The 57,671-nt window shown below is 39.4% G+C and carries 57 protein-coding genes, 7 pseudogenes and 1 riboswitch (1 of these 65 running past the window's edge); of the genes and pseudogenes, 44 read left to right on the top strand and 20 right to left on the bottom strand.

The genetic code is table 11. From position 1 onward, the window contains the following. Positions 1–93 precede the first annotated feature (93 nt). From SB658_RS19460 to SB658_RS19475, 4 genes and pseudogenes are all read left to right on the top strand, one after another. Positions 94–1,056, top strand: a complete 963-nt coding sequence (locus SB658_RS19460) for a DUF4062 domain-containing protein (protein WP_124048208.1) — start codon at positions 94–96, stop codon at positions 1,054–1,056. A gap of 50 nt (positions 1,057–1,106) precedes the next feature. Next, positions 1,107–1,322: an NUMOD4 domain-containing protein gene (locus tag SB658_RS19465; RefSeq protein WP_350308379.1), complete on the top strand. Its 216-nt coding sequence runs from the start codon at positions 1,107–1,109 to the stop codon at positions 1,320–1,322. A gap of 30 nt (positions 1,323–1,352) precedes the next feature. Then, positions 1,353–2,312, top strand: a complete 960-nt coding sequence (locus tag SB658_RS19470) for a DUF4062 domain-containing protein (RefSeq protein WP_144500925.1) — start codon at positions 1,353–1,355, stop codon at positions 2,310–2,312. 135 nt (positions 2,313–2,447) lie between these two features. Then, positions 2,448–2,758 (top strand): annotated as a pseudogene (locus SB658_RS19475) (UPF0715 family protein). A 9-nt stretch (positions 2,759–2,767) separates the two neighbouring features. On the opposite strand, the gene SB658_RS19480 reads toward SB658_RS19475, so the two are convergent. Both SB658_RS19480 and SB658_RS19485 read right to left on the bottom strand, forming a co-directional pair. Next, positions 2,768–2,998 carry a hypothetical protein gene (locus SB658_RS19480; RefSeq protein WP_124048210.1) on the bottom strand — a complete coding sequence of 77 codons (231 nt, stop codon included), beginning with the start codon at positions 2,996–2,998 and terminating at the stop codon, positions 2,768–2,770. A gap of 110 nt (positions 2,999–3,108) precedes the next feature. Beyond that, a pseudogene (locus SB658_RS19485) lies at positions 3,109–3,210 on the bottom strand (DUF8096 family protein); the annotation flags it as partial. 30 nt (positions 3,211–3,240) lie between these two features. Between SB658_RS19485 and SB658_RS19490 the strand changes: the two are divergent. From SB658_RS19490 to ppsA, 7 genes are all read left to right on the top strand, one after another. Next, positions 3,241–3,456: a hypothetical protein gene (locus SB658_RS19490; protein WP_124048211.1), complete on the top strand. Its 216-nt coding sequence runs from the start codon at positions 3,241–3,243 to the stop codon at positions 3,454–3,456. Positions 3,457–3,535: 79 nt separating this feature from the next. Continuing rightward, on the top strand, positions 3,536–4,420 hold the full coding sequence (locus SB658_RS19495; RefSeq protein WP_124048212.1) for a DUF5677 domain-containing protein: 885 nt from the start codon (positions 3,536–3,538) through the stop codon (positions 4,418–4,420). 48 nt (positions 4,421–4,468) lie between these two features. After that, positions 4,469–4,678, top strand: a complete 210-nt coding sequence (locus SB658_RS19500; protein WP_124048213.1) for a hypothetical protein — start codon at positions 4,469–4,471, stop codon at positions 4,676–4,678. A 299-nt stretch (positions 4,679–4,977) separates the two neighbouring features. Then, the gene (locus tag SB658_RS19505; protein ID WP_124048214.1) at positions 4,978–5,487 is read left to right on the top strand and encodes a super-infection exclusion protein B; all 510 of its coding nucleotides are present in this window, start codon (positions 4,978–4,980) and stop codon (positions 5,485–5,487) included. Between the two features lie 22 nt (positions 5,488–5,509). After that, entirely contained in the window at positions 5,510–6,379 is an 870-nt protein-coding gene (locus tag SB658_RS19510) for a hypothetical protein (protein ID WP_124048215.1), read from the top strand. 649 nt (positions 6,380–7,028) lie between these two features. Beyond that, positions 7,029–7,670 (top strand): endo-1,4-beta-xylanase XynA, encoded by a 642-nt coding sequence (xynA, locus tag SB658_RS19515; protein ID WP_015251938.1) that lies wholly within the window; start codon positions 7,029–7,031, stop codon positions 7,668–7,670. A 666-nt stretch (positions 7,671–8,336) separates the two neighbouring features. Continuing rightward, positions 8,337–10,937 (top strand): phosphoenolpyruvate synthase, encoded by a 2,601-nt coding sequence (gene ppsA, locus SB658_RS19520; RefSeq protein WP_064911719.1) that lies wholly within the window; start codon positions 8,337–8,339, stop codon positions 10,935–10,937. A 298-nt stretch (positions 10,938–11,235) separates the two neighbouring features. Here ppsA and SB658_RS19525 read toward each other — a convergent pair whose 3' ends face one another. Next, complete coding sequence (locus SB658_RS19525; RefSeq protein WP_064911718.1) at positions 11,236–11,499, bottom strand: hypothetical protein; 264 nt, start codon at positions 11,497–11,499, stop codon at positions 11,236–11,238. Between the two features lie 393 nt (positions 11,500–11,892). Next, positions 11,893–12,126 carry a hypothetical protein gene (locus SB658_RS19530; RefSeq protein ID WP_074794570.1) on the bottom strand — a complete coding sequence of 78 codons (234 nt, stop codon included), beginning with the start codon at positions 12,124–12,126 and terminating at the stop codon, positions 11,893–11,895. 163 nt (positions 12,127–12,289) lie between these two features. Here SB658_RS19530 and SB658_RS19535 point away from each other — a divergent pair, with 163 nt between their 5' ends. Then, positions 12,290–12,643, top strand: coding sequence for a DUF3221 domain-containing protein (locus tag SB658_RS19535; protein ID WP_064911717.1), 354 nt, complete (start codon positions 12,290–12,292; stop codon positions 12,641–12,643). A gap of 107 nt (positions 12,644–12,750) precedes the next feature. Continuing rightward, positions 12,751–12,840 (top strand): annotated as a pseudogene (locus SB658_RS19540) (SMI1/KNR4 family protein); the annotation flags it as partial. 262 nt (positions 12,841–13,102) lie between these two features. On the opposite strand, the gene bla reads toward SB658_RS19540, so the two are convergent. Then, positions 13,103–14,023, bottom strand: coding sequence for a class A beta-lactamase (gene bla / locus SB658_RS19545; protein ID WP_032721994.1), 921 nt, complete (start codon positions 14,021–14,023; stop codon positions 13,103–13,105). A 225-nt stretch (positions 14,024–14,248) separates the two neighbouring features. Between bla and SB658_RS19550 the strand changes: the two genes are divergently transcribed. Beyond that, positions 14,249–14,881 (top strand): type 1 glutamine amidotransferase family protein, encoded by a 633-nt coding sequence (locus tag SB658_RS19550; RefSeq protein WP_003231388.1) that lies wholly within the window; start codon positions 14,249–14,251, stop codon positions 14,879–14,881. A gap of 263 nt (positions 14,882–15,144) precedes the next feature. Continuing rightward, positions 15,145–15,576, top strand: coding sequence for a hypothetical protein (locus SB658_RS19555; protein ID WP_004399438.1), 432 nt, complete (start codon positions 15,145–15,147; stop codon positions 15,574–15,576). Between the two features lie 172 nt (positions 15,577–15,748). Here the strand turns inward: SB658_RS19555 and SB658_RS19560 are convergent, their stop codons facing one another. Continuing rightward, positions 15,749–16,627 carry a DMT family transporter gene (locus SB658_RS19560; RefSeq protein ID WP_004399570.1) on the bottom strand — a complete coding sequence of 293 codons (879 nt, stop codon included), beginning with the start codon at positions 16,625–16,627 and terminating at the stop codon, positions 15,749–15,751. A gap of 100 nt (positions 16,628–16,727) precedes the next feature. On the opposite strand from SB658_RS19560, the gene SB658_RS19565 reads away from it, so the two are divergent. Next, positions 16,728–17,600, top strand: a complete 873-nt coding sequence (locus tag SB658_RS19565; RefSeq protein WP_004399248.1) for a LysR family transcriptional regulator — start codon at positions 16,728–16,730, stop codon at positions 17,598–17,600. A 123-nt stretch (positions 17,601–17,723) separates the two neighbouring features. Here SB658_RS19565 and SB658_RS19570 read toward each other — a convergent pair whose 3' ends face one another. The 3 genes and pseudogenes from SB658_RS19570 to SB658_RS19580 all read right to left on the bottom strand — a co-directional run bounded on the left by SB658_RS19570 (position 17,724) and on the right by SB658_RS19580 (position 19,368). Next, entirely contained in the window at positions 17,724–18,518 is a 795-nt protein-coding gene (locus tag SB658_RS19570; protein ID WP_032721992.1) for a DUF817 domain-containing protein, read from the bottom strand. Positions 18,519–18,623: 105 nt separating this feature from the next. Beyond that, positions 18,624–18,876, bottom strand: a pseudogene (locus SB658_RS19575) (helix-turn-helix domain-containing protein). A 9-nt stretch (positions 18,877–18,885) separates the two neighbouring features. Next, positions 18,886–19,368: a DUF2975 domain-containing protein gene (locus SB658_RS19580; protein ID WP_015251949.1), complete on the bottom strand. Its 483-nt coding sequence runs from the start codon at positions 19,366–19,368 to the stop codon at positions 18,886–18,888. 346 nt (positions 19,369–19,714) lie between these two features. Between SB658_RS19580 and SB658_RS19585 the strand changes: the two genes are divergently transcribed. The 8 genes and pseudogenes from SB658_RS19585 (at position 19,715) to SB658_RS19620 (ending at position 24,223) form a co-directional block, all read left to right on the top strand. After that, positions 19,715–20,626, top strand: a complete 912-nt coding sequence (locus SB658_RS19585) for a VanW family protein (RefSeq protein WP_015714063.1) — start codon at positions 19,715–19,717, stop codon at positions 20,624–20,626. Between the two features lie 101 nt (positions 20,627–20,727). Next, positions 20,728–21,225 (top strand): hypothetical protein, encoded by a 498-nt coding sequence (locus SB658_RS19590; RefSeq protein WP_015714062.1) that lies wholly within the window; start codon positions 20,728–20,730, stop codon positions 21,223–21,225. Between the two features lie 104 nt (positions 21,226–21,329). Then, a pseudogene (locus tag SB658_RS19595) lies at positions 21,330–21,565 on the top strand (hypothetical protein); the annotation flags it as partial. After that, a pseudogene (locus SB658_RS19600) lies at positions 21,560–21,712 on the top strand (YoaP domain-containing protein); the annotation flags it as partial. The pseudogenes SB658_RS19595 and SB658_RS19600, both read left to right, overlap by 6 nt. Positions 21,713–21,770: 58 nt before the next feature. Continuing rightward, positions 21,771–21,894: pseudogene (locus SB658_RS19605) on the top strand (hypothetical protein). A 24-nt stretch (positions 21,895–21,918) separates the two neighbouring features. Then, complete coding sequence (locus tag SB658_RS19610) at positions 21,919–22,401, top strand: DUF4944 domain-containing protein (protein ID WP_015714060.1); 483 nt, start codon at positions 21,919–21,921, stop codon at positions 22,399–22,401. Positions 22,402–22,523: 122 nt separating this feature from the next. After that, positions 22,524–23,702 carry an oxalate decarboxylase gene (gene oxdD, locus SB658_RS19615; protein ID WP_032721987.1) on the top strand — a complete coding sequence of 393 codons (1,179 nt, stop codon included), beginning with the start codon at positions 22,524–22,526 and terminating at the stop codon, positions 23,700–23,702. 215 nt (positions 23,703–23,917) lie between these two features. Continuing rightward, on the top strand, positions 23,918–24,223 hold the full coding sequence (locus SB658_RS19620) for a membrane protein (protein WP_004399414.1): 306 nt from the start codon (positions 23,918–23,920) through the stop codon (positions 24,221–24,223). A gap of 335 nt (positions 24,224–24,558) precedes the next feature. On the opposite strand, the gene SB658_RS19625 is transcribed toward SB658_RS19620, so the two are convergent. Both SB658_RS19625 and SB658_RS19630 read right to left on the bottom strand, forming a co-directional pair. Then, positions 24,559–25,242, bottom strand: a complete 684-nt coding sequence (locus SB658_RS19625; protein WP_015714057.1) for an SOS response-associated peptidase — start codon at positions 25,240–25,242, stop codon at positions 24,559–24,561. Between the two features lie 256 nt (positions 25,243–25,498). Further along, complete coding sequence (locus SB658_RS19630) at positions 25,499–26,536, bottom strand: polysaccharide lyase family 1 protein (protein WP_046160462.1); 1,038 nt, start codon at positions 26,534–26,536, stop codon at positions 25,499–25,501. Between the two features lie 172 nt (positions 26,537–26,708). Here SB658_RS19630 and SB658_RS19635 point away from each other — a divergent pair, with 172 nt between their 5' ends. Beyond that, positions 26,709–27,386, top strand: coding sequence for a YoaK family protein (locus SB658_RS19635; protein ID WP_004399503.1), 678 nt, complete (start codon positions 26,709–26,711; stop codon positions 27,384–27,386). A gap of 269 nt (positions 27,387–27,655) precedes the next feature. After that, on the top strand, positions 27,656–28,354 hold the full coding sequence (gene exlX / locus SB658_RS19640) for an expansin ExlX (protein ID WP_128422268.1): 699 nt from the start codon (positions 27,656–27,658) through the stop codon (positions 28,352–28,354). 36 nt (positions 28,355–28,390) lie between these two features. Here the strand turns inward: exlX and hpaB are convergent, their stop codons facing one another. Next, on the bottom strand, positions 28,391–29,842 hold the full coding sequence (gene hpaB / locus SB658_RS19645; RefSeq protein WP_128422267.1) for a 4-hydroxyphenylacetate 3-monooxygenase, oxygenase component: 1,452 nt from the start codon (positions 29,840–29,842) through the stop codon (positions 28,391–28,393). Positions 29,843–30,168: 326 nt separating this feature from the next. On the opposite strand from hpaB, the gene SB658_RS19650 reads away from it, so the two are divergent. Further along, entirely contained in the window at positions 30,169–31,854 is a 1,686-nt protein-coding gene (locus SB658_RS19650) for a methyl-accepting chemotaxis protein (RefSeq protein ID WP_128422266.1), read from the top strand. 115 nt (positions 31,855–31,969) lie between these two features. Here SB658_RS19650 and SB658_RS19655 read toward each other — a convergent pair whose 3' ends face one another. Continuing rightward, positions 31,970–32,263, bottom strand: coding sequence for a YozQ family protein (locus SB658_RS19655; RefSeq protein ID WP_015251959.1), 294 nt, complete (start codon positions 32,261–32,263; stop codon positions 31,970–31,972). A 43-nt stretch (positions 32,264–32,306) separates the two neighbouring features. Further along, complete coding sequence (locus SB658_RS19660) at positions 32,307–32,429, bottom strand: hypothetical protein (protein WP_014477000.1); 123 nt, start codon at positions 32,427–32,429, stop codon at positions 32,307–32,309. A gap of 248 nt (positions 32,430–32,677) precedes the next feature. Between SB658_RS19660 and SB658_RS19665 the strand changes: the two genes are divergently transcribed. The 5 genes from SB658_RS19665 to SB658_RS19685 all read left to right on the top strand — a co-directional run bounded on the left by SB658_RS19665 (position 32,678) and on the right by SB658_RS19685 (position 38,205). Continuing rightward, positions 32,678–32,803, top strand: a complete 126-nt coding sequence (locus SB658_RS19665) for a hypothetical protein (RefSeq protein WP_257475318.1) — start codon at positions 32,678–32,680, stop codon at positions 32,801–32,803. Positions 32,804–33,120: 317 nt separating this feature from the next. Beyond that, a complete protein-coding gene (locus SB658_RS19670; protein ID WP_038829997.1) occupies positions 33,121–34,116 on the top strand; it encodes a LacI family DNA-binding transcriptional regulator in 996 nt (331 codons plus the stop codon). 481 nt (positions 34,117–34,597) lie between these two features. Further along, positions 34,598–35,527 (top strand): sugar phosphate isomerase/epimerase family protein, encoded by a 930-nt coding sequence (locus SB658_RS19675; RefSeq protein ID WP_038829981.1) that lies wholly within the window; start codon positions 34,598–34,600, stop codon positions 35,525–35,527. Between the two features lie 17 nt (positions 35,528–35,544). Beyond that, positions 35,545–36,711, top strand: coding sequence for a Gfo/Idh/MocA family protein (locus tag SB658_RS19680; protein WP_038829982.1), 1,167 nt, complete (start codon positions 35,545–35,547; stop codon positions 36,709–36,711). A gap of 39 nt (positions 36,712–36,750) precedes the next feature. Continuing rightward, on the top strand, positions 36,751–38,205 hold the full coding sequence (locus SB658_RS19685; RefSeq protein WP_080121382.1) for a sugar porter family MFS transporter: 1,455 nt from the start codon (positions 36,751–36,753) through the stop codon (positions 38,203–38,205). A gap of 77 nt (positions 38,206–38,282) precedes the next feature. Here SB658_RS19685 and SB658_RS19690 read toward each other — a convergent pair whose 3' ends face one another. Then, positions 38,283–38,603, bottom strand: coding sequence for a hypothetical protein (locus SB658_RS19690; RefSeq protein WP_038829983.1), 321 nt, complete (start codon positions 38,601–38,603; stop codon positions 38,283–38,285). 107 nt (positions 38,604–38,710) lie between these two features. Next, entirely contained in the window at positions 38,711–40,753 is a 2,043-nt protein-coding gene (locus tag SB658_RS19695) for a molybdopterin oxidoreductase family protein (RefSeq protein ID WP_038829984.1), read from the bottom strand. Between the two features lie 147 nt (positions 40,754–40,900). Continuing rightward, positions 40,901–40,998: riboswitch (SAM riboswitch) on the top strand. Between the two features lie 96 nt (positions 40,999–41,094). Between SB658_RS19695 and SB658_RS19700 the strand changes: the two genes are divergently transcribed. From SB658_RS19700 to SB658_RS19730, 7 genes are all read left to right on the top strand, one after another. Beyond that, positions 41,095–42,117, top strand: coding sequence for a 2-hydroxyacid dehydrogenase (locus SB658_RS19700; RefSeq protein ID WP_080121384.1), 1,023 nt, complete (start codon positions 41,095–41,097; stop codon positions 42,115–42,117). A gap of 17 nt (positions 42,118–42,134) precedes the next feature. Then, entirely contained in the window at positions 42,135–43,598 is a 1,464-nt protein-coding gene (locus SB658_RS19705; protein WP_144500924.1) for an FGGY-family carbohydrate kinase, read from the top strand. Positions 43,599–43,694: 96 nt separating this feature from the next. Further along, positions 43,695–44,939, top strand: a complete 1,245-nt coding sequence (locus SB658_RS19710; protein ID WP_049141143.1) for an MFS transporter — start codon at positions 43,695–43,697, stop codon at positions 44,937–44,939. 395 nt (positions 44,940–45,334) lie between these two features. Further along, positions 45,335–45,886: a MarR family winged helix-turn-helix transcriptional regulator gene (locus SB658_RS19715; RefSeq protein ID WP_041849910.1), complete on the top strand. Its 552-nt coding sequence runs from the start codon at positions 45,335–45,337 to the stop codon at positions 45,884–45,886. 15 nt (positions 45,887–45,901) lie between these two features. Further along, positions 45,902–46,840 (top strand): ABC transporter ATP-binding protein, encoded by a 939-nt coding sequence (locus SB658_RS19720; RefSeq protein ID WP_144500923.1) that lies wholly within the window; start codon positions 45,902–45,904, stop codon positions 46,838–46,840. A 9-nt stretch (positions 46,841–46,849) separates the two neighbouring features. Continuing rightward, on the top strand, positions 46,850–47,596 hold the full coding sequence (locus SB658_RS19725) for an ABC transporter permease (RefSeq protein ID WP_041849908.1): 747 nt from the start codon (positions 46,850–46,852) through the stop codon (positions 47,594–47,596). Then, a complete protein-coding gene (locus tag SB658_RS19730; RefSeq protein WP_128740378.1) occupies positions 47,590–48,582 on the top strand; it encodes an ABC transporter permease in 993 nt (330 codons plus the stop codon). Before SB658_RS19725 ends, SB658_RS19730 begins: the two co-directional genes overlap by 7 nt. A gap of 140 nt (positions 48,583–48,722) precedes the next feature. On the opposite strand, the gene SB658_RS19735 is transcribed toward SB658_RS19730, so the two are convergent. The 3 genes from SB658_RS19735 to SB658_RS19745 form a co-directional block, all read right to left on the bottom strand. Beyond that, positions 48,723–49,256 (bottom strand): GNAT family N-acetyltransferase, encoded by a 534-nt coding sequence (locus SB658_RS19735; protein WP_072174313.1) that lies wholly within the window; start codon positions 49,254–49,256, stop codon positions 48,723–48,725. A 43-nt stretch (positions 49,257–49,299) separates the two neighbouring features. Continuing rightward, the gene (locus SB658_RS19740) at positions 49,300–50,070 is read right to left on the bottom strand and encodes a hypothetical protein (protein WP_072174314.1); all 771 of its coding nucleotides are present in this window, start codon (positions 50,068–50,070) and stop codon (positions 49,300–49,302) included. Positions 50,071–50,136: 66 nt separating this feature from the next. Then, positions 50,137–50,445 carry a DUF948 domain-containing protein gene (locus tag SB658_RS19745; RefSeq protein ID WP_038829988.1) on the bottom strand — a complete coding sequence of 103 codons (309 nt, stop codon included), beginning with the start codon at positions 50,443–50,445 and terminating at the stop codon, positions 50,137–50,139. A gap of 150 nt (positions 50,446–50,595) precedes the next feature. Here SB658_RS19745 and SB658_RS19750 point away from each other — a divergent pair, with 150 nt between their 5' ends. From SB658_RS19750 to proB, 4 genes are all read left to right on the top strand, one after another. Further along, on the top strand, positions 50,596–51,312 hold the full coding sequence (locus SB658_RS19750) for a 3-ketoacyl-ACP reductase (RefSeq protein WP_015483302.1): 717 nt from the start codon (positions 50,596–50,598) through the stop codon (positions 51,310–51,312). 299 nt (positions 51,313–51,611) lie between these two features. Continuing rightward, positions 51,612–51,980 (top strand): replication termination protein, encoded by a 369-nt coding sequence (gene rtp / locus SB658_RS19755; protein WP_041849904.1) that lies wholly within the window; start codon positions 51,612–51,614, stop codon positions 51,978–51,980. Between the two features lie 175 nt (positions 51,981–52,155). Further along, the gene (proC, locus tag SB658_RS19760; RefSeq protein WP_003231452.1) at positions 52,156–53,022 is read left to right on the top strand and encodes a pyrroline-5-carboxylate reductase; all 867 of its coding nucleotides are present in this window, start codon (positions 52,156–52,158) and stop codon (positions 53,020–53,022) included. After that, complete coding sequence (proB, locus tag SB658_RS19765) at positions 53,019–54,134, top strand: glutamate 5-kinase (protein WP_041849903.1); 1,116 nt, start codon at positions 53,019–53,021, stop codon at positions 54,132–54,134. The genes proC and proB overlap by 4 nt, the downstream gene beginning before the upstream one ends. A gap of 50 nt (positions 54,135–54,184) precedes the next feature. Here the strand turns inward: proB and gltC are convergent, their stop codons facing one another. Further along, positions 54,185–55,087, bottom strand: coding sequence for a glutamate biosynthesis transcriptional regulator GltC (gene gltC, locus SB658_RS19770; RefSeq protein WP_004399246.1), 903 nt, complete (start codon positions 55,085–55,087; stop codon positions 54,185–54,187). Between the two features lie 146 nt (positions 55,088–55,233). Here gltC and gltB point away from each other — a divergent pair, with 146 nt between their 5' ends. Then, a protein-coding gene (gene gltB / locus SB658_RS19775) for a glutamate synthase large subunit (RefSeq protein ID WP_144500922.1) crosses the window boundary here: on the top strand, positions 55,234–57,671 show its 5' portion. It continues 2,125 nt past the right edge of the window; only the first 2,438 of its 4,563 coding nucleotides appear in the window; the start codon lies at positions 55,234–55,236; its stop codon lies beyond the right edge, outside the window.

The following is a 57,671-nucleotide window of genomic DNA, read 5'->3' on the forward strand; positions in this document are numbered from 1 at the left end:
AAAATGGTATACTAAAGTTACAAGGATAGGAAGTAATTACAAGTTTTCTAGGTCTACATAAAATCGTACTTTTATAGAAAAGGTGAATAGTCGATGAAGAAAAAACTACAGGTTTTCATCTCCTCAACATATACTGATTTAATTGAAGAAAGGCAAGCTGCTGTTGAAGCGGTACTTAACTCAGGACATATTCCAGCAGGAATGGAGCTATTTAAAGCTGGAGACAGATCTCAGAAAGAAACTATTAAACGTTGGATTGATGGATCAGATGTCTATATGTTGATTCTAGGCGGTAGGTATGGATCCATAGATGAAGAAACAAACAAAAGTTATACTCATTGGGAATACGATTATGCAGATACTGCAGGTAAACCAAGATTTGCAATTGTAATTGATGATGGGACTCTGGAACAAAAAGTTAGAGAAAACGGAATAGATGTATTAGAAAGAGAGAATTATCAAGCCTATAAAGACTTTAGAAAGACTGTTCTGAGCAAATTATCAAAGTTTTACAAAGATACTAAAGATATTAAACTTGCTATTTATGAATCAATTAAAGAGTATGAAAAAGATGACACTTTAATTGGGTGGATATCTGGTGAAGAATTTAACAATTTAGCAACTTTACAAAAAGAGCAGGCCAAACTTTTAATTGAAAACAAAAGAATTAATGAGGAATTATTAAAGTTAAAAGAGAAGGCTAATGCAGAGGAGAAGGTAGGTAGGTTTACTTACCATGAATTGAAAAATTATTTAGCTATAACATTATTAGATATTCCCGATTATGCACTAGAGGATAGAGAAAGCCGAGTAATATCCTTGCTTTCTGCTCTAAAAAAATTTCGTAACACATTATCGTTGGGTATTGTTAACAATGGCACTCTTAAAAACAATAAAAAATTTTTGTATTATAGACTAGCTCCTAAATTGTTAAGTTTTGGACTGGTTGAAAAAGTAGGATCTGGTGGCTCATTTCAGAGAATTCAACTTTCAAAAGCAGGGAACGAATTCTTAGCGAAAATGGAGTTAGAAAAGTTTCGTGAGAGTGTAAGTTAAAATAAAATCAATCTTTTATGGAAATGAGGTACTCAACTGTTTTCTAAGGAATACAAACCAATCCAGGGTATGAGGGGTTATATGAGATAGCAATGGACGGATCGGTTAGAAGCTTGGAGCGATTCGGGATAGACGGCAGGCGTCTTAAAGGTAAAGATAAAACGCTATATGAAAAACCTAATGGTTATCCTTCTGTAAAGTTGACGAAGGGCGGAAAGACTTTTAGCAACAATATTAAGTATCTAATTGATAAAATATTCAAATAAAACCAATCTTATAACGAAAGGTGAATTTTCATGAATAAAAGATTGCAAGTATTTATATCCTCAACATATACTGATTTAACTGAAGAAAGACAGGCTGCAGTTGCAGCTGTCCTTAATGCTGGACACATACCCGCTGGTATGGAATTGTTTAAATCCGGTGATCAGTCACAAAAAGAGACAATAAAAAATTGGATTGATGAATCGGATGTTTATATGTTAATTCTTGGTGGTAGATATGGATCGATTGATGAAGAAACAAATAAGAGTTATACGCATTGGGAGTATGATTATGCAGAGAGTGTAGGAAAACCTAGATTTTCAATTGTAATTAGTGATGAAGCTCTGGATAAAAAAGTAAAAGAAAAAGGGCAAGATGTTATTGAAAGAGAACATTATAGTGAGTATAGACAATTTAAAGATACAGTATTAAGTAAAGTATCAAAATTTTATAGTGACACAAAAGATATTGAGTTAGCAGTGTTTGCATCGCTCAAAGAATATGAGAAAGATGAAAAGCTTGTAGGCTGGGTGTCTGGAAATGAAGTTGAAAGTTTAAAGAAAGTTAAAGAAGAAAATTACTCCCTTCTTAAAGAGAACTCAATTATCAAGGAAAAACTTGCTAAATTAGAAAAGAAATTCACAAAAGAAAATGAATTTGATGGATATTCATATAAAGATATTTTAACTTATTTAAATAATATAAAATTGAGTCTTCCTGATATAAATTATTACGAAGAAGTTAAGAACAGAGAACAATCTCTATTTAAGCTTTTTTATGTACATAGAAGCAATTTTACAATTGGAGTTGAAAATAGCGGTAATATGAGAGAATATGAAAGATTTTTATTTTTTGATGTTGCTCCAAAACTCATCCCGTTTAATCTTCTTGAAAAAACCAAGGTAGCTGCAAAGCCTTACCAAAGAATACAATTGTCAAAAAACGGTCAAAAATTTATTGCTAAATACGAGATGGAAAACTTAATAAAGTAAATGAACTACGATTTTAAAGGGAAATGTGAAACAAGTGGAGGTGTTGATTTGAGCATCAATCAAAAAGCGTTAGACAGTTACGCTTATACATTGGCATTTTCAAGTTTGTCATATGGTCTAATCTTTGGTCTATATATGTTTGTTTACTCTGGTTTTTTGGCAATCGCGCTAGTTACTATTGGCATCATAGGATTATACGCTTTAATCACTTACTTGGTGTTTGCTGTCCCTTTGCAAGTGTGGCTAAGAAGAAGGCCAGAAAATTCAGCAGTTTGAACAATTTTTTAATTTATATTGCAGTAGCCTTTTTAGCTATGTTTTTGTTCTGGACTGTTGATTATCGGCCAAATGCTCTTACTGTATTCAGAAGCTTAAATTATTACATTCTGAGTATTGTTGCAGGTCTTATTTATTGGTTTTGGGACTCCATATTCCTACGAAATTAACATATTAAATTAAATTATGAATTTCACACCGTTTACAACAAGTAAGAAGGCTGCTGATCCAAACAGTAAATATTCGGACAGTTTTTGTTTGCTTAATATCGCTTCAACTCCGACTAATGATAAAAGGGCGGCAACAAATAATTGCACAACAATCAACAATAATTCATTTTGATTGAACAATGAGTATATGCACAAGACTAATGCAATGCAAGAAACCGAAATTTTTGCAACTTTTAGCAAGGTATCACTCCTTATGCGGTCATGAATTAACCTTAACACGATACGCGTCTTAATCCGAGAGCATAAAGAATCAAGATAAAAGAAGTGTTTTAAACAAAAAGAGCATTAAACTAAATGCTCTTTTTCATACCGCATCGCCGACATTCACGCAAGAATATTCCACTCTTCACAGAGCTTTTGAACAAAGTGTAATCACAATTGTCGCAGCGGCCGTTACAAAATTATTTAAAAGAGGTTGATTTATGCCTTTGCTTGATTATTTTTATGTGCTGCAGTTTGAAAACAAGGAATACTTCAAATCATTTAAGTTAGATGAGGACGGTTATATGACATCTAACGACCTCCACCGGGCTTCTAAATTGCAAACAATGTATGAAGTCATTGAGGTAGCCAGTGAGCTTAAAACAAGGTGTAATGTGCAATGTGAGGTAAGGGAAATCCAAGTCGTAAAGCGTTAGGAGTAATAGTTGTGTGACAACTTTCATGCAAGATTTATAAGAAGCAATTAATTTGGAATAAAAAATAGGAGACAAAGGGATGAAGAGAAGTTTAATAAACAGGAAGATAGATAAGGATATACAAAAAGAATTTAATGCAATTGGAAGGTTAATGGATTCGTTTGTAGATTATGGAGATATTATGTATAAACGGCTATATGACGAGTGTGGTGATAATGAGCTTAATGCACCTCTATTTACTCTTTTAGCCCACATATTAAATATGGTGGATGGAGCAGCCATTATGAGTAAAAAAGGTGCTTCAGAAGGAATGATACCACTATGTAGATCGATGTTCGAAGCAGCACTGTACTTTGAGTATATGTACACAGAACCGAAAGATAAGGGGGTTATAGCTTATCAGGTTCACAGCTGTTACCAGGAAATCAAATTAAGAGAAATGTTCGATTCAAGTACCAATAGTGGGAAAAAACACAGAGAAATCTTCACGAATGAATTTCCTAACTTTGATGAGGTACAGAGTATACCTGTGTCAGAATCGTGTAAGCATTTATATAATTTTTTGAAGAAAAAAGAGGTTCAAAATGTTAAAGATGCGTGGGATAAGAAAAAACCAAAAAATTGGTACTCACTTTATAGTAATCTGAGGAATTTAAGAGAGCTTGCCAAATATTTAAATGCTGAAGCACGTTATGTCTTCTTATATAAGCGAGCATCAGAATTTATACATGCAGGGGCAACTATGAAAAATATTAAAGTAGGAAATGATGCTGGGGGGATATCACTAAGGAATTTTGAAGAAGTGCCATTTTACAGTTCAATGACCTTCACTATTATAACAGAAATTTTTATGTTAATTGGAAAAGAGGAATTTGCCTTTTGGTATATAAACAATGCGAAAAAGCAGGTTGAGAGAACATCTAGGTTGAATATTAATGTTGAGTATGAAATAGCAAAGCTTTAAAAATAGGATAGTAAGATAATCATTTTATTTCATAGCGAGGTTGTATATATGGGGCAGGATGGAGGAAAGTTAGTATTTAAAAGTTCAAGGCATGCTGATATAGCAGGAAAATTTGGTGAACAAATGATTCTTTTTTATTTATCCAGCAAGGGGTTTGAGTGTGTGAAATTTGATTATGTGGGGATTGATATCTTTGCTAGAAGTGAAGAGGGTGAAAACTGGGGAATATCAGTTAAATTTAAATCTCTAGTTGACTGAAAGCCCAGCATTGGAATTACTCAGAAAGCTCTTGAATCGTCTGAAAAAGCCTGTGAAAGATTAGGTTTCAAACCATTTATAGCTACAGTTTTTGAAAGAGGAGCAGACTTAATTGTCTTTTTTTGTTCAATAGAAATTTTTAAAAATATTGCAAATAAAAGTAAAATGAAGTATAGGCTAGATCTTAGAGAAGAGTCATGGAAAAGGTATAAATCTAATCCACATCTACAATTCTTCTGTTACACAAGGAACAATTTAAAAAGTAAATGGTTTGAATAAAATTTAAGGAAGAATATAAATTGGTTGTTAAAGAAATTGTAGATCTTTTAAAAGGGGGGACCCAACAGTTAGTAGGTTATATTATTTTTAGCCTGTTAGGAATCATAGTGTTTCAATTTGATTCATTTAGGGATATGAAGGTTAGTGAACCTTCATTAATTTTAATATTGTTATGCTTAGGCGCATTTAGTATGTTAATTTCTGTTCTTGGGATAAATTATTTAAACAAACTTGTTGCAAATAAAAAAGAAAAGAAGGAGAAAGAAAATCAGATATCATACCTTCATAATTTAACAAAAATAGAAAAGAGTATACTTGGGGAGTTTATTTGGAATAAGTCTAAATGGCTCCCTTTACATAATGCAAATGGATCAGTTAAAAAACTAGAGAGCATGCAATTAATTCGTCAAATAAGTGAGCATCCTTTTGAGGAATCAAAATATGCATTCATAATAGAAGATTGGGTATATGAATATTTAAATGCAAACAAAGAATTATACTGGGTGTCAGCAAGTGAAATCTTTAAATGATAAAAAACGGAGAGTTCTGGAAATGAAAAATAATAATATTGACATGAGCAGTTTTATTCAAGGGGTTAAAAGCATAGAAGAATCAACAGAAACTATACATACTGCAATATCAAAATCAATTCAGCCACTGGTTAACCTATCTATAAGTATTAGAGAACACTTTAAACGCCCAGAAATACAAGAATCATTGACTAGAATAGCAGAAGGATTTATCGAAACAAAAGAGGACATTAAAAATTATAAAAAGGTGATATTTCTTCTGGGGTATCCACCTAGTGAAAGTACAGATATTCTTTTAATGCGACAAATAGGTCGTGAATATGTTGAAAACGGTGAATCTAATTTAAAAAGTATTATAGATGACATCATGAAAGACCATTACAATGCTCAAAGAATTGATGAAATTAAAAGGCATTGGGAAAATTATAGTCTTTTAAAAGAAAGACTGCCTTTATTAAGACAATCGTTAAATGCACATAATCTCGGAATGTTTGCTATATCCGTCCCCTCTATTCTGTCACAAATGGAAGGTATAGTAATAGATGGTTTTGATATTAAACAGAGAGTAACCGGCTCGAAATTTAAAAAGCTTTTAAAAATTTTATTTAATATTGAAGATGACGAGGATAGTAAAGGTGATGAAAATCCGTTCAACTTTGATAATATCATTGGAAAGTTTTATTTAAATTTTATATTGGAACAGTTTCAACATGGACAAGAAAATCTTTCAGATGTTAGTCGCCATGCGATTCTACATGGAGGAGCTAAACCGACTATGTATGCTAAAGAAGAAATTTCATTGAAAATGATAATGATGATGGATAACTTACTTTATAGAATCAATAATTTAACACAAGAAAAGAAAAATGAGGCTCATGTTATTTTAAGTTAATTTATGTTCTATATAACGGTTGAGTACGGTTTTATACTGTACTCAATAACTGAATAAAATAAGAATTTTAAAGATATTTATTTTGAATTGGAGGCTCGGTTACATCCCACAGTTACCCCGATTGTCAATTCTTATTTTTCTTTTTCAGAGTCCTTTCAAATAACAATCTTGCAACTTCTTTGTAAAACTGATCTAAGCTATCATCCTCAAATTTTTGGTCAATAATTCTAATTGAGCAGTTCTTTCTTAGTATAACCTTAATTGTTTTCTTCTTCAGTTCTTCATATTCTTCATAGATTTGCTTCCCTTCATTAGACAAGCGGCAGCACAATAATTTCACAATCTCTACTGTATATCTCCTTTATAGAAATGGTTCAATGGGAAATCATTGCAGATATTACTCCATCTGAATTAGAAACAAGAATTGTGATCCTGCGAAAAAAGGATTAGGATATGGTGGAAGAAGACCACTTATAATGTGTTTCTAGGTATTTGTAATTAAATTACAAATACTTTTAATATTCACTCGTGAATTCGTGTTATTATACTGAAGGGGACGATCAAAAGCTTTGGCGTTAGTAATTAAGAATGTTTTAAATGTATACGAGTGCTACCTCAAAGTCGGAAAAAATATTATAGGAGGTAACATATGTTTAAGTTTAAAAAGAATTTCTTAGTTGGATTATCGGCAGCTTTAATGAGTATTAGCTTGTTTTCGGCAACCGCCTCTGCAGCTAGCACAGACTACTGGCAAAATTGGACTGATGGGGGCGGTATAGTAAACGCTGTCAATGGGTCTGGCGGGAATTACAGTGTTAATTGGTCTAATACCGGAAATTTCGTTGTTGGTAAAGGTTGGACTACAGGTTCGCCATTTAGGACGATAAACTATAATGCCGGAGTTTGGGCGCCGAATGGCAATGGGTATTTGACTTTGTATGGCTGGACGAGATCGCCCCTCATAGAATATTATGTGGTGGATTCATGGGGTACTTATAGGCCTACCGGAACGTATAAAGGTACTGTAAAGAGTGATGGAGGTACATATGACATATATACAACTACACGTTATAACGCACCTTCCATTGATGGCGATCGCACTACTTTTACGCAGTACTGGAGTGTTCGCCAGACGAAGAGACCAACTGGAAGCAACGCTACAATCACTTTCAGCAATCATGTGAACGCATGGAAGAGCCATGGAATGAATCTGGGCAGTAATTGGGCTTACCAAGTCATGGCGACAGAAGGATATCAAAGTAGTGGAAGTTCTAACGTAACAGTGTGGTAACAGATCATCTTTAATCAGGGGTAGCTAACGGGCTGCTGATCGTTCCTTGAGAAGTTTTATAATCAATGATTATTAAAATCGTTAGTAATGGTTAAAGGTTGTTTTCTACTAGGTGAACGGCCTTGCAATTGCTGGAGGTAGGGTATTCTCCATCTGGTTTTATAACTTTTCCTATAGGTTAATAGAATGGTATTTAAATGAGAATGTTATCAATTTTTGTAGTCAGCGCTTGCTCACAACAGACACCTTACATAACCCTTCTTTATCAAACATAAGCCTTATTCAAAATAAAAATATCTAGTAGTTAACCAGATCCTCATAACTTTATACTAGTTAAAGGTGGGACTGTTAAGAACAAAAAATCTAATTTATGAATGGGGACTCTACGAACAAAGCAAGTAAGTTCAAAAAGAACCCAACTTTAGGATTTCCTTAGAGGATTGAATCAGCTCAAACCAAGTTTTTTAATGCGACTAGCTATGGAAATTAAGAAAAGAACCTGGGCAATTTCACCAGGTTCTTTTTATATTGCACAAAAACAGACACGGTGATATAATCACACTACGTGCGCTTTCTAGTTAAAAAGTTATAGATATCCATCTTATAATCTTATTATATCCTGCTAGGAAGCTCTTGTCAATATTTTTTTTGAAGGGGAGATGTAGAATGAGTTCTTTGGTTCTCGGTTTACCTGAAATTGAAAAAACACAGCTTTCGCTCGTTGGAGGAAAAGGGTTACATTTAGGGGAATTATCAAAAATTCAAGGTATACAAGTACCAGAAGGATTTTGTGTCACAACAGTAGGATATCAAAAAGCCATCGAACAAAACGAAACGTTACAAGTGTTGTTGGATCAATTGGCGATGCTAAAAGTTGAGGACCGAGATCAAGTTGGTAACATCAGCAGAAAGATTCGGCAAATCATTATGGAAGTAGACATCCCTTCCGATGTTGTGAAAGCTGTGGCTCAATATCTCTCCCAGTTTGGCGAGGAACATGCCTATGCCGTGCGTTCTAGTGCAACTGCTGAAGATTTACCACATGCTTCTTTTGCCGGTCAACAAGACACCTATTTAAATATAATCGGCGTCGATGCAATCTTGCAGCATATCAGTAAATGCTGGGCGTCCCTATTTACGGATCGCGCGGTTATTTACCGTATGCAAAATGGATTTGGCCACAGCCAAGTCTATTTATCCGTTATCGTTCAAAGGATGGTTTTCCCTCAGGCTTCGGGGATTTTATTTACCGCTGATCCGATTACCTCCAACCGAAAGGTGTTATCCATCGATGCCGGTTTTGGACTTGGTGAAGCACTGGTTTCTGGCTTGGTATCTGCCGATTGTTATAAAGTACAGGATGGGCAAATCATCGATAAGAGAATAGCAACTAAAAAAATGGCTATCTACGGACGAAAAGAAGGCGGAACAGAAACACAGCAGATCGATTCTGATCAGCAAAAGGCTCAAACATTGACTGATGAACAAATTTTACAGCTGGCACGCATTGGAAGAGAGATCGAAGCTCATTTCGGCCAGCCGCAAGATATCGAATGGTGTTTGGCCCGCGATACTTTTTATATTGTACAGAGTCGTCCAATCACTACTTTATTCCCCATCCCTGAAGCGAGTGACCAAGAAAATCACGTCTATATTTCTGTTGGTCATCAACAAATGATGACGGATCCCATAAAACCACTGGGATTGTCTTTTTTTCTGTTGACGACTGCTGCACCCATGCGTAAAGCCGGTGGAAGGCTATTTGTTGATGTCACACATCATCTGGCATCCCCTGACAGCAGAGAAGTTTTCTTAAAAGGCATGGGGCAGCACGATCAGCTCTTAAAAGACGCACTTATGACCATAATAAAGCGACGAGATTTCATAAAGTCGATACCAAATGATAAAACAGCACCAAATCCCAGCAGAGGCAATGCAGATATGCCGGCTCAAGTTGAAAACGATCCGACAATCGTGTCTGATTTGATTGAGAGCAGTCAAACATCGATAGAAGAGTTAAAACAAAACATCCAAACGAAATCAGGATCAGATTTATTTCGTTTTATTCTAGAAGATATCCAGGAATTAAAGAAGATTTTATTTAACCCAGAAAGTTCGGTTGTGATTCGAACTGCTATGAATGCTTCATTATGGATTAACGAAAAAATGAACAAGTGGTTAGGTGAAAAAAACGCAGCAGATACGCTTTCTCAATCTGTACCCCATAATATTACTTCAGAAATGGGTCTTGCGCTATTAGACGTCGCAGATGTGATTCGTCCTTATCCAGAGGTAATTGATTACTTACAACATGTAAAAGATGATAACTTTTTGGATGAACTAGCTAAGTTTGATGGCGGAAGCAAAACCCGAGACGCGATCTATGATTATCTCAGCAAATACGGAATGCGATGTACCGGAGAAATTGATATTACAAGAACTCGATGGAGCGAAAAACCAACTACACTTATCCCAATGATTCTTAATAATATCAATAACAGTGAGCCAAATGCCAGCCATCGGAAATTTGAGCAAGGGCGACAGGAAGCTTTGAAGAAAGAGCAAGAGTTATTAGATCGATTAAAGCAATTACCGGATGGTGAACAAAAAGCCAAAGAAACAAAACGAATGATAGATATCATCCGGAATTTCAGCGGGTTTAGGGAATATCCAAAATACGGCATGGTTAATCGATACTTCGTTTATAAGCAGGCTTTAATGAAAGAATCCGAACAACTCATAGAAGCGGGCGTTATTCGTGAAAAAGAAGATATATACTATCTCACTTTTGAAGAACTTCACGAAGTCGTACGCACACATAAACTGGATTATCAAATCATCAGTACACGAAAAGACGAGTACAAATTATATGAAAAACTATCTCCACCACGTGTTATCACGTCTGATGGTGAAATCGTTACAGGTGAGTATAAACGAGAAAATCTCCCAGCCGGAGCGATTGTAGGTCTACCTGTTTCCTCCGGAGTGATAGAGGGGCGAGCGCGTGTCATTTTAAACATGGAAGATGCTGATCTAGAAGATGGAGATATATTAGTTACCTCCTTTACCGATCCAAGCTGGACACCATTGTTTGTATCCATAAAAGGCCTAGTCACCGAAGTCGGGGGGCTGATGACCCATGGAGCTGTTATAGCCCGTGAATATGGCTTACCTGCAGTTGTTGGCGTTGAAAATGCTGCCAAGCTGATAAAAGATGGGCAACGAATTCGCGTTCATGGTACAGAAGGCTACATTGAAATCTTATAATGTCTGATGTGTGTAGAGAGCCATCAGATATTCCCCACCAGCCCTAACTAGAAGTTGGGAGGCTGCAATTGTACCGAATGATAAAGTTCCCGTTGAACTAACGAAGATCGATAGCACATTAAGAAAAGCTGGAACCTCTTGGAGGAGGTCTGGCTTTTCTATATAAAATTGGCGTAGTGTGCAAAAGCCGCATTTTGCGGGCGGCGCTTCTTTAAAGTGAATTGTTTATTACCAGCATTTAAACTTGTATTTGTGCTTAAAACAAGAGAAAAAGGAGCTAAAAAGCTCCTTTATAAATTTAAACAACTTTTGTATAAATAGCCGTGTAAAACCCGATTGAGTAATCAAAATAATGACGTGTAAGCGTATAAGTATAACCGTTGTATTCTATTGTTGGCAAAAAGTCCATTGGCAGAGGACTAATGCGGTATATAGTGTCATAATCATATTCATCACTTTTTACTGCAACCTCAGACGAAGTGCCAGCAGCCAATGCGGGAACCGCGGATATGAGCATGCCAAAGGATAAAGCAGAACACGATAAGATTTTCCTAATCTTCAATTATATCAACTCCATTTACAATTTATACATATATTATGTTGTGATTGGAAGTTATTTTGAAAGTGAATAATGGATCATAAAAAGTAAAAATCTCGATTTTAGCGGAATAAGAGTAAGGGTATGGTTCGAAGGCAACCACATACGAACATTTGAGAAAGAACAAAAAGAAGTAGATCCGTTTGGTGAATGTCCCTGTTGTTTATCTTAAAGATCAAAAAGAGTTTAAAATGGCAGGTATTATATTAATGACAGCCACAATATTGCTATTTACGAAAACAAAGAGATGAAGAAAAAATTGGTTCAGGTAGTTTTATCATTATAGATAGAGGTGGCCCAAAAGCAGCCTAGAAATAAGCTTAAACAAAAAATCCTCCCAAAAAGGGAGGATTACTATTACATATTAACTAAAGTGTAAGTCAATGAAACAATGAATAAAAAATACGAAATATAAGATATTGCTTTTGAAGAACTTGTTTTATGTTTTTGGAATGTATAGATAAGTGCAAAACCCAAGAAGAAAACTGTTACAAACCAAGAAGTGTATTGTGGAAAGAGGGCGACCACCAATACCATGATTGTTGAAAAAATAAATGAAGAGTAATGAGTTACTTTATGATCATCATTCAATGAAATCACCTCTACGAATTTTTACCCGATTTAGTCTATGTATTAACAGCTTGTAAAAGATTCAATATGAGAAAATGAAGAAGTTTCTGGATAGGTTTACACTACAGTTTATTGATATGTAGTTATGGAGTGAGATTGTTAAACATGACGGGAGGGAGAAAGGTTGCCGGAAATTGGAGTAAGCTTGATAGTGCTCATTATTTTTCTTGCAGGCTGCAATAAAAGTGAACAAAACGGTGACGAAACAAAGATGCAGAGCCTAGTAGGCTATGTCGTGCTTAAAGACAATGAAAGAGCAATTCTCATTACCGATACAAAAGCTCCAGTAAAAGAAGATTACGATTTTTCTGAAGGACAACTTATGAACAATTTTAAAAATAACATAGTAATTGTAGGATTAAGTGAGATTGATAACACAGATGATCTCAAAAGAGGTGAAAAAATAAAAGTGTGGTTCCATACACTTAAAGAGTCAAATCCACCAAGTGCAACGATACAAAAATATGAATTATTATAAAAAAAATTGTTGAATTCTCATATAGATAACCTCTGAGACAACAAATGTTGTTCTATTGCATTGAAACTGCCAGTGACCAATATCAAGTTCAGTTATGTTAATTCAAGTGGTTTGATATGTTAGTGTCTTCGAACGAGACGAAATATTGGGAAGAGAGTCCGAATATCAATGAGTATTACAAATTGGTCACAGAATAAGAGACTTAAGAGAGTTGTCTGCATTGTATGTTTACTTGAAGGAGAAGAAAATGGATTTTAGGGTGCTTAATCTTAATTCTTGTCAGGTCAAACTTTACTTGTTCCATAGAATGAAAACTTGCCGTTAATTATAATAACGTTTAATTTTGTGGTGTTTAAATATATGATTCTAGAGGTCTTATGAAAGAACCGTTCATCAAAAAATGAACGGTAGGAGTTAAAAAAGTAATGTCTTTTCCTTTGTGGCAAAAGGCTAAACACTTTATTTGAGATCGTTAAGGACGACTTTTGCAGCCTCAGCGATAAGAGCATTATCATAATTAGCATCTTTCGTAAAGCGGTTTGACAGAATTGCCACAACAATAGGAGCTCTGTTTGGCGGCCAAACGATAGCAATGTCGTTTCGTGTCCCGTAACTTCCGGCTCCGGATTTATCGCCGACTTCCCACCCTATTGGAGTGCCTGCCCGAATCAGTTCGTCACCAGTAGCATTGCCTCGCATCCAATCGGTTAAGATCATGCGTTTGTCAGTCGTGAGAGTGTTATCTAAAGTGAAGGCTTTAAGATCGGTTGCCAGTGCTTTTGCGGTGCTGGTGTCACGAATATCACCAGGAATCGCAGAGTTTAGATCCGTCTCGAATCGTTTAGCTTTCGTTACATGATCCCCAATCTGTTTCAGTGACTTTTCAAAACCTTTAGGGCCGCCAAGCTGTTGCAACAAGATGTTCCCAGCGGTATTATCGCTGTAACGGATAGCCGCTTCCGAGATTTCTTTTAGGCTCATGCCTGTATCTAGGTGTTTCTCTGTGATTGGAGAATATGTAACAAGATCGTCCTTGCTGTAGTGGATGACTTCATTAAGTTTTTCAATTGAGTTTTTCTTCAGGACAGCAGCTGCGGCTAGAACTTTATAGGTTGATGCGTAAGCAAATCGTTCATTCGGCCGATAGGCGATTGTCTTGTTTGAACCTATATCAATTGCATAAACACCAAGCCTGGCATCAAATTTTTTCTCAAGTTGAACAAATTTTTTATTCGTTATACAGCTTGCCATGTTTGTGTCTTCTATGGATTTTGCTTCGGCATGTGTTGAGTTGAAAAAAGGTGTGAAACCAGTAATGCTTAAACATAAAAGCCCAACACATATTCCGAATTTTATTGACGCTTTAGTTTTCAACTTCATCAGGCCTCCTCATTCAAATGATTTTGTATTACCTTTGAAATGTTTCCCATGACAGTTAGTGTAACAAACCCCTTTGCGCTAGTAAACATAGAATCAATTGATCTTATATTTTTATAAGTTGGGAGAACAAGGGCATAAGAATAGAATCAACAAAAAAGCTGACAATGACTGTCAGCAAAGTCATCTATTAGAAAGCTTTATCAATTGTGATTGGAGTGTTATTGGATGCAAACGAGAAAAGTTTATCTCTACGTATTTCACACAATGTCAGACTGGGAATATGGATATTTAATTGCGGAACTAAACTCAGGGAGATACTTTAAACAAGATGCAGCATCTTTAAAAGTAGTTACAGTAGGGGTTAATAAAGAAATGATAACTACGTTGGGAGGATTAAGCATAAAACCAGATATTTCTCTTGACGAATGTACTCTTGGGAGTCAAGATCTTATCATTTTACCCGGAGGAAACACTTGGGGAGAAGATATTCATCAGCCGATCTTGAAAAAAGTTGGCGACGCTTTAAAGCTCGGCACGACTATTGCTGCAATTTGTGGGGCAACCTTGGGCCTCGCGAATGAAGGATACTTAAATTCGAGAAAGCACACAAGCAATGACCTCGACTATATGAATATGGTCTGCCCTAATTACAAAGGAGAAACATTCTATGAAAAGGGGCCTGCAGTATCTGATGAAAATTTGGTTACTGCATCAGGAATTGCTCCTCTGGAATTTGCGGTAGAAGTATTGAAAAAATTAGATGTATTTGCACCAGATACATTGCGTTCATGGTATAAGCTAAATAAGACTCAAAAGCCTGAATATTTCTTTGAGCTAATGAATACAATAAATCGATAGAAAACACTTTAGCAGTTTTTTGTAGTGCTCCTGAACTTATAGGAGCATTTTTTATATGTGTCTAGGAGCTAAATAAAGAAATGCAGAAACTTTTAAAAAGAATATAGATTGGTAAGCCTTATTTCGAATAGAGTTTGATTTGGGTTAAAACTGTTCTTATTAAGGCTCATTTCATGGTGCTAAAGATTCATTTGGAGAAGACTGTCTTGATCAGAAAAGACCCTTCCAATATATTGAAGTAAAAGATATCGGGAGGAACTCTTTTGAAAAAGATGTTGATGTTAGCTTTTACATTTCTTTTGGCTTTGACTATCCATGTAGGGGAAGCTTCGGCCGTTATCGTGAAAGATGAGGAGAAAGTGAGTTTTACAATGACAGAGAATGAAAAATGGTTTATGAAGTCTGATGACCTAAATTCAAACCATTGGACATCTCACTTTGGGTACAGATTCACCATTTTCGATACTGAAGGATGTACAATTAACGCAAGAATCATGCGAATGACTTTGTCAGGATATGAAATAACCGTTAGTGAAAAAAACTTCTCGGGGGATCATTTTGATTTTAGTGCAACTGATCGAGTTGAGACGATGCCTTATAAGACTCATTATTTGATTTTGACAAAAGATCCAGATTGCGGAGATGTTAAAGTAAAAGGTCTATACGGTTTTCAGTTTGATCAGCCAGAATGGTAATAAAAAAGTATCTGGATTCTCACCAGCCTAAACGCCAGCCAAGCTAATGTCTACATGCAGACATTAGCTTTTTTCATTGTTTAATAGGCTGTCGTCAGGATTCTAGAAGACTTTCTCGTAATAGTCTTCTCCTGTCACATGAAGCCCAAATGACAGGGGAAATGTATATCATTCACACTTTCCGTCGTGAAAATGTAAATGTATTCATAAAAATCCCGCAGCATATCAGCAGTGCGCCGAGGATAATATTGATGGTGATCTGTTCGTGCAATTGCAGCCATCCAAAGAATAGGGCCAATACGGGAACAAACATTAATGCCATGGATGCTTTTGACGCTTGGATTTGATTGAGCACCCAAAACCATACGACAAAGGTAAAGCCGGTGGAAAGCAAGCCATTAAACAGCAATGACCACACCGCCTGATATGTCCACTCGGCTGAAGGGACCGCCTCAAATATAAAGGAAAACACCAATAACATGACGGCTCCCATCATAAGGTGCCAGGCATTCATGTGAATAATATCGATATGCTTGAATTGTAGCTTGCTGAACACATTCGCGATTCCCCAGCTAAGCGCTGCCACAAGTACGCACAGCTCCCCAAATAAAGCGCTTTGATCGATATTGAGCATTTCCTTTCCAAATATAAATAACAGTCCGAAGAGGCCGCAGACCAGTCCCATCGTTTTATACACATTCATTTTCTCGTTTAATGAAAAATGGCTGATCACCGTAACAAATATAGGCATTGTATATACCAAAACAGAGGTTTTCCCTGAATCGACAAACTGCATTCCATACGTCAAAATCCCCATATAGCCCAGCCCCATCAACAGGCTCATGATGATATAGCTTTTGAGATGTTCTTTTTGAATTGAAAGCTTTTTTCTTTGGATGAAGAGAATGAGAAATAAAGGAACTGCTCCGATGAACAGGCGCAAACCCGAAAATAAAAGCGGGGGGATGTCATGAATTCCTACTTTCATCGCAACCCAAGTATAACCCCAAATAAGTGTGACAGATATGATTCCCAGCATAACTTTTACCATAATGAAGCCGCCTTTCTTGTTAAAATATCGTGCTGGTTTCTATCATATGTTACATTTATGTATAACTGAAATACATTTTTATTATTGGGGGTATAACCAAATGGTTATGAACATGAACCATCTTCACATATTTGTAAAAGTTGGGGAGAAATTAAATATTACAGAAGCGGCAAAAGAATTGTTCATCTCTCAGCCGGCGGTAAGTAAAGCGATAAAAAACCTGGAGAGCTCACTGCAGCTCAAATTATTGATCAGGGATAAACATCATGGTTTAATGCTGACTGACATCGGAAAAGAAATATTGCTGCTGGCGAGGCAAATGAAGGGAATTGAAAGCAAAATATATCAAGTAGCCAACCGGGAAAACAAGCTGTTAAACGGGAAGGTGAAAATTGGTTCATTTCCTGCAGTTTCAACAAATATCATGCCACAGGCGATTGCGGCATTCAGATCAAACTACCCGCTGATCCGCATAGAATTGATCGAAGGAACCTCTGACCAAATAAAAGGATGGGTTGAAGATCGGACGGTTGATATCGGGATCGCAGCATCTCCATTTGAACCGTTTGAAAATCAGCTATTGTGTAACGACTATATGGTGGCCGTCATCCCGCCGCAGCGTGACGAATTAAAACTTGAAAAGCATGTCGACCTTGAAACATATCAAGATGACCTCATTTTTTGTAAAGGCGGTCATGAAATCGCGATGTCAAACGCATTTTCGCAATACAACATCGAATTAAAGGAAAACTTAACTGTGCAAAATGCCGAAACCTTGATTAATATGGTCAAAAATAACTTGGGTATCGGCATCATTTCAAACTTTACACTTTCATCCGTCCCGCATCAATTGATTAAAAAGGACATCTTTCCTAGGGTCACACGCGATATTGGCGTCATCGCACATTCATTTGAAGAGATAACGCCGGCGGCGCATGAGTTTGTCAAAGTGTTGAAAGCAGTTGTAATCTGAATCAGTTATCGTGTTGCGATGAAATTTGAAGAAGATGAATACTCACCGGCAGAGTTACATAAAAGAAAAAAGCAACCATTTGAACGTTGCTTTTCACTCTATTTGGGAGCTTGTATGCGTATGCTAAGAAAAAGATTCATCCATCTCTGCCTTTGTGGGACTCTGCTCCTTAACTTGTTTTAATGATGCTACTATAAGAAAGCTAACAATCACTAGCAAGAGCCATGAACTTACCTTTCCAAGGTGTACGAGACTCCATGTATCGATTTGGTTTGGATATTTCCAAGCTCCAAAAAACGTAGCGATATTTTCCGCTATCCATATAAAAAATCCGATGAGTATAAAAGAAAGTGCGAGCGGCATACGGTAACGAGCTCCATTCACCTCGTATGTAACCCATGTTTGCCAAAAGACAATGATGACAAGCCCTGATAACCACCATCGAATGTCTATAGAAAAATGGTGGGTGAAAAAATTCAAATAAATCGCTGCGGCAAGCGGAACAACTGCAAAAAAAGACGGCCACTTAACCAGTTCAACCTTAAGCCTTCTCCATGCCTGGCACAAATAACTGGCTACACTTGCGTACATAAAGCCGCTATACAAAGGTACTCCAAATATTTTGGAGTATCCTTCTTCTGGATAAGACCAGGAGCCCATATGGACTTTAAAAAGTTCCAGAGCAAGCCCAATAAGGTGGAATAATGTGATCACTTTTAATTCATCCCGTGTTTCAAGACCGGAACGCACCATCCACAATTGCATGAGAACGCAGATAATGAGCAGCCAGTCATATCGCGGCAAGAAGGGCAGTGGGATGATTTGCGTAATAGCCAAAGAGGCAAAAATAACGGCAGGAAACAAACATGAAAGGGCTTGTTCCCAGCCAAAAAGAACGATTTGTTTTATTGCTCTCATGATGTATGCCTCCTCCATAGTTGTGTTCTTCGTGTATGGAAGGGACGCTTAGTATAGCAGCTAGATGGATATAAGTTTATGTCCATAAGCTCACCGCCAATCACTTTATTTTTCTGTTGATCTTACATATTTTTTACGAATCCTGTGTGTCTTCATCACTTCGGTATTCCAATATATCCCCGGGCTGACATTCTAAAGCCTTGCAAATCGCTTCTAAAGTTGATAATCGAATAGCCTTTGCTTTTCCGTTTTTCAATATCGAAAGATTAGCCATGGTGATGCCAACTCTCTCTGAAAGCTCTGTTACGCTCATTTTCCTCTTAGCAAGCATCACATCAATGTTGATAATAATCGCCATGTCATCACCTCAGACCGTTAAGTCATTTTCTGATTTTATATCTATCGCTTCTTTTAACAGTTTTTGAAGAACAGCAGCAAAGACCGCAATCACCATTGAAGCAAAAATAATAACCAATCCGATCACAATGATACCCGGGGCGTCGTCTATCTCGGCCATCAGATAAAAGACAGGCATGCCTGCTGCGTAAAAGATACTGATAGTGACTGCGCAGTATTTTATATTCTTCAAAGCTCTTACAGACAAACCCGAGAAAGCTTTGTTTTTGTCAATATAGCTTAAAAGTTTGAACGCTTGATAAAGAGCAAAGTAAAAAGGTATCGCCGTTACATACAAATAGATGAAAACGAGATATTTTATATAAGCGATATTTGGAAATAATTCTGCTGAATAGTTGGCTATCTTAGGCACTAAAAAAATGCATAAAGCAAGAATTGGAATTCCAATAAGAACCAAAGCTATCTTTAAAAAAATTGTCGACATTCGATTCATAACAAGCACCTCATTTATTTGTTGTCTAATTGAATGTAACAAAAAATTTATCGTTTCTCAATAAAAAAATATTGATATGGATTGATTTGTTGTTGTTATAGGAGACCCTTTTCATTTTTGACAAGACAAAAAAGCATCCCTCATCACTGGGAGATGCTGAACTACTTTAAACTTGCCGACTGAATGAACCGTTTGCCTCAGTGAGCTCAGGGATCGGTGTGAACATAAAGCTAAGCTCTTTTATGAAGGTTTTTATCAACGTCTAAAGATTCAAACAAACGATGGGAAGAAATACATCAAAGGATAAGCGGCTGTTCATACTAATGATCGGGAGGTAAACCGACTTATGATACAAATTTTGATCACTGGTCTTTTTTTATTGGCTCAGCCGAGTGAGCCGCAGGACAGTTTAACGGTCACACAGCAAGGACGGACGATTGCCACTGTTAACCGTGAAGACTTTACAATGCCTCTTCCCGGCACTCCAATGGTTGACTATGAAAAATACAGTAAATTCATCAAACAGCTTGATCAGAAAGTGTACCGTGAGCCGATAAATGCTGTCCTTAACGATCATGGAAGCATCGTCCCGGGCAGGGTTGGCTACAAACTGTATCAACAGGCGTTTATGGAAAAGTTTTATGCGTATTTTTATGGGCAAGGTCCCTCCAAGATAGAAGTGCCGGAAATGAACATTTATCCGAAAGTTGACAGCGAGCTGCTAGCTCACATCAGTACGCAGCAGCTTGGTCAGTACGTGACGTATTTTAACTCAAGCAATAAAAGCCGTTCACACAATATTTCTCTTTCTGCAAAAGCAATCGACAATCACGTTGTTTTCCCTAATGAGACGTTTTCGTTTAACCAAGTTGTGGGAATGAGAACTCGGAACAAAGGATATAAAAGTGCACCCATTATTGTAAAAGGGGAGTTGTCTGAAGGTGTAGGAGGAGGAATTTGTCAGGTGTCCTCAACTCTATTTAATGCCGTTGATCGTGCAGGACTGCAGATCGTTCAGCGCTATTCTCATACTAGAAGTGTACCATATGTACCGCCCGGACGGGATGCGACGGTAAGCTGGGGAGGTCCTGACTTTCGCTTTCAAAACCAATATAACCAACCAATCTTAATTCGGGCAAAAAGGTATGGGGGAAGTATGATTATTACGCTATACTCTTCTGATGTGATAAACAGCAAATTGAGAAAAATCCCCAAGGCTCCATCTCGGATACCGAAAGAAATAAATGCAGAGCAGTAAAAGACAAAACCTCAGGTAAGGTTTTGGTTAAGAGAGCTTGTAGATTGCTCAAAATCAATTCTTTAAGGAGCAGCCAGTGAAAGGAAGGAGGGATAAATGAAGTGAAAAGGGTATTATTTTCTGTAATTGTTTTTACAGCAGTTGGATTTACGTTTTGCCAATCAAAAGCGCATGCCCTGACTTTTACGGTGTTGCCTATTACACAAAAAACAGACCAGTGGTCAGTAAAAGTAAGTGAAGCAAAAAATGTAAAGGAATTTGCGAGACCTCAAAAAGGAGAATATCAAGTATATTCCTTGGAAGTCAAAAATATAGGGGAAAAAGCAGCTACAGTGGATGTGCAATTGTATAGAAATGACCCTGATTCAATCACAAGGTTTTCACTTTTTGGATGTCCCGATGAAAATTGTGTCAAACCAAAAGAAGATTCTAAAATGTTAGCTGAAAGTTTAAATGATGGCTCACCGCTGAAGTTCAATCATTTTATGCTGGCAGATAAGGCCTCTGAATTAGAGGTTGTCATTATTTGGACACAGAAGGGGCAAGAAGGACGCAATTTAAAACAGACCTTTAAATTCACTGAAGATGGCGTTAATTAGACGGTAAAGATGGAATGGCTTTGATGATTCGATCTCTTACTTTGCCTGAGGAAAAAACGAAAAATATTGTTGGAAAACCAATCATAGCTGAGTCAAATGTCAAAGTGACTGTGATTTATGACTATAGAGAAGAACCAGAGGAGGCTTTTTGGATACACTTATCCGATGGGAGTGAAATGTTTTCTCGATGATCACAAAGTCTTTATGGAATACGAATAGAGACTTTGTGACTGACTGCGCATTTCAGCGTAATATTTTACTGATAATGACAGTGACACCTAAACAAGTGCAGCCCGTTTCGTTATTAAAAATCTTTAATTTCGAAATTTTCACAGTTCAATTTCAGTCAATTCAGTTATCATCGAAAGAGGAACAAAAGTCACCAGCTATTTGGACAACTTTTAGCGTTTTTTTTGATGGGAGATTTGTGACTCACGAGATCATGAGTATAAATAAATTTGAAAAGTTACTTAATACACTAGCTTGATTTTTAATAATAAAAAGCCATTTTAAGGTTCTTGACTCAGTGAAACAAAAGAGCTGTTATACGTTTTAATCTTGTCTTTAGAGAGCGCTTTAATTTAAGTCAAAAGTTTAGACAGTCATCTGTTAGATCATTAGCTCTTTTATTTTCTTTTCAGTAACATTTTGATCATATTTTCCTACTAACGAGTTAGGGAAGTGGGGAAAAGCATGAGAAAAAAGAACAATATTAAGAAATGGCTATTGATCATTGCTGGATTCTTGATCATCTGCATCATCACATTATTTGTAATGGTATCAGGAAACAAAGTGAAATATGAGGGCAGCGGGAAAAGCGGACTGTGGATGTCTAACCTTGAAAAATCAGACAAAACTTCAATTGGACCTAATTATTTTCTAAATCTATATTGGCAGGGGAGCAAGAAGGACGAAAAGAGGACTGTCATAGAAAAAATCACCTTATACATAGATGGTAAAATGTATGATGACAGGGAAAATTATGATTTGTCAGAATACACAGGTGATGAAATGCCAGGTGGGGGACGCATGGAGGACCATATTGCCACCTTTGATTATATGCCTGAAGATGAAGTGATAGGACATGATGTATTAGTGAAAGTGGAGTGGAAGACAGGCCAGAAAAAACAGACAGAAGAAATCAAATTACATAAGAAGCCATGGTATAAAAAATAGCTTATTTGATATATTTGTGATCACATTGGTGGTCACTTTTTTATTTGCGGATTCCTAGGCACAGCAATCTAAGATTCTGCATAGGCTGAAATAAAATCTTGTTCATTTCTAAAACGAGGTGCATGCTGTTGGAACAACAACCAATCAATCATGAAGACAGAAACGTGCCGCAGCCTATTCGAAGTGATGGAGCTGGAGCTATTGATGCAGGCCCGCGAAATATAATACGGGATATTCAAAATCCGAATATACTTGTTCCGCCTGTTACAGATGAGGGTATGATTCCTAACTTGAGATTTTCATTCTCAGACGCTCCCATGAAATTAGATCACGGCGGCTGGTCAAGAGAAATCACCGTAAGACAGCTTCCGATTTCGACTGCGATTGCAGGTGTAAACATGAGCTTAACTGCGGGAGGCGTCCGTGAGCTTCATTGGCATAAGCAAGCGGAGTGGGCTTATATGCTTTTGGGACGGGCACGTATCACCGCTGTTGACCAAGACGGACGAAATTTCATTGCTGATGTTGGTCCCGGCGACCTTTGGTACTTCCCAGCAGGAATTCCGCATTCCATACAAGGATTGGAACACTGCGAGTTTCTGCTCGTATTCGATGATGGAAACTTTTCTGAGTTTTCAACGTTAACCATTTCAGATTGGCTTGCACACACACCAAAAGACGTTCTGTCTGCAAATTTCGGTGTCCCGGAGAATGCTTTCAACTCTCTTCCGTCTGAGCAAGTCTATATTTACCAAGGGAATGTGCCGGGATCAGTCGCCAGTGAAGACATTCAGTCACCATATGGAAAAGTCCCCATGACCTTTAAACACGAGCTGTTAAATCAATCCCCAATTCAAATGCCAGGGGGGAGTGTACGAGTTGTGGATTCTTCTAACTTCCCAATTTCAAAAACGATAGCCGCTGCACTTGTTCAGATTGAGCCTGGCGCGATGAGAGAGCTTCATTGGCATCCCAATAGCGATGAGTGGCAATATTATCTAACAGGACAGGGACGAATGACGGTATTTATCGGAAATGGGACTGCGCGCACATTTGATTATAGAGCAGGCGACGTTGGATACGTGCCTTCTAATGCTGGACACTATATACAAAACACTGGTACAGAAACATTATGGTTTTTAGAAATGTTCAAAAGTGACCGTTATGCAGATGTGTCACTCAATCAGTGGATGGCATTGACGCCTAAAGAATTAGTGCAAAGCAACTTGAATGCTGGATCAGTCATGCTTGATTCTCTGCGTAAGAAGAAAGTGCCTGTTGTGAAATATCCCGGTACGTAAAGACTGAACCGATCACACAGTGGTCTTAAAGTAACTAGAGCTGGGTGTTGGCCTGTGTTTTATTAAATCCCTATATATACGTTATGTAGGGTTTTTCTGCTTGAATCGTATTGTAATGAGCTTTAAAATGTTAATGTGGAAATGATAACCATTCGATAATGGGAATTCAATGGCCGATTTCTATCAGTTTGATTGGCTTTAAAGGAGGACAAGAAATGAAAGCACTCATATTTTTATCCAGTTTGACTGCCATTGGGAGCTCTATATTGGGGCGATGGTTAGGAATGCTGGATGATTCTTATGCTGTTGGCGATGCTTGGTTTATAGGTGTTTTAGCTGGATTGATTTCACTTCTAATATTGATTGATAGTCAAACGATGACAAAGAATTACATAGTAAGTTTAAGTACGATACTAGGCATTCTTGGAGTGGGATTTATATATTTTCCAGCTGCATTCATCAACATATTATTAAGTATTACACTGGATAAACAAAAGAAAGAAGACCTTCATGTAAGATGAAAGAAATTTCATTTAATTCTTAGGAGGGAAAGTGTATGGATTTACCTCTATGGGCTTATATCATATTTGCAATCACAGGTGCGGCAGGTTTCATAAGTTTAATGTGGTTCAGTTTTTTTACTGACAAAATAGAAAAGTGAAGCGATTTTATAAAAATGTAAACTATTTTATATGAAAGGGATAACATTGCTTATTTAAGTTTACATAATAAAATTATTTCAAACTGATGCTAAAATAACTAATTGATCTATGTACTAAATATTCATAATTACTAGAGGGATTGGCACCTAAGGAACAAAGCTATTTGACAAGTTCTTGCTAGAGAATTTCAATCACTACATATGATTTTCTGCATCAAGAAGCTCAGCTGAATTATTTTTGGGTGAATTTACTAATGATGAAACCTGGTATGCTTCCATGTCATCAGCATCATAAGGCAGCAGCAAACTTTGCAGATAATCAGGGCTTGTATTTTTGGGGTTAAGCCACTCCTTTTCATGATCATGGGCCAATATAACCGGCATTCGGTCGTGTATATCTTTCATGAACTCATTAGGCTCAGTTGTTATGATGGTGCAGGTATAAAGAGGATCTCCTTGATGTGTGCTCCACTTTTCATATAAGCCAGCAAACGCAAAAAGAGCAGATGATTTCAATTTGATCCGCATTGGGATTTTGGTTTTGGAATCAAGCCGTTTCCATTCATAAAAACTGTCTGCTGGTATGATGCAGCGTTTGCTGACAAGCGGTCTTCGAAAGGCCGGTTTCTCGGTAATTGTTTCGGCTCGAGCATTGATCATTTTATAACCGATCTTTTCATTTTTTGCCCAAGGTGGAATAAGTCCCCATCTAAGCTTGCCTAAGCGATTATTTGATCCATCATTGATGATTGCAAGGATGTTTTGTGATGGTGCGACATTATAGCTTGGCTGGTATTCACCTTTAGGAAAAAATTGATCGATGTCAAACTGGTCAATAATATCATCAAATGCAGAGTACAAAGTAAACCTGCCGCACATATCCATCATCCTTTTTAGGGGTTTTTGAATAGTTTGTGGGACGAACGTTCATTTAATACAGGTCCAGAACAATGATTTCTTTTCACTTGCGATAAACTGGTATAATAAGAAAGCCAGTTAAGAAGTTATTGTGGAAAAGAACATATGCTTTTTAGTTTGACCGACGCTGGATCTTGATGGAATTACAAGGATCGCTTAAAAATAGCCTATAGTATAAAAAGAGGCACAGCGTTTTTAACGCATGGCCTCTTTTATATCAGTAGCCAAATACCAGAGTTGTACTTTGTGATCCGGCATATTTCGTGACAAATTCTTTTGTATATTCCGGCGTTTGGACACGATAGCTATAGTTTGACCCGGGATTCCAAGAAGTCAGCGGAGAGGTTTGCTTGTTGAGTGATGGATAGCTGCCTATGTCTTTGAAATAACCAGTGCCCTTGTCGTCAAGGATGCCGCCTTTTTCACTGCCTTTCCCAAAGTAATTATATTCGGAATATATTTTTGCTTTTGTAGCAATTGTAATCGCCTGGTTAAAATTATTGCTGTAATTGTTTTTAACATGAAAGTAACCGTATCTCATCAGACCTGGGCCTCTAACATACAAGTTCTCAAAATAATTATTGGCGATTGTCATGTGGGGGTAGCCGTCATATTGATGCTGAGAATCATCCGGGTATCCTAAAATCAAACCGTATTTATGATTCGCAAATTTTGAGTTGCTGATCGTGATATAATCTGCGGATTTTCCGATATACACGAGTTTGTCCAAATCGCTTCCGCTTGCATTATAGCTATGACCTGAGAATGTGACGTGATCAATCCAATAGTTCATACCGGAATCTAAATAAAGCTGGATATCATTATTTCCGTTAATCTGCGGACTGTGTTCAAACGTTAAATTTTGAAAAATGACATTTCCAGAAGCTGATGAAGTTGTTAAATAAATATTTTTCAGCGTTTTTTTCGCGTAAGAGCCCACGAGTGTTTTATTTGAGCCAATGGTAACTGTTGTTTTCGCAGATGCGGAAAGATCATTTTGAAGCACTAAAATTTTCGGAGTGGATCCTCCTAGATGGGTTTTTAAATCATTTACGCTTTGAATGTAAACAATCTGCCCGTTTTTTCCACCCGTTGTGCCCGTTTTAGCGATGCCTTTTTCATTTTTGGCATTTCCGGCAAAACCTAAAAGGCCATTTGTTGAGGTATTCGGAAAATCGACTGCACCTAATGCTTTTCCAGGCAAGAGAACCAAAAACAAGCTAAAGACGGTGAACCATAAACAAAGTCGTTTCATCACAATATGCTTCCTTTCAAATTTAATAATTTCCTTGCGGGGATTATTATTACAGTTAATGGAAAGGAATGATAGGTTCTATCTTCCTAAATAATGTTGGGTTACTTAAAAAATAGAGATTGCGCCAAAAGACATACTAACAATTGAAATAGAAGAAAGGATTGATACACCGTTGACTGCAGCAGCTTATCGAAACACCTTGCTATCACTTTTATGTTTAACAGCTGGAATCGTGGATGTAATCGGGTATTTAAGCCTGGGACATGTGTTCACAGCTAATATGACTGGAAACATTGTATTATTGGGGTTAGCTATCGGCAAATCCATTCAGGTCACTGTTTTTAATTCCTTGACTGCGCTAATCGGATTTATATGCGGCGTGATCATTGCTACATTGATGGTCGGAAAGGCGGAAAATACCCTTTGGCCTTCTGCTGTGACAAAAGCCCTCGCACTTGAAGCATTCATTTTGTTTGTCTTTGCTTGTCTTTCTTTTTACCGGGCATTTGTTCCTGTGCACATTCTGATTATACTCATGAGCATTTCTATGGGGATTCAAACTACAGCAGCAAAAAAACTGGGGATCGCAGGTATTTCTTCAACTGTGTTGACCGGCACTTTGGCTTCTCTTTTAGAGGATATATCCGGCCGTTTGTTTTTTAAGAAGCAAAAGAAGACTTTCTTAAGAGATACTGTGTTAAGAGCACTAGCTATTATTTTGTATTGTGTGGGGGCTATTATTGTTGCTCTGGCTGAGCCTGATTTTTATCACTTCATTATTTGGGTTCCGATTGTGCTGATCTTTGGCATCATGATGACAGCTAAGTTGAAACTGAGCGGGGAAAAATAGCTTTTCCTGTATAGCTGTTATCAGGCCAACAGCCTGTTTCATTTCGTTATTGAAGTGCGAATTTTGAGAGGGAAAAATAAGACATTCGGCTGAAGTGCACATTCGTTCATTTGTATTGGCTTTTTCATAAGTACCTACATTTGATATATGAATGATAGTGAATTTGCCTTAAAATCATCTATGAATCTATTTCCTCTTTCAAACCAGATGGATTGAGTCTTATAATGATAATGATTCTCATTTGAAGTCTGGTTTGAGGAGGACCAAATATGATAAAGATCATGAGTGCATTTGTTGGTATGGTTTTGTTGACGATCTTCTGTTTTTCCCCGCAAGCTTCGGCAGCATATGACGACCTGCATGAAGGTTATGCAACGTATACAGGGTCAGGTTATTCAGGAGGAGCTTTCCTGCTGGATCCCATTCCTTCCGATATGGAGATTACTGCAATAAATCCGGCGGATCTCAATTACAGAGGAGTAAAAGCAGCACTTGCCGGCTCTTATTTAGAAGTTGAAGGGCCAAAAGGGAAAACAACCGTATATGTTACTGATCTTTATCCCGAAGGCGCTCGGGGAGCTCTTGATCTGTCACCTAATGCCTTCCGTAAAATCGGCAATATGAAAGACGGAAAAATCAATATTAAATGGCGTGTTGTCAAAGCCCCAATCACCGGCAATTTCACGTACCGGATCAAAGAAGGCAGCAGCAGGTGGTGGGCAGCAATCCAAGTCAGAAATCACAAGTATCCTGTTATGAAAATGCAATATGAAAAGGATGGTAAGTGGATCAACATGGAGAAAATGGACTATAACCATTTTGTGAGTACGAATTTAGGGACAGGTTCTCTCAAAGTCAGAATGACTGACATCCGCGGAAAAGTTGTGAAAGACACCATTCCCAAGCTGCCTGAAAGCGGAACGTCCAAAGCCTATACTGTACCGGGCCATGTTCAGTTTCCTGAATAAAAAATACGAAACAGCGGATCTTTTCCCGCTGTTTTTTCATTGTTCTGCATCTGCATGTAAAAATGTTTTAATCATGTTCAACTGCTCCTGCTTTGGATAACTGGTATACAGCCTGCTTGAAATCCGAATAGGATCTCCGAAAAAGTATCTTTCATAGTGAGTTTGTCTAGTTCCGAATGAACTCATTGTTAAATCCCATGCCAAACGGAAAATTTTCACACGTTCTTCAGCATTTGTATTGGTTGCTTGAAGATATTGGTCAAGATCTTCCCGTATCTCTGAGTCAAATGCATTTTCGGTAGGCAATGTCACCATTCCGCTAGCTCCAATTAATTGTATGACTTCAGTAAATCGAGGATATAACTTAGGAATGATCGTACTGATGACTTGAAGAGGAATTAAAGAGGGGCGCATATAGCCGAATTCATCTAACTGAGCATCATTTTCCGATTTGTCAATGAGCGCTTTGATTGTTTCCAATCCCACAATGATTTCTGAGAGTTTTTCTTGTATGTGCTGGTATTCGGAAACATTAATGGTGTCGACAAGAAGCTGTGCAACACCTAATAGAAATTCAATTTTTATCATTTGCCTAATGACAACCTGGTGAAAGGTAAAGGCATGAAAAGAGCTTTTTGTCATAAAATCTTTAGCTGCTTCCACATTATCGTAAAAAAACACACGATTCCACGGCACTAACACATGATCAAAAACCACAATTGAATCCATTTCTTCATACCTTGAGCTTAAGGGATGATTAAAGGAAGAGTCGCTTAATACAAATGATTCTCTTGTGATGAATTTTACGCCTTTTGTATTAGAAGGGATTGAAAAAGCATAAGCTTCATCTGTTTCAAAGAAAAATTTAGGCGCTGAAAAAACCAAGATTTCATCGGTCAACCCGCCTTGTGTGGCAAGCAGACGTGCGCCATGAATCATTAAACCTTTTTCGGTTCTATCAATGACTTTAGCAGATATCGGTTTTTCACTTAGCCCAAAATAGGACTGTGACCGGTTCACTTGCGGAGTAATGAATGTATGGGTAAAAGAAAGGTCATGCTTAGCAGCTTGTTCATACATATCTAGTATATGTTCAGGAAAGCAATTCTCTTTATCTTTTAGAAGCTCCGCTGACGAAGCAAAGCTCATCATAACCGTATTCATGTAATCCGGACTTCTCCCCATCATTCCGTGAGTATGTCTAGCCCAATGTTCAATCATGGTCCTTCTTTTTTTCAAATCATTTTTGGTTTTAGGCTGGAGATAGGAAAGGCCGATTCGATCATGATCTCCAGGAAGGCAATAAGTCATTTCATGTATTAACTCATCCTTTGTTTGCAATTCATAAAGTGAGCTTTTTGTTTTGATTATTCCTTTAAATGCAGGATGCTCAGAAATGTTACCCTTTATTTTTTCGCCATCATACCATATTTCGTTTTCTAGTTTATTCAATCGGTCAATGAATTCTTTACCATTGATGATTCCCATTTTAGTGTATCGCTCCTTAAATGTATGCTGCGTATTGTCATTATATTTTCGAGAAAACAGCCGGTTCAGCCAATTTGAGGTGGGAAAAGCCTTTTTTAGAAAAACGAATAAGAGTGACTTACATACCGCAAAAGACTGCAAATTTCACTTAAGGTTTTTCTGCAAGTTCAGAGATGTAAAGACATTTGCTTATTCATATGAATAGCACTATAAAACTTGATAACACGTGTCGATATTATGGACATGAGCGTAAGCGAATTGGATTCAAACGCGCTTGAACATATTTTATTTCATCCATTACATTGTGCGGAAAGGGAAAACGACACATGAAAGTGAAAACAAAATTGCTGGGGATTATATCAATATTAGTTGTTTCAATTATTGGAATTGGAGGCTCCTCAGTATTTATGATTTCTTCTACTGTGAAAAAGAATGAAGAACTTAAAGACAAAATGGAATTCCAAAAAGAGATAAAACACATCCAATATGAATTGACCGGGTTATCAAATGATGAAAGAGGCTTCTTGATTACCGGAGACAAAGAATACGACGAGGGTATGAAGGAAAAAGCAGACGATGTCTTAAAGAGCCTTGACCGGGTTAATGACTTGATTGATGAAGAGAAGTATCAATCCAATATTGAAGACATTAAGACAAGTTTTACTCAGTATAGAGCTTTGAATCAGCAGGTAGTAACAGCCTACTCTTCAAATCCTAAAAAAGCAGAAACCATCCATTTTGGAGAAGAAAGAACATTAAGAAAAGAAGTCGTAGATCCGGCTGTCAATAAGCTGTCTGATCGCCTGGATCAAGAGGTAGAGGATCTAAAGGATGAAATACAGGGCAATGGGAAAATGAGTCAATCGCTCATTATCATTGTCACAGGGATATCAGTAATATTAGGCATTGTTCTAAGCATAATGCTGTTAAAGTCCATTATGGTGCCACTAAGAAGCATAAATAAGCAGCTAGAGGAAATTGCTCATGGCGAGGCTGATTTAACCAAAAAAGTCATAGTGAAAAATAAAGATGAATTTGGCCAGCTTGCCAAATCTTTTAATTCTTTTACTCATTCATTATCTCAAATTGTGAAGCAAATCAGCAGTTCATCTGAACAAGTCGCCGCTTCCTCCGAAGAATTATCGGCAAGCGCGGAAGAATCGAAATCAACATCTGAACATATTTCACGAGCCATGCAGATGGCTGCCGACAGCAATGTGAAGCAAAGCTCGATGACAGAAAAGAGCGCAGAATCCATCACTGAATTATTAGACAGTATATCATCTGTGGCTTCAAATACAGGGAACATAGCGGATCTTTCTTCTTCGATGAGAGATAAGGCTGAAATAGGCTCTAAGTCCGTTAACAAGATGTTAGATCAGATGAAATTTATTGATACATCCGTAGATTCAGCCGGGAATGGATTAAAGGCATTGGTAGCGAGCACAGCAGAAATCAGCGATATCTCTTCGCTTATCACGACAATTTCCGAGCAGACCAATTTGCTGGCCCTAAACGCAGCGATCGAGGCGGCCAGAGCCGGAGAGCAAGGAAAAGGATTTGCCGTGGTGGCTGAAGAAGTTCGGAAATTAGCGGATGAAACAAATAAATCAGCAAACCACATCCAATCGGTGGTAGCGACCATCCAAAACGAATCGATAGAAACGGTAAATAATATTAAGGTTGTTCAAGAAAATGTGAGCTCAGGTATTGTTCTTTCTCAAGAGGCAACAGAAAATTTCAATGAAATATTGAACCTGGTAGAACAGGTCACTTCTCAAATACAAGAAGTCGCAGCGGCAACTCAACAGCTTACATCAGGCGTTGAAGTGATTCAGCACACAGTTCATATATTGGCCGCTGGAACAAAAGAAACGTCTGCAAATACAGAAGCGGTTGCAAAATCATCAGAGGAACAGCTACATTCAATGGAGGAAATCTCCTATGCCGCAGAATCTCTATCTCAGTTGGCAGAAGAGCTTCAAACCGTCATTAATCGTTTTAAATATTAAACAGGCTACTTACGTGCAACCCCCATCTTATTCGGTGGGGGTTGGCTACTTTTACTGTGGTTGTTTCTACAAACGGAGCTAACTGACTTCTTTTAAGTTAGCTCCGTTTGTATGCCTAGTCCAAATTTTGATCGATCGTTCCTTCAAAATAGTCATCGCTCACCTGTTCATGAGTTTCAGCCAATCCTTTTTCCAATTGCGTGCTTCCTTTATAATCTGAGGGCTCAAAGTATTTCCCGGCTACATCTGTTGTGTCATTTTTGTTTTCTTTGTTATGAGTTTGTGTTTCAGTGTTTACACTTTCTGTCTTAGTATTGCTGCTTATAGATTGCTGAAAATCATATTCCTTGTCTAATGAAGAAAATCTTTTATAATCATCAGGTCTGTCGGCTCCATTTTTTTGAGTCACTTTACTTCCTCCAGATTATTGATATTTTAGTGGGGGTAAGAACTTATTTCGTTCTTTTAGGATCAGAACCATGTTTTTTAGGATCATCTGCTTTAAAAGCTGTTTCAGTCTCATGGTCATTTCTCATTTGTTCAATACTTGAATTTTGAATTCCCTTTTTACTCATTGGTTTCACTCCTTTACGAAAAGTGTTGAATATCAACTCTTCTTATTCTGTCTGTTAGGCAGGTATTCATTCGCTTTTTTTTCGTTGACTCTTCCCCATTAGGAAAAGAGCCAGTTATGCCAGGCGTGCATTTGATTTTTGAAACCTTTTGTTAGTACATTGCGTATATGAAGAGGCTGTATAGAACTGGGAACAAATTTGTTAAGGTGAGTAACATTCTTTCTTATCATAAAGGGGAGATATGGGAGATGAGTCTGGTGAAAAATGGAGATTCGATAAAGGTTGTATTTGTGTTTCAAAAAAACGAACAGATTGAAGAAGTTGAGCTTAACTCAGCGCAGCTGTCTGCTTTATTACACTCAAAACAGGTATGAATCGAAACATTCAGCCAGAACCTCAAAATTGAAAACACCGTTTGGTCTTACGTCAATCGTCATGTATCTTTGCAAGTTTACTTAAAATAGAAAATGGTGTTTTGATTGAGAGGATTAGCAGCGATATTATTTGCTTAATGTGTCTTTATCCGTTAATGGGTTAGATAGGGGCTGGACAAGATATTGCAATGCTTCATAAAGTTAAAAAAGATTATTGAAATCTTCACAGTTATCTTTACAATAGCCTATATAGAGCGCTTTTCAAATCGTGCATTTTTTAGCTGGTTACTTGTATGGAGAAAGAGGTTTTTAGCAAAATGAAAACTACAATCTACGATGTTGCAGAAAAAGCCGGCGTGTCCATTTCAACAGTTTCAAAAGTGATCAATCATCAGCCGGTCGGGATGAAATCGAAACAAAAAGTGCTAGATGCCATGCAAGAGCTGAATTATAAACCAAGTGTGCTCGCTTCAGCATTAACAGGGAAACGGACTTCGACAATAGGATTTCTTTTACCGGACATAGCTAATCCTCTGATTGCAGAAATGGCACGGAGAGTAGAGGATCGGGCACACGAATATGGATTCAATGTCGTCATTTGCAGTACGGATTTCAAGTCAGAGAAGGAAGAGAGATACGTCTCATTATTAAGGCAGAAGCGTGTTGACGGGTTTATTTTAGCTGGGGGGTTTAGGAATAAACAGGTTATTCATGAGTTAATCAGCGATAACATTCCTGTTATCCTTCTTTCGGAATCACAGCCATACTCATCTCTTACAACGGTTACAGTTGATAATTTCTTGGGAGGGTATGAATTAACAGCATATTTAATTTCGCTTGGCCACTCAAGGATTGCGGTGATTGCAGAAGACAATGCAAGCAGCAGAGAACGAATTCGCGGATATTCACAGGCATTACAAGAGTCTGATCTTGATATTCACGAAGATCTGATTGTTGTAACAGATTCAACGGCCGAGTCTGCACAGTCTTTGGCCTCTTCATTATTACAATCTTCAAATCCGCCCACAGCTATGATTTGTTGTAATGATATCTTAGCAATTGGTGCGCTCCTTGCAGCAAGGGAGGAACATGTGTTGGTTCCTGAAGAACTTTCTATCACAGGCTTTGATAATACACTGATATCAAAAAGTAGTGATCCCCCTTTGACAACAGTTGAAGTGCCTGTGCAAAGCATGTGTTCACAGGCAGTGGATTTACTAATTGATGAAATAGAAGGAAAAGCCTCTGAAAAACAAAAAATTTTAGTATTGCCGAAATTAATTGTCCGAAAATCAACAAGCCGTTTTCATTAAAGACGTGTGTTTCAAATCAATAATATTTGTTTAGCAGCTGGAAAGTCCCCGCTGCTTTTTTGTGTTTCACCATAGAATGACAAAAGGGAAGCAAGAAACACTCAAAAAACAACATTGAGAGGTCGGAATATCCTTTTTTAAAGTGGAAGGTGTATATATATTGGTATATTGTTGATTATTTTCTGAAAGGAATTTCAAAAAAACGTTTACAAAATATATTGAATATTATACAATCAACTCACAAAATATAAAGCGCTTTCTATATGCAGGGATATAATTAGTAAAAAAGAAATCTATTTGCTTTTAAAAACGGAGTGTAAAGCGCTTTATATGATTTGTTTTCGGTTTTAGATAAAGTGCACGATTAAGAAGAGAAGATCAACTCGGAGAACCGAAATGAACGTACTTTTAAATCCAGTTAAAAGAAAGCGCTTTATTTTTTGGTTGCGATTCATAATTCATTTGATTAGAGGTGTCTTGGATGAGTATTCACATTGCTGGCGCGCCGTGCTGCTGGGGCGTTGACGATCCGAAAAATCCTTATCTTCCTCCATGGGAGAGAGTGCTGCAAGAAGCATCACAAGCTGGTTATAAAGGGATTGAGTTAGGTCCATACGGCTATATTCCGATGGATATCGAACGTGTCCAAGCAGAGCTTTTGAAAAACAATTTATCCATTATTGCCGGTACGATTTTTGATGATTTAGTATCAGAGTCGCACTTAGGAAATTTGCTGGAGCAAGTTGATGAGATTTGTTCTCTGATTACAAAACTACCTTTCTCTTTTCAGGATAAAGAGGAGCGCTTTCGCTTTTCACCTCCTTATTTGGTCCTGATTGACTGGGGGCATGACGAAAGAGATTATAAGGCGGGGCGTCCTGATCAAGCGAAACGGTTATCTAAAAAGGAATGGAACCGTATGATGTCTCATATTCGGACAATTGCGGAACGGGCGTGGAAGCAATATGGCGTACGAGCCGTCATCCATCCTCATGCAGGGGGATATATTGAATTCGAGGATGAGATTCAGCAATTACTAAAAGATATACCATACGATATTGCGGGGCTTTGTCTTGATACAGGACATTTATATTATTCAAAGATGGATCCGGAACAATGGCTGCGGGACTATGCGGACCGTGTAGACTATATCCATTTTAAAGACATTGATGAACATGTTTATCAACAAGTAATGGGTGAGCATATCCGCTTTTTTGATGCTTGCGCAAAGGGAGTCATGTGTCCGATAGGCCAAGGAATTATTGATTATGAAGCGATTTACAAGTTGCTAAAAGACATTCACTATCACGGCTATATTACGATTGAGCAAGAACGTGATCCGAGAAACTCTGATACTAGTTTAAGAGATGTCAGTCAAAGCCTTGCCTATTTAAAAAATGTTGGTTACTAGTGAGGGAGGAATCAAAAATGATTAATGGTGAAAAAAAGGTAGATAGACCGATACGCTGGGCAATGGTAGGAGGCGGCCGGGGAAGTCAAATTGGATACATTCATCGCTCGGCTGCCTTGCGTGATCATCACTTTCAGTTGGTTGCAGGGGCATTTGACATCAATCCGGAACGGGGAAAAGATTTTGGGATGAATCTTCATGTTACTCCGGAACGCTGCTACTTGGATTTCCAGCAAATGTTTGAAGAAGAAGCAAAACGAGAAGACGGTATTGAAGCTGTTTCTATCGCAACTCCAAACGGCACTCATTATGAAATTTGTAAGGCGGCCCTGAATGTCGGTTTGCATGTTGTATGTGAAAAGCCTCTTTGTTTCACGTTTGAAGAAGCAAAAGAGCTTGAGAATTTGGCAAAGAAAAAGAACAGAGTTGTCGGCATTACATATGGTTATTCTGGGCATCAAATGATTGAACAGGCGCGCCAGATGATCGCAAATGGAGAGTTGGGTGACATCAGAATTATTAATATGCAATTTGCACATGGTTTTCACTCAGATCCTGTAGAAATGAATAATCCAAGCACGAAATGGCGTGTAGACCCGAAATTTGCCGGTCCGAGCTACGTGTTAGGAGATTTAGGAACTCATCCGTTATTTTTATCGGAAATCATGATTCCGGAACTGAAAATAAACAAACTGTTATGTACTCGCCAGAGCTTTGTAAAAAGCAGAGCGCCTCTTGAAGATAATGCTTATACGATTATGGAATACGATAATGGGGCGGTCGGCACGGTGTGGTCTTCATGTGTAAATGCCGGATCAATGCATGGCCAGAAAATTCGTGTGATCGGTTCCAAAGCAAGTATTGAATGGTGGGATGAACAGCCTAACCAGCTGCGTTTTGAAATACAGGGAAAACCTGTACAGATTTTAGAGCGCGGAATGGGATATTTATACCCGGAAGCATTACAAGATGACCGTATTGGAGGCGGCCATCCAGAAGGTCTATTTGAAGCGTGGTCGAATCTTTATTCCCGATTCGCTGTTGCTATGGAAGCTGCTGATCGAGGGAAAGAATTGGAGCACATGTGGTATCCAGGAATTGAAGCGGGTGTGGGAGGTGTACGCTGGGTGGAAAACTGCGTTCGATCCGCGGATAAAGGCGCAGTATGGGTGGACTATCAATAACATGTAGCGATTGTAAGTCCTTTTAAAAGGAGGAGAAAAATGGACCAGCGTGAAAAAATGGATACTGCAGGCGGAAATACCTCGTGTAAACATAAAAAATTTTTCCGCAAGATTACCATCATTTCTACATTCGGAGGCCTTCTCTTTGGTTATGACACTGGAGTAATCAATGGAGCGTTGCCTTTTATGGCACAAAGAGATCAGCTTGATCTAACTCCCTTCACCGAAGGTCTCATCACAAGTTCCCTCCTTTTCGGAGCCGCATTTGGCTCCCTGGCTGGAGGACGGTTAGCAGATCGTATTGGCAGGCGGAAAACCATCTTAAATCTAGCTTTCTTGTTTTTAATTGCTACGATTGGTTGTTCGTTCGCACCAAACACATCTGTTATGATAATCTGCCGAAGTTTACTTGGTCTTGCAGTAGGGGCAGCATCTGTCACGGTACCGGCCTTTTTAGCTGAAATGTCGCCAGCGGAACAGCGGGGCAAAACAATTACTCAGAACGATCTGATGATTATTTTAGGTCAGCTTCTTGCATTTACATGTAATGCAGTCATTGGTACATCAATGGGTGAATATGCGCACGTTTGGCGATTTATGCTTATCTTGGCAACACTGCCGGCCATTTTTCTGTGGTTCGGGATGCTTATTGTACCAGAGAGCCCGCGCTGGCTGGCATCGAAAGGGAAGGTGGGGGAGGCGTTCAGAGTTCTTAAGCATGTAAGGGAAGAAAATTGTGCCAAAGCTGAGCTGACTGAAATCAAAGCTTCAATCAATCGAGAGACTGAAATAAATCGGGCGACACTGAAAGACTTGTCAGTCCCATGGATTCGCCGACTTGTAGGTCTTGGAATAGGAATCGCTGTAGTGCAGCAAATAACCGGTGTTAACTCCATTATGTTCTATGGCACGCAAATTTTGCAGAAAGCTGGTTTTGCCAGAGACGCAGCACTTGTCGCAAACATTGGAAATGGCGTTATTTCAGTGATAGCCTGTACATTCGGCATCTGGATTGTAGGTAAAGTCGGGAGGCGGCCTCTTCTCCTTACAGGACTTGCAGGCACAACAGCTTCTATTTTGCTTATAGCGATTTGTTCCATCACACTTCAAGGAACTCCCGTGCTGCCGTTTATCGTGATTGGCCTGACAATTACGTTCCTGGCTTTTCAGCAGTCAGCGGTATCCGTGGTTACGTGGCTCATGATTTCAGAAATATTCCCGCTCAGATTGCGAGGGCTCGGAATGGGGATTTCAGTGTTTTTCCTTTGGATGATGAATTTTCTTATCGGCTTAACGTTTCCTGTGTTACTAGATCAATTGGGGATGTCGTCAACGTTCTTCGTCTTCGTTGTTCTGGGGGCTTCTGCGATTCTTTACGTGAAAAAGTATCTGCCGGAAACAAAAGGTCGTACTCTAGAAGAGCTTGAAAACGACTTTAGAAGCAATCAAGGTGTTCGAAAAGCATCATCGGGCAAAGGAGAAATAAATATGTAAACGCTCTCTTTTATTATGATTAAAAAGGCGTTGCTTTTGAAGCAAGCCTTTACTTTCAAATGTTTTCCATTAAACAACTAGCAAATCCCGTTTTTCTTAATACTAACTTCATCCTGTTGCTTTTTGACTAATGCAAATATCCATTCTATTAAACTTTGTTTTTGCACATACTTTTTCCCGTTGATTTTAATGTAAGGCAGGTCTGTCATGTCTCCGGCTAACTGTTTTGCCTCAGTTGTCGTTATTCCTAAAAAATGTCCGATGTAAAAGTAAATATCTCGTTCTTTTATAAGCAAGGTATCACTTTTTTCATATGCTTTTGGATGGTTCATCTGCTTTAAGCCTTCACCGATAAAATAACCAGCCAAAGCAACACCGATTCCTAAAAAAACGTCCATATGCATGCCTCCATTATGTCGATGTTATGTTATACGGGCTTGGTATACTCCGGGTTTCATTATCAACCAAAAAAACCGCCAGAACATGATCTGGGCGGTTTTTTCGTTTATGCTTTTTCAATCTGCACGCGTCCTGAAAAAAAGGTGGCGCCGCCGCCCATATCGGACAATCGGTCAGGGGTTAGCGCGTTTACAAGCTGTTTTTTTCCTTGTTCATCCGCCCATAATCCTTGGCTGACAACGACACCTGGCAGCACTTGTTCTCCAACTGCAGCGGTCAGCTCGCATTCTCCCCGGCTGTTCCAAATTCGTACAGGTGCCCCATCAACGATTCCGTGCTCTTTAGCATCTTTTGTGTTGATAAAGAGCTTTGGCGTCTTTTCAAGCTTGATGTGTTTTTCATTATTGGAAAATGTTGAGTTTAAGAAATTATGGTTTGGCCCCGGAACATACATAAACGGATGTTCATTATCGGTTACAAGAGGTGTATATGTCGGTAAAGCAGGGAAGCCGTCTTGTTTCATTTGTTCTGAATATAATTCTATTTTTCCGCTTGGCGTTGGAAGTTCGCCCGGAAACAGTCGCTTTTCGCGTTTCGCTTTCATAAATGAATGCTTAGCAAGTGCATCGTAATCAATCTCTGCCAAATGTGGATTATCTGGATGGTCAAGCGCCTGGCGGATTAATTCTTCATCTGAATCTTTAAGCTCCTGGTCTGTGAATCCCATGGCTTCAGCCAGTAATCGGAAAACCTCAGTGTTAGACTTGCTTTCCCCATATCTCTCAATCACCGGCTGCTGAAGCTGAATGTAATGGTGCCAGTAGGAGGTGTAAAAATCAGTATTTTCAAAAGCGGATGTTGCAGGCAGTACAATGTCCGCATATGCAGCCGTTTCCGTTAAAAACAAATCATGAACCACAGTAAACAAGTCTTCCCGCAGCAAGCCCTGTCTGACTTTGTTTGCTTCGGGCGCGACGACGGCAGGGTTCGTTCCATAAATAAATAGAGAGCGAATCGGCGGGTCTGTTTCCAAAAGCACCCTGCCAAGCTGATTCATATTAAACGACCTCGGGGTGCGCCCTTTCAATAAGTCGGGCCGCTGCAAGGCATTTGTGTTATATTCTAAAATTCCGCTGTTATGCTTAATTGCGCCGCCCCCTGTGTGCAGCCATTGGCCGGTGATCGCCGGAAGACAGGCAATCGTCCTTACAATCATCCCGCCGTTATCGTGATGCTGGGGTCCGTTTCCGATTCTGATAAAAGAAGGGGAGGTTTCCCCGTACATTTTTGCCAGTCGGTAAATATCTTCGGTACTGACACCGGTGATCGTCGATACCTTTTCAGGATCATATTGTTTCACGTGTTCACAGAGCTCTTCATAGCCAACCGTGTACTCGGACAGAAATGCTTCATCATGAAGGTTTTCTTTAAATAAAATGTGCATGATGCCAAGAGCAAGTGCACTGTCGGTTCCCGGTTTTATTGGGATAAACCAATCTGCAAGACGTCCTGTTTGATTTTTATGCACATCGATCACGACAATTTTGGCACCTTGTTTTCGCGCTTTTTGGGCGATCGTAATTTGGTGCATGTTTGTGCTGACCGCATTGATTCCCCAAAAAATAAATAGTTTTGTATGAACGGTTTCCTCAGGATCGATTCCCGCGCTTATGCCCATTGTATATTTATAGCCTTCAGATCCCGCTTTGCTGCAAATCGTCCGTTCAAGCTGGCTTGACCCCATGCGGTAAAAAAAGCGGCGGTCCATTCCTTCAGCTGTCAATTTCCCCATATTTCCGTAAAAGCTGTAAGGAAGTATGCTTTCAGCTCCCTCTGCATCAATCAGCTGTTTCCAGCGGGAGGTGATCGTATCGATTGCCTCTTCCCAAGAAATCGGTTCAAATATCGCTTGGCCTTTCGCACCTGTTCGTTTGAGCGGTGTAGTCAGCCGCTTTTCATCATAGATGCGCTCTGTCATATTCCGGACTTTGTTGCATATGTTTCCGGCTGTGACAGGATGATCAGGATCTCCTTGCACTTTTACGATTTTTCCGTCTTTTTTATGTATTAACAATCCGCACTGATCCGGGCAGTCCAGCGAGCAAACGGATTTGAAAATGCCGTTTTGTTGTGTGGCAAAAGATTTCATGGCCCAGTTCCTCTCTCTAGTTAGATATTTTGTAAGAATTATAACATTTCGGATGATAACGTCAATTCTGAAAAAAGAGATTGACATCAATCTGAGACTTCTTTATGATAAACGTATTCTTCATTCTGAAAATTACATACTCAACATTTTCTATCCAGAGAGGTGGAGGGACTGGCCCTATGAAACCTCGGCAACATTATTATTATTGTGCCAATTCCAGCAAGCGTCAGCTTGAAAGATAGGAAAGCAAGGTTTATACCGGCGTCTGCCTGTAACAGAGCGCGCCTATATATGAATCTCTTTCCATCTGCGGAAAGAGATTTTTTTTATGAAAAAATACGATGAAAAGGATGTTTTGCACCATGACGGTTTTGGTTACAGCACCGTACAACGAAGAAGGACGAAAAGAGCTAGAAAACTTGTTTGACTCAGTTGCTTATCAATCTTGGAAGGAACAAGGCCGGGCATATCGGGAGGACGAACTCATTCAGCTGCTAAAAGCAACAAATGCGACAGGCTTGATTACTGAGCTTGATCAGGTAACAGACAGCGTATTTGCTTCTGTTCCCGAACTTTCATTTGTCGGTGTTTGCAGGGGAATGCCCTCCAATGTGGATGTGGCAGCTGCCTCAAAAAGAGGCATACCTGTTTTTTATACACCAGGGCGGAATGCACAAGCCGTTGCTGAAATGTTTATTGGAAATGTGATTTCCTTTCTGCGCCATACCAGCGCCTCGAATCAATGGCTGAAGGATGGAAAGTGGAACAGTGATTACCTGCAGGCTTATGTCAAATTTAAAGGAAATGAATTAACAGGAAAAACGGTTGGCATGATTGGGTTCGGGGCGGTTGGTCAAAGGATTGCAAAACTGCTGACTGCGTTTGACTGTAAGATAAAATATTACGATCCATTCATTCAAGACGATCATCCGCTGTATGAAAAAGTATCTCTTAAAACGGTGTTTTCAGACAGTGATATCGTTTCTGTCCATCTGCCTCGTACTGAGGAAACACTTGGACTTATTGATCGGAAGTATTTTGATCTGATGAAACAGAGTGCGATTTTCGTCAATACTTCAAGAGCAGTTGTTGTAAACCGTGAAGATCTTTTATCTGTATTAAAAGAACATAAAATCAGAGGTGCGATATTAGACGTTTTTTATCATGAACCTCCAGAGGAATCAGATTATGAATTGATTTCATTGCCTAATGTTCTGGCAACACCGCATCTCGCTGGAGCAACATTTGAAGTGGAGGATCATCACGTGACGATACTGAATAAAGCCCTCAAAAAGTGGAAGGGTGAAAAAACTCTTAATATTCCGACAATGTATAACAAGGACGAACTGAAAACAGGGGTATAAGAAAGGAGGCTAACAGAATGAAAAAACAAAAAGGCTATCTCGTTTTTGATATTGGCACAGGCAATGCGAGGGTAGCGGTCGTGAGTGTAACCGGCAGTGTTTTAACAGTTGAACGGGAGGACATCGTGTATTCCACAGAGACGCTTTACCCGGACAGCCGTTATTTTTCTCCTCAGGTGCTGTGGAAGCAGGTGATGAATTTGGCAAAACGTGTGCTATCCCGTTCGTGTGATATTGACATCATTGGTTTGACATCGACGAGTCAAAGGCAGGGAATTGTTCTGATCGATCAAAACGGCGATTCTTTTCTCGGGCTGCCGAACATCGATAACCGCGGTCGAGAGTGGGAGGCGAGCATTCCCGATCGGGAAGAGATATACAGCCGCACAGGCCGCCTGCCAACCGCACTTTTTTCCGCGCTCAAGCTTTATGGATTAAAACAGCGCCAGCCCTCTTTATGGGAAAAGACAGCAAGCTTTACTAGCATCAGTGATTGGGTGACGTACCAACTGAGCGGAATATTAACATATGAACCATCACAGGCAACAGAAACCCTGCTGTTTGATGTGAAGCAAAACACTTGGTCAGAAGAGATGTGCGACATATTCGGCTTTTCTCCATCTATCCTTCCGCCTCTTGTAAGAGCGGGAACAGCAATTGGAACGATAGCAAATGAATATGCATCCGAATTAGGCCTTTCAATAAATGCTAAGGTTATAGCAGGGGGCGGGGATACACAGCTAGCTGTCAAAAGCACCGGAGCTGGACTTGAGGACATTGTCATTGTATCAGGGACAACAACGCCAATAACCAAAATGACTGCGGATCATGGCGACACAAAACATAAAGCTTGGCTGAACTGTCATACGGATCAAGGGCATTGGCTTGTGGAAACGAATCCGGGAATTACCGGCTTGAATTATCAAAAATTAAAACAGATTTTTTATCCGAATGAAACGTACGAAGTAATGGAGGAGGAGATTTCTGCACTTGCAAAAGAAGACCATGCATGTGTAGCGGCTCTCGGCTCTTATTTATCGGCTGAAAAGAATGCGTTAACGAGAGGCGGTTTTCTTTTTGATGCCCCGCTGTCAGCACATTTAAAGAGGGCACATTTTGTACGTGCAGCGCTAGAAGAGATCGCATTTTCAATTAAATGGAACTTTGACATTTTAACAGAGGTTACTCCGTTTGAACGTGACTATGTTTGGGTGTGCGGAGGGGGATTCCAAAGCAAAGCGCTCACTCAATATATCGCGGATCTTCTTCAAAAAAAGGTCTATGTCCAAGAGGGATATCATCAGGCATCTGTCGTTGGTGCTGCAGTCATTTGCAATGAAACCTTTCAATTAACGGAGGAGATGTCAGCAAATGTCCGGGTGATTGAACCGAAGGACTGTCAGACAGAATTGGCTTTATATGAGAAATGGAAGCAAACACAGCGCTTTTTTTCAGGTTCAGAAAGCAAAGTATTGATTTAAGGCGGCAGCATTTTTGCTGTTTTGAGGAATCATTTAATTTTCAACTTTAATAAGGTAATACGGTAATGGATATAAGCATCTAAGGAGGAGACAGATATGTTGGATAAAATAGGAATACCGAAGCGGCTTGCCTGGGGATTTTTAGGGGTTGTTTTGTTTATGATGGGAGATGGCCTTGAACAAGGCTGGCTCAGTCCTTTTTTGATCGAAAACGGGCTCACCGTTCAGCAGTCCGCTTCTATTTTTAGTATATACGGAATTGCGCTTGCCATAGCTTCCTGGTTTTCGGGTGTATGTCTCGAAGCATTTGGCGCAAAACGAACGATGTTTATGGGGCTGTTGTTTTATGTGATCGGTACAGCTGCTTTTATCGTATTTGGATTTGAACAGCTGAACCTGCCTGTGATGTATGTGACTTACTTCGTAAAAGGGTTAGGTTACCCGCTTTTCGCTTATTCTTTCTTGACATGGGTCATTTACAGAACACCGCAAAGCAAACTGAGCACTGCTGTCGGCTGGTTTTGGATAGCATATTGCCTCGGCATGTTTGTGTTCGGCGCTTGGTACTCAAGCTACGCGATCAAAGCGTTCGGTTATTTGAATACGCTTTGGAGCTCTATTTTCTGGGTATGTCTCGGTGCATTTTTTGCATTGTTTATCAATAAAGACCGTTTTGTAAAGAAGAAAAGAAAAAGATCAGAAACAGCCGAGGAGCTTTTAAAAGGGGTTACGATTTTATTTACAAATCCGCGCGTGCTTACAGGCGGAATCATCAGAATCATCAACAGCATTGGTACATATGGTTTTCCAGTCTTTTTGCCGATGCACATGGCCCAGCATGGAATTTCAACCAATGTGTGGCTGCAAATTTGGGGAACGATTTTTCTGGGGAACATTGTGTTTAACCTTATCTTTGGTATTGTCGGCGATAAATTCGGCTGGAAAAATACTGTTATTTGGTTCGGCGGAGTCGGCTGCGGCATTTTCACCCTCTTATTATACTACGCACCTGTTTTCTCCGGCGGGAGCTTAGCGGTTGTCAGCGTGATCGGCTTTATTTGGGGCGGTTTGCTGGCAGGCTATGTGCCGATTGGTGCAATTGTGCCGACGGTGGCAGGAAAAGATAAAGGGGCAGCCATGTCTGTATTGAATTTGGCTGCAGGTTTATCAGCGTTTGTCGGCCCTGCACTCGCTTGGCTGTTCATCGGTCTCGTCGGCGCGCAAGGCGTCGTCTGGATCTTTGCGGTCCTTTACCTTGCAAGTGCGGTCTTGACAAAATGTATTCATATACCTGAGGAAAAAGCAGTTAAGGAGGAATCATCTCCTCAATATGCATCTTAATTAGAAAGCGCCCAATTTCCGGGGCGCTTTTTATCATTTGTTCAGCAATGTAAGGATTTCCGATACGGAATGACGCAAAAATGATTGATCTGGACGGGATTTCACCATCACAGTCAGCCGATAAGAAACAGAATATAAGTCTGAACCGTTTGTTCCACGTTAATTTCACGTCTTAACTCGCCCGAATGTTCTCTCAAAACAGATTCATAACGCTTTATTCTTCATTGAATTCTCGTTGACGAGCCATCAACATTATCTCTTTCTGAATCGATCAGTATATTACTATTCTATGAATTATCGAGGGATTCTAAAGAAAAATAGACAACATATTGACAATACAGTGAGAAATGTTATGATGAATAGACAATAAGTTGTCTATTCAAGGAGGGAACATTGTGGATTATTCTAAGGAACTGAAAGATTTATTTTTAATGCAACAGTCTTACGCTACACTTTTTTCCACATTAAACAAAATCCAATCACGCGGAGACGATTATTATGAAAGCTTAACGTCGAGGCAATTTATGACGATGGTTGCCATACTGCATTTACCGGAAGAGGAAACGACATTCAACAACATTGCAAAAAAATTAGGCACTTCAAAACAAAACATCAACAGACTTGTCAGCGGTATTGAAAAAAGAGGTTATGTCATCACTGTACCAAGTAAACACGACAAGCGTGCAGTTAATGTGAAGATTACTGATTCAGGAAAGCGTGTCATGGAGGAATGCGGTGAAAAAGCGGTGTATTTTATGGCCGATCTATTTAAAGGCTTTTCGACGGAAGAGCTGGAAACATTGTGGATTTTATTGAAGAAACTGTACAGTTTTGATGGAGAAGAACAGGATGGTTTTGAAGAAGACGCTGCTGATTTTGACATTGAACAAAATCGAGACAATTTGAAAACAAATTTATTGCAGGAATTCGCAAAACGGAGAAAGTAAAAAGGAGAACCAACTATGAACTACGTAGCAATAGTAGAAAACTTGAAAATGCAGTATGAAAACAAAACGGCAGTAGATGGGATTTCGTTCGAATTGAGAGAGGGGGAAGTGCTTGGCTTACTAGGTCCAAATGGTGCAGGAAAAAGCACAACCATTCATATTTTATCAGGAGTATTGTCGGCCAGTTCCGGAAACGTTTCGATATTGGGCCATAGTGTGAAAAAAGGGTCAAAGGAAATGAAGAAAGGCATCGGGATTGTGCCTCAAGATATCGCGATTTATGAGGAGATTTCAGCTGAGAAAAATGTTCGTTTTTTTGCCAGTCTTTATTCTCTTAAAGGAGAAGAACTGAAAGCCCGAGTCAAAGAGGCTTTGGAGCTCGTACAGCTATATGAACGGAAAGATGACAAGCCAAAGACGTTTTCAGGCGGGATGAAAAGAAGATTAAACATTGCGTGCGCCATTGCCCATCAGCCGAAACTGATTATCATGGATGAGCCCACGGTAGGAATCGATCCGCAATCCCGGCATCACATTTTGGAATCGATAAAAGAGCTGAAAACAAAAGGCGCAAGCATCATTTACTCTACACATTATATGGAAGAAGTCGAGGCGATTTCAGATCGTATTATGATCATGAATGAAGGAAGAATTATTGCCAATGGAACAAAAGAAGAGCTGTACAGAGAAGTCAATAAAGAAATAACATACGCTTTTCAACTGGCGCATGTTCAGCGATTAAATAAAAACTCGATTAGAGAAATCATAGGAGTGACAGGAGTTGATTTCTCTGACCATCAACTAAATGTTACCGTTCAAAAGAACCAAGATCACCTGAGTGAAATCATATTAGAATTGAGTGCCCAAGGCTGCAGCATCCTAAACATGAACAAAAAAGAGGCATCGTTAGAAACGGTATTTTTAGAGCTGACGGGAAGAAATTTAAGAGATTAGGAGAGCAAAATGAGTTTGTTAAAATTGATAACATTTGATTTTATGAATATTTTAAGGAATCCGGTTCTTGTAATAGCCAATACGGCCTTTCCTTTCGTTCTCATTCTGGTCATGGGCTTTGTTACGAAAAGCAGCTTTGGAGCAGGCGGGGTAAGTTCTTATGATTATTACGGAGTGAATATGATGATTTTCACTGCAGCTCTGATTGCTATGACGACCTCTAATACGTTTATGGAGGAAAAGGTGAAGAAAGCGAACCTTCGTATTGTGTATGCGCCGGTTTCGACAACTAGTATTTATCTTTCTAAATTACTATCAACCTTTATATTCAGTGTCATTATGTACAGCATGAATGTGTTGATAGCCCAAACGATTTTTCATTTGAACTTTGGAGGACAATATCTTACGTATTTCATGCTTTTATTGTATGTATTTTTATTTTTCGGTTGCTGTTTAGGCACAATGTTCTGCAGTTTGTTCAAGAATGAAGAACAGGCGAATGGGATTATGCAAATTCCGATAGCTTTTTTTGTTTTCTTTGGTGGCGTATTTTTCGGAATTCATAGATTTGGAGATACCGTCAATCAGATATCGATTCTTTCTCCGATTAAATGGGTAACAGAATGTTCATTTCGTCTCATTTATGATCATGATTTCAGTATGCTGCAGCCTGTTATGTCAGGACTAATATTGGCTTCAATCATTTGTATTGCCGTTTCTCATGTTGTATTTAAGCCGGAGGGATATATATGCTGAGTTTATTCCAAAACAGGTGGGAGCGAATCCTGACCAAAAAAGACATTATTATCATTGCATTAATCATTATCCCTCTGATGATTGGCGTTGCGATTATGTTTTCCGGGAAGCCGGTTTTCAAAGAAACAATCGCTTTTGTTACAGAACTGGACGAAGTTCATCATTTGCCGAGTGATTCTGCATTTAGAGTGGTAACGGTAGATCAGAAGCCGAAGTTTTCTGATCTGATGTTAGGGAAATATGCAGCCATTGTAGAAAAAAATCAACTTGATTACAAAGTAACCACGTTGAAAAGTAAAGCGGATCAAAAAATGATTCAGCAATTTTTTGAGACTGGAGAAATGCCAGGCAGCTACCGGGGAGAGGATGAATTAAGGACTGAACGGGGAACGGGAACGAATATATTAGGCTTTATCATGATGCTTGTATTGATGCAAGGTGTGGCATTAGCTGCGTTATATCCAGAAGACCGGATGCTCAAAACCTTCAAAAGGATTTTAGTGTCTCCCGTGCATGTGGGGAAATATTTGTTGGTTCAGTTTATCTTTACTTTTTTATGTTTATACATACCCACTTACTTGGCCATCCTAATTACAAATGTACTCTTTCATGCTGAAATTGGTTTCCGTTTAAATATTCTTGCTGGGTTACTGGGTGTTCTTACAGTGCTTGCAACAGCATTCGCTATCTTTATGGCTTCTGTGATGGATCGAAACATCAGTTTGATGACGAGTGGTATCAGTGTGATCACGTGTGTATTGTCAGGCTGTTTTATTTCTTTTGCTCCACATCATCCAATATTAAATGCCCTTTGTGCGATACTGCCACAAAAAGCGTATATGACTTTCATTCACGGGGTAGAAATGGGGAATTCAATGTGGGAATACAAAACTCAGGTTATTTATATTTTGATGTGGTCGGCTGCGTTTTGTTTCCTTGGGGATTTTATCACAAGAAGAAGAACCAATAAAGGGATTTATGAATAGGGGAAAAAAGTTATTAGCATTGTTTTAAGAGATGAAAATCTTGTAGGGATTGATCAAGAATCAAAACGTCATAGCTGATGCAGGTCATGAATCGGACATTTTAAAGGAAAAGGGATGTTGCACAGACCAAGAGAATGCCGTCATTCTCTTGGTTTTACAATAGAATACACATTTGTATCATATGGAGTACCATTTTGATACATGTACTGTCTTAAAACACCTTCTTTTTGAAACCCCATTTTTAGAAGCAGACGATTTGATGCATCATTAGCAGTAAATACAACTGCGCCAATACGCGACAGTCCAAGGGCAGAAAATCCGTAAGATACGACCTTTGAAATGACTTCTGATGCAAAACCGTTTCGCCAATGCTCCGGGATGATTTCATAACCGATTTCCGCGCGCCTATGCTTTTGGGCCAGAGCGTGAAAGCCTATTGTTCCGATCAGTTCTTTAGTGTCCCGTCTTTCAATTCCCCACCGTATACCGCGTTTTTCTTGATAGAGGGCAGCAAACGTTTGAATCATTGAAATGGCCTGTTCTATAGATTCCATGTTTTCAAGCCCATAATAGCGTGTCACCTCATCGTTTGAGAAACAAGCAAAAATGCCTTCCGCGTCCTGATCTGTGATTTGCCTAAGTATAAGCCGATCCGTTTCTAATATAGGAAACATTCAACCACTCCCCACGTTTGTGTTTTTGTTTATCATATCCCTTTTATTTCCTCTTTTCTATAGCGAAATCAACCAATGCAGCAAAGGAACGAATTTGTGTTTCTAGTTGCTCTTTGTTTTTGCTGAATTGTTTCAAACGATGGCCGTTCGCGCCTGATGGATGGGGAAAGCCGTTAAGGCAAATCAAATTCTGGAGGCTGTGCTGTCTGATCAATGTTTCACACACTGTTTCGGCCGCTTTTCCTAACGGAATGAGAAGTGCTGGTCCCGTCACATGATTAAGCTCCGCAGGGAAGTGCCCAAAAGCATAGGTGCTTAGGGTAGGAGAATGAGTGATAGCCGGTTTGTATCCGGTATAGTTTTTTTGCTGGATAAAGACAGGATATTTAATAACGGAAGTTGTATGGAGCATATGCCGTAATTCTCCAAAAAGCTTTGCGGCGCTTTGAATGCCAAAAGCTTGCGACAGCCCGCATAAATCCAGCATGGTGATAAGGTTATGTCTCATCGACCCGGAGAAACCCGCTGCTATTTTTGTATCTACCGCCATTTGCTCAAGAGTGCGGCCTTGCCGCAGACTTTCGACTGCTGTTTCGTACGCTGTTTTCATCTGGGAAAAACCCGGCGTGATCCCGGCAATCACAATCGTAGCAGTCCGATTGATATATTCATTATGAGGTGAATAGTAGATGTCAAGTTCATTTTCTTGATGGAGATGAAATGGAGAAATAAATAAATCCGACTTTGTAAGTGAAGAGGGAAGAGAATGTAGTTTTTCTGCGAACTCCTTTAAGCAACTGTGGTTTACAATCATGCGAAAGCCTCCTCAAAAAATGATATCCCATTGTCCATTCTGATCGAAACAACGGGATATCATTCATCATGACCTGCTATTTAAATGACCAGCCTGCCACACCTCTTTAACAGCTTTAGGAACTTTTTTCACTTCAGCTGCGGTCTGCTGAAACATGTATTTTTTTATTTGGACATCCTGCTGAATCTTCTTTTGTTTTTGCGTCAGCAGCTCTGTTTCTGTTTTTAATCCTTCGATTTGTTTTTGCATAGCCTGCGTAACAGAGGAAAGCTCCTTTAGTGCAGGGTCCATTTTTTTCTTGTTTTGAATCACGTTAACTCCTAAGAAGATAATAGAAACTGCTAATACTGCAAGACTGATATAAACTATAATCATATGTTCACTCCTTTTCTTATGTCATTACCCTGTATCCGTTTTTTTAATCAGAAGAAATGATATTTACACAGTTCGTTTGATTTGCGTATTGGATGTATTGTACTTATAATGTGATATCGTACATATGTAAACAAAGAAAGGGTGCTTCAATTGCAAAATTTACAACATAAAACTGCACTAATCACAGGCGGAGGCAGAGGAATTGGCCGCGCTACTGCTTTGGCGCTTGCCAAAGAAGGCGTGAATATCGGGTTAATTGGCCGGACTTCCGCTAATGTAGAAAAAGTGGCTGAAGAAGTCAAAGCGCTTGGTGTAAAAGCTGCATTTGCTGCTGCAGATGTAAAAGATGCCGATCAGGTTAACCAAGCTGTAGCTCAAGTGAAGGAACAGCTCGGTGATATCGATATTCTCATTAATAATGCCGGCATCAGCAAATTTGGCGGTTTCTTAGATCTGTCAGCCGATGAGTGGGAAAATATTATTCAAGTCAACCTAATGGGTGTGTACCATGTCACGCGCGCGGTGCTTCCGGAAATGATCGAACGCAAAGCCGGAGACATCATTAATATTTCGTCTACAGCGGGTCAAAGAGGAGCTGCTGTAACAAGTGCTTACAGCGCTTCTAAATTTGCCGTTCTCGGGTTAACAGAGTCTCTTATGCAAGAAGTGAGAAAACATAATATCAGAGTCAGCGCGTTAACGCCGAGCACTGTCGCTAGTGATATGTCTATCGAATTGAACTTAACAGACGGTAATCCTGAAAAAGTTATGCAGCCTGAGGATCTTGCTGAGTACATGGTGGCACAATTGAAATTAGATCCTCGTATTTTCATCAAAACAGCGGGATTATGGTCAACAAATCCTTAAAAATGAAAACCTGTCTTTCGACAGGTTTTTTTATTTGAATGAAATCCGTACCGGTAAAATGAAATATGTAAACCCTGGCAATCGTTTAAATTGAAGATAGCAGTAAATGCAGGCTATAATAGAACTAAGAAAACTATGTACCAAATGTTCAGTTGAAATTTATTTTTTCCGCTACACCTATAATCAGTAAACATGAAATGACTGGACTATCAGTCTTTAATATAAAGAAGGAAAACAATAAAAGAAAATTGAATATTTAGTACATAGTGTTGTCAGTGACAGAAGAAGGAGTGCATATGATGAAAGAAGAAAAAAGGAGTTCAACAGGCTTTTTAGTGAAACAGCGCGCATTTTTGAAGCTTTATATGATAACGATGACAGAGCAAGAGAGACTCTATGGGTTAAAGCTGCTTGAAGTACTTCGGTCTGAATTTAAAGAGATTGGTTTTAAACCAAATCATACAGAAGTATACCGGTCTTTGCATGAGCTTCTTGATGACGGGATATTAAAACAAATTAAAGTAAAAAAAGAAGGGGCTAAGCTCCAGGAAGTCGTCCTCTATCAATTTAAAGATTACGAAGCTGCCAAGCTATATAAAAAACAGCTGAAGATAGAGCTGGATCGCTGTAAAAAACTGATTGAAAAAGCTCTCTCAGATAATTTTTAATAGAAACAAACACCCGGCGCAGCAGTGTGAACCGGGTGTTTTCTGCTTTTCATTATACATATTTGTCGAAAAGAAACAATACAAATCAATGATGACCTTCAAACTTGACATCATTTCCTCACGTGGTAACATTTTAAACGTGTGAAAATGCGAACAAAAAACGCGAACAAAGGAGATGTTACCGATCTTTGATCAAAAGAAAGTTGCCTTTATAGGAGCAGGATCTATGGCGGAAGGAATGATATCAGGTATCGTTCGTGCCAACAAAATCCCGAAACAAAACATCTGCGTTACAAACCGCAGCAATACAGAGCGATTAACTGAACTTGAACTTCAATATGGCATTAAAGGCGCCTTGCCGAACCAACTATGTATTGAAGACATGGATGTGCTCATTTTGGCAATGAAGCCAAAAGACGCCGAAAACGCTCTGTCATCACTAAAATCACGTATTCAACCCCATCAATTAATATTGTCGGTCCTTGCCGGCATAACCACCTCTTTTATTGAACAATCATTGCTTAATGAACAGCCGGTTGTCAGAGTGATGCCCAACACTTCCAGTATGATTGGCGCTTCTGCAACAGCTATTGCCCTTGGCAAATATGTGTCGGAAGACCTGAAGAAGCTGGCCGAAGCATTGCTCGGATGCATGGGCGAAGTCTATACAATCCAAGAAAATCAAATGGATATATTCACCGGAATTGCAGGCAGCGGACCCGCGTATTTTTATTATTTAATGGAATTCATTGAAAAGACAGGCGAGGAAGCGGGCCTCGATAAACAGTTATCTCGAAGCATCGGCGCACAGACACTTTTAGGTGCCGCAAAAATGCTCATGGAAACAGGAGAACATCCTGAGATCTTAAGAGATAATATCACGTCACCGAACGGAACGACAGCAGCGGGGCTGCAAGCCTTGAAAAAGAGCGGCGGCGGAGAAGCGATTTCTCAAGCAATAAAGCATGCGGCTAAGCGTTCAAAGGAAATCAGCGAAGATATCGAAAAAACTGCAGCGCCGCTATCAGGAGTGATAAAGTGACGCCTGATACAAGCATGAAAAGAGTCGTTGTGAAGATTGGCAGCAGTTCATTAACAAGCCTTCATGGAGAAATCAGCATTCGAAAATTAGAAGCGCTGGTCGACCAGATCGTCAAACTCAAAGACGCCGGTTATGAAGTAATTTTGGTTTCCTCAGGCGCAGTGGCGGCGGGATATCGGAAGCTCGGATTTATCCAAAGGCCCGAGAAGCTTCCAGAAAAACAAGCATCAGCTTCAATCGGCCAGGGATTGCTGATGGAGGCTTATTCAAAGCTGTTCTTGGCACACGGCTATGTCGCATCCCAAATTTTAATTACGAGAAGCGATTTTTCTGATGAATATCGATACAACAATGTCAGGAATACAATGAATGTACTGCTCGAGCGCGGCATCATCCCGATCATAAACGAAAATGATACAGTTACCGTCAATCGGCTCAAGTTTGGCGACAATGATACACTCGCGGCAAAAGTCGCAGGATTGATTGATGCAGATATGCTTGTGATTTTATCAGATATAGACGGATTATATGACGGCAATCCGCGCACAAATCCAGAAGCGAAAAGGATACAGCGGGTGAGTGAAATAACACCTGACATCGAAGCATTCGCAGGTGACACTGGAAGCATCGTTGGCACCGGCGGCATGCGCTCTAAGCTTGATGCGTTTAAAATCGTAATGGCGTCTGGCATTAAAGGTTTCCTTGGTCAGGCAGATGCTGGCGATATTTTATATCACGCCGTTCATGAACAGGCGGAAGGCACCTATTTTGAAGCAGAAGGAACGCTTCCGTTGAATCAAAAGGAGAAATGGATCGCTTTTAATTCCGGTCCGGAAGGTGAAATGTTTTTATCAGATGACTGTTCACGAAAAATAACAAACGGCCAATCGAGTTTATACCTGGACGGTGTACAGAAGATTAAAGGGAAATTCAAAAGCGGTTCAGTTGTTCGGCTGATGGATTCAAAAGGGACGGAAATCGGCCTTGGAATCGTCAATTACTCTTCTGTACAGCTTCAAGAACCGGAAAAGAAAAAGGAACTGACAAACAGAGCTCTAATTGATCAAGAAGCCTTTGTTTGCCATGTGGATTTTTCTTTACCTGTAAATTAATTTGCAGAAAAAAACCCGAAGCTTCTATATAGAAGCTCGGGTTCATTTTTTTATTGATACTGCTCCAGCTTAGAGAAAAATTGAATGACAAACTCATAAAAATCATTCGCGGAAGGCGCAAGCTCTCTATTTTTCGGTTTAATGATTCCGACAGTCCGTTTTACTTGAGGGAACTCAATTGGAATTTTCACAGTAAAACGAGGTGTTGTTTCAGCAAAAGTACTTTCAGGCAGAAGGGTAACGCCCATTCCTGCGGACACTAACCCTTTGATAGCATCCAAATCCTCACCCTCCGTGGAAACGAGAGGAGCAAAGCCTGCTTGTTTGCAAGTATCGATTGCCATCTCTCTAAGTACAAATCCTTCCGGGAACAATACAAATTGGTCGTTGCGCAAATCGATTAAATGAACCGTTTTTTGTTTAGCAAGCGGATGATTTAATGGAACAAGCGCGTAAATTTTTTCAGTAAATAATATTTTTCCCGTTATGTCAGAGAAATTCGTCGGCACCGGTCCTAATAAGGCCAGATCAATATCGCGGTTTCTGACAGCTTCAATCAGAAACTTATAGGAGCCTTGGCGCAGCAAAAATTCGACGTGCGGATATTCTTCTTTAAACGCTGAAATGACAGTCGGCAAAAGCTGGCTGGCGAGGCTTGTAGGAAAGCCGATCTTTACCGTTCCGCGATGCGGGTCAAGATACTCATCAATTTGCTCTTTCGCATAATCAATGGCTTTCATCGCCGTTTTCACATGAATCAAAAATTCTTTTCCGATTGGCGTGAGTTTGATATTTCTCCCTTCACGCTCAAATAAGGTCACATTTAATTCTTCTTCAAGATTGGCAATTTGTCTGCTGATTGCTGATTGGGCCACATGCAAATGATCAGCGGCTTCTGAAACGTGTTCTCTTTCAGCCACCTCCATGAAATAACGCAGTTGGCGCAGCTCCATGTTTGTCTCACATCCATCTATCTCATTTTGAGATTCTTTTGATCTAAATTATATATTGTTTATATCGTTTTGAAAACCTACAATGATTATAGAGTTGTTAGATTTTATGACCGGTATTATCGGAAATTGATCGGGGGAGAGGAATTATGACGTACAATCAAATGCCAAAAGCTCAAGGTCTCTACCGTCCTGAATTTGAACATGATGCATGCGGAATCGGCCTATATGCACACTTAAAGGGCAAGCAGACTCACGACATTGTCAAACAAGGACTTAAGATGCTTTGCCAGCTAGACCATAGAGGAGGGCAAGGCAGTGATCCGGATACAGGAGACGGAGCCGGCTTACTGGTTCAAATCCCTGATGCTTTCTTTAGAAAAGAGTGCAAAGACATCAATCTGCCAGAAAAAGAACGTTACGGGGTAGGAATGGTCTTTTTCTCACAGAAAGAAGATGAAAGAAAAAAAATTGAAAAGCAAATCAATGCACTGATTGAACAAGAAGGCCAAGTCGTTCTTGGATGGAGAACTGTACCTGTAAATGTCGGAAAAATCGGAACAGTGGCGCAAAAAAGCTGTCCGTTTGTCCGTCAGGTATTTATCGGCGCAAGTTCTGATCTAAAGGAAAATTTATCTTTTGAACGAAAATTGTATGTCATTCGTAAACAGGCTGAAAATTGGGGAGTAACGGAAGGTCTTGATTTTTATTTTGCCAGTCTTTCAAGCCAGACCATTGTTTACAAAGGCCTTTTAACACCTGAACAGGTTGATGCATTTTATTCTGATCTGCAAGACGAAGCATTCGTTTCTGCTTTTGCGCTTGTTCATTCACGCTTCAGTACCAATACATTCCCTACATGGGAAAGAGCGCATCCTAACCGCTATTTGGTTCACAACGGTGAAATTAACACCCTTCGCGGAAATATCAACTGGATGAGAGCACGTGAGCAGCAATTTGTTTCTGAAAGCTTCGGTGAGGACTTAAACAAGATTTTGCCGATTCTCAATGCTGATGGCAGTGACTCTTCCATTTTGGATAACGCATTTGAGTTTTTTGTGATGGCTGGACGCAAACCGGCACATACGGCAATGATGCTCATTCCAGAGCCTTGGACGGAAAATACGCATATGTCCAAGGAAAAAAGGGCGTTTTACGAGTACCATAGCTCCCTGATGGAGCCTTGGGACGGACCGACAGCCATTTCATTTACTGACGGTAAACAAATCGGGGCAATCCTTGACCGGAATGGTCTCCGTCCAGCCCGTTATTATGTCACAAAAGATGATTATATTATTTTCTCATCTGAAGTAGGCGTTATTGAAGTTGAACAGGAGAACGTTTTATATAAAAACCGCCTTGAGCCTGGGAAAATGCTTTTAATCGACCTGGAAGAAGGCCGTATTATCTCCGATGAGGAAGTCAAAACACAAATTGCAACTGAGTATCCGTACCAAAAATGGCTTGAAGAAGAGCTTGTACAAGTAAATCCTGATCCGGAGTCAAGAGAAGAAGAACAATTTAGTGATCTTCTTACTCGCCAGAAGGCATTCGGATACACATATGAGGATATCCAAAAATATCTAATTCCCGTTATTAAAGAAGGCAAAGATCCCCTTGGTTCAATGGGGAATGACGCGCCGCTTGCTGTACTTTCTGACCGAGCGCAATCACTGTTTAACTACTTTAAACAGCTGTTTGCACAAGTAACGAACCCGCCAATCGACGCGATTCGTGAGCAGCTTGTCACTTCAACGATGACTTGGCTCGGTGCGGAAGGCGATCTTCTTCATCCAAGTGAACGAAATGTTCGCCGGATTAAACTGTATACACCTGTTTTATCCAATGAACAGTTTTACGCATTGAAAACGATTGTTCATCCTGATTTAAAAAGCCAAAAAATTGATGTGCTGTTTTCAGAGGATCTTGAACGCGGATTAAAGGACATGTTCACACAAGCAGAGAAAGCCATCAGCCAAGGCGTAAGTTTGTTAATTTTATCAGACAAAAAGATGAACGAACGACTGACACCAATTCCGCCGCTTCTGGCAGTAAGCGCGCTGCACCAGCACTTAATCCGCAAAGGGCTGCGTACGAAGGTCAGCATTATTGTGGAATCGGGAGAAGCACGTGAAGTGCATCACTTTGCAGCGTTAATCGGTTATGGCGCAGATGCGATTAACCCTTATCTCGCTTATGCGACCTACAAGCAGGAAATTGATGAAGGCCGTTTGGATATCAGCTATGAAGAAGCGGTCAGCAAATATGGAAAAAGCATTACTGAGGGCGTCGTAAAAGTGATGTCCAAGATGGGAATTTCAACTGTGCAAAGCTACAGAGGCGCCCAAATCTTTGAAGCGGTAGGAATCAGCCGCGATGTGATCGACCGCTATTTCACAGGTACTGCATCACAGCTAGGCGGCATCGATTTACAAACAATTGCAGAAGAGGCACAGCGCCGCCACCGGGAAGCGTATCAGGATGATTACAGCAAAACGCTTGAACCGGGAAGTGACTTCCAATGGAGAAATGGCGGAGAGCATCATGCCTTTAATCCGAAAACGATTCATACTTTGCAATGGGCGTG

The organism is Bacillus sp. SIMBA_008 (genome assembly GCF_046535495.1).
Taxonomy (GTDB): Bacteria; Bacillota; Bacilli; order Bacillales; family Bacillaceae; genus Bacillus; species Bacillus subtilis.

Excerpts from the sequence above, each read along its gene's own strand:
- SB658_RS19675 (WP_038829981.1), top strand. The coding sequence starts at position 34,598 with ATGAGTATTCACATTGCTGGCGCGCCGTGCTGCTGGGGCGTTGACGAT.
- SB658_RS19490 (WP_124048211.1), top strand. The coding sequence starts at position 3,241 with ATGCCTTTGCTTGATTATTTTTATGTGCTGCAGTTTGAAAACAAGGAA.
- SB658_RS19610 (WP_015714060.1), top strand. The coding sequence starts at position 21,919 with ATGAGAAAAAAGAACAATATTAAGAAATGGCTATTGATCATTGCTGGA.
- SB658_RS19550 (WP_003231388.1), top strand. The coding sequence starts at position 14,249 with ATGCAAACGAGAAAAGTTTATCTCTACGTATTTCACACAATGTCAGAC.
- rtp (WP_041849904.1), top strand. The coding sequence starts at position 51,612 with ATGAAAGAAGAAAAAAGGAGTTCAACAGGCTTTTTAGTGAAACAGCGC.
- oxdD (WP_032721987.1), top strand. The coding sequence starts at position 22,524 with ATGCTGTTGGAACAACAACCAATCAATCATGAAGACAGAAACGTGCCG.
- SB658_RS19745 (WP_038829988.1), bottom strand. The coding sequence starts at position 50,445 with ATGATTATAGTTTATATCAGTCTTGCAGTATTAGCAGTTTCTATTATC.
- SB658_RS19670 (WP_038829997.1), top strand. The coding sequence starts at position 33,121 with ATGAAAACTACAATCTACGATGTTGCAGAAAAAGCCGGCGTGTCCATT.
- SB658_RS19580 (WP_015251949.1), bottom strand. The coding sequence starts at position 19,368 with ATGAATCGAATGTCGACAATTTTTTTAAAGATAGCTTTGGTTCTTATT.
- gltC (WP_004399246.1), bottom strand. The coding sequence starts at position 55,087 with ATGGAGCTGCGCCAACTGCGTTATTTCATGGAGGTGGCTGAAAGAGAA.
- SB658_RS19665 (WP_257475318.1), top strand. The coding sequence starts at position 32,678 with ATGAGTCTGGTGAAAAATGGAGATTCGATAAAGGTTGTATTTGTGTTT.
- SB658_RS19710 (WP_049141143.1), top strand. The coding sequence starts at position 43,695 with ATGTTGGATAAAATAGGAATACCGAAGCGGCTTGCCTGGGGATTTTTA.
- SB658_RS19460 (WP_124048208.1), top strand. The coding sequence starts at position 94 with ATGAAGAAAAAACTACAGGTTTTCATCTCCTCAACATATACTGATTTA.
- SB658_RS19565 (WP_004399248.1), top strand. The coding sequence starts at position 16,728 with ATGGTTATGAACATGAACCATCTTCACATATTTGTAAAAGTTGGGGAG.
- SB658_RS19695 (WP_038829984.1), bottom strand. The coding sequence starts at position 40,753 with ATGAAATCTTTTGCCACACAACAAAACGGCATTTTCAAATCCGTTTGC.
- hpaB (WP_128422267.1), bottom strand. The coding sequence starts at position 29,842 with ATGGGAATCATCAATGGTAAAGAATTCATTGACCGATTGAATAAACTA.
- SB658_RS19625 (WP_015714057.1), bottom strand. The coding sequence starts at position 25,242 with ATGTGCGGCAGGTTTACTTTGTACTCTGCATTTGATGATATTATTGAC.
- SB658_RS19620 (WP_004399414.1), top strand. The coding sequence starts at position 23,918 with ATGAAAGCACTCATATTTTTATCCAGTTTGACTGCCATTGGGAGCTCT.
- proC (WP_003231452.1), top strand. The coding sequence starts at position 52,156 with ATGTTACCGATCTTTGATCAAAAGAAAGTTGCCTTTATAGGAGCAGGA.
- SB658_RS19705 (WP_144500924.1), top strand. The coding sequence starts at position 42,135 with ATGAAAAAACAAAAAGGCTATCTCGTTTTTGATATTGGCACAGGCAAT.
- SB658_RS19685 (WP_080121382.1), top strand. The coding sequence starts at position 36,751 with ATGGACCAGCGTGAAAAAATGGATACTGCAGGCGGAAATACCTCGTGT.
- SB658_RS19510 (WP_124048215.1), top strand. The coding sequence starts at position 5,510 with ATGAAAAATAATAATATTGACATGAGCAGTTTTATTCAAGGGGTTAAA.
- SB658_RS19730 (WP_128740378.1), top strand. The coding sequence starts at position 47,590 with ATGCTGAGTTTATTCCAAAACAGGTGGGAGCGAATCCTGACCAAAAAA.
- SB658_RS19560 (WP_004399570.1), bottom strand. The coding sequence starts at position 16,627 with ATGGTAAAAGTTATGCTGGGAATCATATCTGTCACACTTATTTGGGGT.
- SB658_RS19725 (WP_041849908.1), top strand. The coding sequence starts at position 46,850 with ATGAGTTTGTTAAAATTGATAACATTTGATTTTATGAATATTTTAAGG.
- SB658_RS19495 (WP_124048212.1), top strand. The coding sequence starts at position 3,536 with ATGAAGAGAAGTTTAATAAACAGGAAGATAGATAAGGATATACAAAAA.
- SB658_RS19740 (WP_072174314.1), bottom strand. The coding sequence starts at position 50,070 with ATGATTGTAAACCACAGTTGCTTAAAGGAGTTCGCAGAAAAACTACAT.
- SB658_RS19585 (WP_015714063.1), top strand. The coding sequence starts at position 19,715 with ATGATACAAATTTTGATCACTGGTCTTTTTTTATTGGCTCAGCCGAGT.
- SB658_RS19720 (WP_144500923.1), top strand. The coding sequence starts at position 45,902 with ATGAACTACGTAGCAATAGTAGAAAACTTGAAAATGCAGTATGAAAAC.
- SB658_RS19690 (WP_038829983.1), bottom strand. The coding sequence starts at position 38,603 with ATGGACGTTTTTTTAGGAATCGGTGTTGCTTTGGCTGGTTATTTTATC.
- xynA (WP_015251938.1), top strand. The coding sequence starts at position 7,029 with ATGTTTAAGTTTAAAAAGAATTTCTTAGTTGGATTATCGGCAGCTTTA.
- SB658_RS19680 (WP_038829982.1), top strand. The coding sequence starts at position 35,545 with ATGATTAATGGTGAAAAAAAGGTAGATAGACCGATACGCTGGGCAATG.
- SB658_RS19570 (WP_032721992.1), bottom strand. The coding sequence starts at position 18,518 with ATGAGAGCAATAAAACAAATCGTTCTTTTTGGCTGGGAACAAGCCCTT.
- SB658_RS19470 (WP_144500925.1), top strand. The coding sequence starts at position 1,353 with ATGAATAAAAGATTGCAAGTATTTATATCCTCAACATATACTGATTTA.
- SB658_RS19660 (WP_014477000.1), bottom strand. The coding sequence starts at position 32,429 with ATGAGTAAAAAGGGAATTCAAAATTCAAGTATTGAACAAATGAGAAAT.
- bla (WP_032721994.1), bottom strand. The coding sequence starts at position 14,023 with ATGAAGTTGAAAACTAAAGCGTCAATAAAATTCGGAATATGTGTTGGG.
- SB658_RS19700 (WP_080121384.1), top strand. The coding sequence starts at position 41,095 with ATGAAAAGGATGTTTTGCACCATGACGGTTTTGGTTACAGCACCGTAC.
- SB658_RS19500 (WP_124048213.1), top strand. The coding sequence starts at position 4,469 with ATGGGGCAGGATGGAGGAAAGTTAGTATTTAAAAGTTCAAGGCATGCT.
- ppsA (WP_064911719.1), top strand. The coding sequence starts at position 8,337 with ATGAGTTCTTTGGTTCTCGGTTTACCTGAAATTGAAAAAACACAGCTT.
- SB658_RS19630 (WP_046160462.1), bottom strand. The coding sequence starts at position 26,536 with ATGAAACGACTTTGTTTATGGTTCACCGTCTTTAGCTTGTTTTTGGTT.
- SB658_RS19735 (WP_072174313.1), bottom strand. The coding sequence starts at position 49,256 with ATGTTTCCTATATTAGAAACGGATCGGCTTATACTTAGGCAAATCACA.
- exlX (WP_128422268.1), top strand. The coding sequence starts at position 27,656 with ATGATAAAGATCATGAGTGCATTTGTTGGTATGGTTTTGTTGACGATC.
- SB658_RS19650 (WP_128422266.1), top strand. The coding sequence starts at position 30,169 with ATGAAAGTGAAAACAAAATTGCTGGGGATTATATCAATATTAGTTGTT.